The 57671-nt window shown below is 39.9% G+C and carries 59 protein-coding genes and 1 riboswitch; of the genes, 14 read left to right on the top strand and 45 right to left on the bottom strand.

All coding sequences use genetic code 11. The features are described 5' to 3' along the window. Positions 1-242 (top strand): ATP-binding protein (locus BMX30_RS17305; protein WP_139195407.1); only part of this gene is annotated, 242 nt, incomplete at its 5' end. Positions 243-400: 158 nt separating this feature from the next. Here the strand turns inward: BMX30_RS17305 and BMX30_RS17310 are convergent. Together BMX30_RS17310 and BMX30_RS17315 are read right to left on the bottom strand one after the other, a co-directional pair. Further along, positions 401-838, bottom strand: coding sequence for a sigma-70 family RNA polymerase sigma factor (locus tag BMX30_RS17310; RefSeq protein WP_090748646.1), 438 nt, complete (start codon positions 836-838; stop codon positions 401-403). 348 nt (positions 839-1186) lie between these two features. Continuing rightward, entirely contained in the window at positions 1187-1393 is a 207-nt protein-coding gene (locus BMX30_RS17315) for a hypothetical protein (RefSeq protein WP_090748648.1), read from the bottom strand. Positions 1394-1727: 334 nt separating this feature from the next. Between BMX30_RS17315 and BMX30_RS17320 the strand changes: the two genes are divergently transcribed. Next, the gene (locus tag BMX30_RS17320; RefSeq protein ID WP_211482085.1) at positions 1728-2408 is read left to right on the top strand and encodes a helix-turn-helix domain-containing protein; all 681 of its coding nucleotides are present in this window, start codon (positions 1728-1730) and stop codon (positions 2406-2408) included. A gap of 173 nt (positions 2409-2581) precedes the next feature. On the opposite strand, the gene galE is transcribed toward BMX30_RS17320, so the two are convergent. The 21 genes from galE to BMX30_RS17425 all read right to left on the bottom strand — a co-directional run bounded on the left by galE (position 2582) and on the right by BMX30_RS17425 (position 25664). After that, positions 2582-3571 (bottom strand): UDP-glucose 4-epimerase GalE, encoded by a 990-nt coding sequence (galE, locus tag BMX30_RS17325; RefSeq protein ID WP_090748650.1) that lies wholly within the window; start codon positions 3569-3571, stop codon positions 2582-2584. 45 nt (positions 3572-3616) lie between these two features. Then, a complete protein-coding gene (locus BMX30_RS17330; RefSeq protein ID WP_090748652.1) occupies positions 3617-4441 on the bottom strand; it encodes an HAD-IIA family hydrolase in 825 nt (274 codons plus the stop codon). After that, positions 4434-5141 (bottom strand): phosphocholine cytidylyltransferase family protein, encoded by a 708-nt coding sequence (locus BMX30_RS17335; protein WP_090748654.1) that lies wholly within the window; start codon positions 5139-5141, stop codon positions 4434-4436. The genes BMX30_RS17330 and BMX30_RS17335 overlap by 8 nt, the downstream gene beginning before the upstream one ends. Further along, the gene (locus BMX30_RS17340; protein WP_090748656.1) at positions 5141-6193 is read right to left on the bottom strand and encodes an iron-containing alcohol dehydrogenase family protein; all 1053 of its coding nucleotides are present in this window, start codon (positions 6191-6193) and stop codon (positions 5141-5143) included. Before BMX30_RS17340 ends, BMX30_RS17335 begins: the two co-directional genes overlap by 1 nt. Positions 6194-6323: 130 nt before the next feature. Then, positions 6324-7193, bottom strand: coding sequence for a LicD family protein (locus BMX30_RS17345; protein ID WP_090748658.1), 870 nt, complete (start codon positions 7191-7193; stop codon positions 6324-6326). Between the two features lie 213 nt (positions 7194-7406). Then, a complete protein-coding gene (locus BMX30_RS17350) occupies positions 7407-8702 on the bottom strand; it encodes an oligosaccharide flippase family protein (RefSeq protein ID WP_139195408.1) in 1296 nt (431 codons plus the stop codon). Positions 8703-9013: 311 nt separating this feature from the next. Continuing rightward, positions 9014-10408, bottom strand: coding sequence for an O-antigen polymerase (locus BMX30_RS17355; protein ID WP_090748662.1), 1395 nt, complete (start codon positions 10406-10408; stop codon positions 9014-9016). A 115-nt stretch (positions 10409-10523) separates the two neighbouring features. Beyond that, positions 10524-11720 (bottom strand): glycosyltransferase, encoded by a 1197-nt coding sequence (locus tag BMX30_RS17360; protein WP_090748664.1) that lies wholly within the window; start codon positions 11718-11720, stop codon positions 10524-10526. After that, positions 11720-12844, bottom strand: a complete 1125-nt coding sequence (wecB, locus tag BMX30_RS17365) for a non-hydrolyzing UDP-N-acetylglucosamine 2-epimerase (RefSeq protein ID WP_090748665.1) — start codon at positions 12842-12844, stop codon at positions 11720-11722. Before wecB ends, BMX30_RS17360 begins: the two co-directional genes overlap by 1 nt. 4 nt (positions 12845-12848) lie before the next feature. Then, positions 12849-13958 carry a capsular polysaccharide biosynthesis protein CapF gene (locus BMX30_RS17370; protein WP_090748667.1) on the bottom strand — a complete coding sequence of 370 codons (1110 nt, stop codon included), beginning with the start codon at positions 13956-13958 and terminating at the stop codon, positions 12849-12851. Continuing rightward, the gene (locus tag BMX30_RS17375; protein WP_090748669.1) at positions 13955-14977 is read right to left on the bottom strand and encodes a polysaccharide biosynthesis protein; all 1023 of its coding nucleotides are present in this window, start codon (positions 14975-14977) and stop codon (positions 13955-13957) included. Before BMX30_RS17375 ends, BMX30_RS17370 begins: the two co-directional genes overlap by 4 nt. An 18-nt stretch (positions 14978-14995) precedes the next feature. Beyond that, complete coding sequence (locus tag BMX30_RS17380; protein WP_090748671.1) at positions 14996-16192, bottom strand: glycosyltransferase family 4 protein; 1197 nt, start codon at positions 16190-16192, stop codon at positions 14996-14998. 40 nt (positions 16193-16232) lie between these two features. Continuing rightward, the gene (locus BMX30_RS17385; protein ID WP_090748672.1) at positions 16233-16964 is read right to left on the bottom strand and encodes a GNAT family N-acetyltransferase; all 732 of its coding nucleotides are present in this window, start codon (positions 16962-16964) and stop codon (positions 16233-16235) included. An 18-nt stretch (positions 16965-16982) separates the two neighbouring features. Continuing rightward, the gene (locus tag BMX30_RS17390; protein WP_090748674.1) at positions 16983-17612 is read right to left on the bottom strand and encodes a sugar transferase; all 630 of its coding nucleotides are present in this window, start codon (positions 17610-17612) and stop codon (positions 16983-16985) included. 2 nt (positions 17613-17614) lie between these two features. After that, positions 17615-18844: a DegT/DnrJ/EryC1/StrS family aminotransferase gene (locus BMX30_RS17395; RefSeq protein WP_090748676.1), complete on the bottom strand. Its 1230-nt coding sequence runs from the start codon at positions 18842-18844 to the stop codon at positions 17615-17617. 648 nt (positions 18845-19492) lie between these two features. Next, a complete protein-coding gene (locus tag BMX30_RS24115; protein ID WP_090748678.1) occupies positions 19493-19885 on the bottom strand; it encodes a type II secretion system protein in 393 nt (130 codons plus the stop codon). Between the two features lie 130 nt (positions 19886-20015). Next, positions 20016-20900, bottom strand: coding sequence for a UTP--glucose-1-phosphate uridylyltransferase GalU (galU, locus tag BMX30_RS17405; RefSeq protein WP_090748680.1), 885 nt, complete (start codon positions 20898-20900; stop codon positions 20016-20018). Between the two features lie 137 nt (positions 20901-21037). Continuing rightward, a complete protein-coding gene (locus tag BMX30_RS17410) occupies positions 21038-22855 on the bottom strand; it encodes a polysaccharide biosynthesis protein (RefSeq protein ID WP_090748682.1) in 1818 nt (605 codons plus the stop codon). A gap of 491 nt (positions 22856-23346) precedes the next feature. Beyond that, on the bottom strand, positions 23347-24111 hold the full coding sequence (locus tag BMX30_RS17415) for a tyrosine-protein phosphatase (protein WP_090748684.1): 765 nt from the start codon (positions 24109-24111) through the stop codon (positions 23347-23349). Between the two features lie 112 nt (positions 24112-24223). Continuing rightward, the gene (locus BMX30_RS17420) at positions 24224-24925 is read right to left on the bottom strand and encodes a CpsD/CapB family tyrosine-protein kinase (protein ID WP_090748686.1); all 702 of its coding nucleotides are present in this window, start codon (positions 24923-24925) and stop codon (positions 24224-24226) included. Continuing rightward, on the bottom strand, positions 24915-25664 hold the full coding sequence (locus tag BMX30_RS17425; RefSeq protein ID WP_090748688.1) for a YveK family protein: 750 nt from the start codon (positions 25662-25664) through the stop codon (positions 24915-24917). The genes BMX30_RS17420 and BMX30_RS17425 overlap by 11 nt, the downstream gene beginning before the upstream one ends. 202 nt (positions 25665-25866) lie before the next feature. Between BMX30_RS17425 and BMX30_RS17430 the strand changes: the two genes are divergently transcribed. Further along, positions 25867-26673 (top strand): SGNH/GDSL hydrolase family protein, encoded by an 807-nt coding sequence (locus BMX30_RS17430; protein WP_090748690.1) that lies wholly within the window; start codon positions 25867-25869, stop codon positions 26671-26673. Positions 26674-26732: 59 nt separating this feature from the next. On the opposite strand, the gene BMX30_RS23620 is transcribed toward BMX30_RS17430, so the two are convergent. Both BMX30_RS23620 and BMX30_RS23625 read right to left on the bottom strand, forming a co-directional pair. Continuing rightward, the gene (locus tag BMX30_RS23620; protein WP_170843925.1) at positions 26733-26873 is read right to left on the bottom strand and encodes a hypothetical protein; all 141 of its coding nucleotides are present in this window, start codon (positions 26871-26873) and stop codon (positions 26733-26735) included. A 19-nt stretch (positions 26874-26892) separates the two neighbouring features. Continuing rightward, positions 26893-26977: riboswitch (cyclic di-GMP riboswitch) on the bottom strand. Between the two features lie 453 nt (positions 26978-27430). Continuing rightward, on the bottom strand, positions 27431-27586 hold the full coding sequence (locus BMX30_RS23625) for a YwzD family small protein (RefSeq protein ID WP_170843926.1): 156 nt from the start codon (positions 27584-27586) through the stop codon (positions 27431-27433). 189 nt (positions 27587-27775) lie between these two features. Here BMX30_RS23625 and BMX30_RS17435 point away from each other — a divergent pair, with 189 nt between their 5' ends. Continuing rightward, positions 27776-28840 carry a C40 family peptidase gene (locus tag BMX30_RS17435; protein ID WP_090748692.1) on the top strand — a complete coding sequence of 355 codons (1065 nt, stop codon included), beginning with the start codon at positions 27776-27778 and terminating at the stop codon, positions 28838-28840. Positions 28841-29212: 372 nt separating this feature from the next. Further along, positions 29213-30271 carry a zinc-dependent alcohol dehydrogenase family protein gene (locus BMX30_RS17440; protein WP_090748694.1) on the top strand — a complete coding sequence of 353 codons (1059 nt, stop codon included), beginning with the start codon at positions 29213-29215 and terminating at the stop codon, positions 30269-30271. A 60-nt stretch (positions 30272-30331) separates the two neighbouring features. On the opposite strand, the gene BMX30_RS17445 is transcribed toward BMX30_RS17440, so the two are convergent. The 6 genes from BMX30_RS17445 to BMX30_RS17470 form a co-directional block, all read right to left on the bottom strand. Then, the gene (locus BMX30_RS17445) at positions 30332-31714 is read right to left on the bottom strand and encodes an L-cystine transporter (RefSeq protein WP_090748696.1); all 1383 of its coding nucleotides are present in this window, start codon (positions 31712-31714) and stop codon (positions 30332-30334) included. 363 nt (positions 31715-32077) lie between these two features. Beyond that, complete coding sequence (locus BMX30_RS17450) at positions 32078-33520, bottom strand: DUF4179 domain-containing protein (RefSeq protein ID WP_090748698.1); 1443 nt, start codon at positions 33518-33520, stop codon at positions 32078-32080. Beyond that, entirely contained in the window at positions 33517-34032 is a 516-nt protein-coding gene (locus tag BMX30_RS17455; protein ID WP_090748700.1) for a sigma-70 family RNA polymerase sigma factor, read from the bottom strand. The genes BMX30_RS17450 and BMX30_RS17455 overlap by 4 nt, the downstream gene beginning before the upstream one ends. A 303-nt stretch (positions 34033-34335) precedes the next feature. Beyond that, positions 34336-35046, bottom strand: coding sequence for a hypothetical protein (locus BMX30_RS17460; protein ID WP_090748701.1), 711 nt, complete (start codon positions 35044-35046; stop codon positions 34336-34338). Positions 35047-36653: 1607 nt separating this feature from the next. After that, on the bottom strand, positions 36654-36839 hold the full coding sequence (locus BMX30_RS17465; RefSeq protein WP_090748704.1) for a hypothetical protein: 186 nt from the start codon (positions 36837-36839) through the stop codon (positions 36654-36656). 14 nt (positions 36840-36853) lie between these two features. Beyond that, the gene (locus BMX30_RS17470) at positions 36854-37129 is read right to left on the bottom strand and encodes a hypothetical protein (RefSeq protein WP_090748884.1); all 276 of its coding nucleotides are present in this window, start codon (positions 37127-37129) and stop codon (positions 36854-36856) included. A 154-nt stretch (positions 37130-37283) separates the two neighbouring features. Here BMX30_RS17470 and BMX30_RS17475 point away from each other — a divergent pair, with 154 nt between their 5' ends. The 4 genes from BMX30_RS17475 (at position 37284) to crcB (BMX30_RS17490) (ending at position 40631) form a co-directional block, all read left to right on the top strand. Then, complete coding sequence (locus BMX30_RS17475) at positions 37284-38636, top strand: TrkH family potassium uptake protein (RefSeq protein ID WP_090748706.1); 1353 nt, start codon at positions 37284-37286, stop codon at positions 38634-38636. 652 nt (positions 38637-39288) lie between these two features. Next, on the top strand, positions 39289-39804 hold the full coding sequence (locus tag BMX30_RS17480) for a dihydrofolate reductase family protein (protein WP_090748709.1): 516 nt from the start codon (positions 39289-39291) through the stop codon (positions 39802-39804). Positions 39805-39897: 93 nt separating this feature from the next. Next, entirely contained in the window at positions 39898-40275 is a 378-nt protein-coding gene (gene crcB, locus BMX30_RS17485; protein WP_090748711.1) for a fluoride efflux transporter CrcB, read from the top strand. Further along, positions 40272-40631, top strand: coding sequence for a fluoride efflux transporter CrcB (gene crcB, locus BMX30_RS17490; protein WP_342028083.1), 360 nt, complete (start codon positions 40272-40274; stop codon positions 40629-40631). Before crcB (BMX30_RS17485) ends, crcB (BMX30_RS17490) begins: the two co-directional genes overlap by 4 nt. Before the next feature lie 22 nt (positions 40632-40653). Here the strand turns inward: crcB (BMX30_RS17490) and BMX30_RS17495 are convergent, their stop codons facing one another. Further along, on the bottom strand, positions 40654-41133 hold the full coding sequence (locus BMX30_RS17495) for a hypothetical protein (RefSeq protein ID WP_090748713.1): 480 nt from the start codon (positions 41131-41133) through the stop codon (positions 40654-40656). Positions 41134-41328: 195 nt separating this feature from the next. Here BMX30_RS17495 and BMX30_RS17500 point away from each other — a divergent pair, with 195 nt between their 5' ends. After that, on the top strand, positions 41329-42342 hold the full coding sequence (locus BMX30_RS17500; protein ID WP_090748715.1) for a DUF3231 family protein: 1014 nt from the start codon (positions 41329-41331) through the stop codon (positions 42340-42342). 55 nt (positions 42343-42397) lie between these two features. Here BMX30_RS17500 and BMX30_RS17505 read toward each other — a convergent pair whose 3' ends face one another. Both BMX30_RS17505 and BMX30_RS17510 read right to left on the bottom strand, forming a co-directional pair. Next, positions 42398-43720 carry an efflux RND transporter periplasmic adaptor subunit gene (locus BMX30_RS17505; protein WP_090748716.1) on the bottom strand — a complete coding sequence of 441 codons (1323 nt, stop codon included), beginning with the start codon at positions 43718-43720 and terminating at the stop codon, positions 42398-42400. A gap of 18 nt (positions 43721-43738) precedes the next feature. Then, on the bottom strand, positions 43739-44401 hold the full coding sequence (locus BMX30_RS17510; RefSeq protein WP_090748718.1) for a hypothetical protein: 663 nt from the start codon (positions 44399-44401) through the stop codon (positions 43739-43741). A gap of 288 nt (positions 44402-44689) precedes the next feature. Here BMX30_RS17510 and BMX30_RS17520 point away from each other — a divergent pair, with 288 nt between their 5' ends. Continuing rightward, positions 44690-46333, top strand: coding sequence for an SWIM zinc finger family protein (locus BMX30_RS17520; protein WP_090748722.1), 1644 nt, complete (start codon positions 44690-44692; stop codon positions 46331-46333). A 131-nt stretch (positions 46334-46464) separates the two neighbouring features. Next, positions 46465-49383 carry a DEAD/DEAH box helicase gene (locus BMX30_RS17525; RefSeq protein WP_090748724.1) on the top strand — a complete coding sequence of 973 codons (2919 nt, stop codon included), beginning with the start codon at positions 46465-46467 and terminating at the stop codon, positions 49381-49383. Between the two features lie 120 nt (positions 49384-49503). Here the strand turns inward: BMX30_RS17525 and BMX30_RS17530 are convergent, their stop codons facing one another. The 9 genes from BMX30_RS17530 to BMX30_RS17565 form a co-directional block, all read right to left on the bottom strand. Continuing rightward, positions 49504-50217 (bottom strand): sulfite exporter TauE/SafE family protein, encoded by a 714-nt coding sequence (locus tag BMX30_RS17530; protein WP_090748726.1) that lies wholly within the window; start codon positions 50215-50217, stop codon positions 49504-49506. A 53-nt stretch (positions 50218-50270) separates the two neighbouring features. Then, the gene (locus BMX30_RS17535; RefSeq protein WP_090748728.1) at positions 50271-50948 is read right to left on the bottom strand and encodes a YdeI/OmpD-associated family protein; all 678 of its coding nucleotides are present in this window, start codon (positions 50946-50948) and stop codon (positions 50271-50273) included. A 63-nt stretch (positions 50949-51011) separates the two neighbouring features. Continuing rightward, the gene (cuyA, locus tag BMX30_RS17540; protein WP_090748730.1) at positions 51012-52007 is read right to left on the bottom strand and encodes a D-cysteate sulfo-lyase; all 996 of its coding nucleotides are present in this window, start codon (positions 52005-52007) and stop codon (positions 51012-51014) included. A 170-nt stretch (positions 52008-52177) separates the two neighbouring features. After that, on the bottom strand, positions 52178-52639 hold the full coding sequence (locus tag BMX30_RS17545; RefSeq protein ID WP_090748732.1) for an NUDIX hydrolase: 462 nt from the start codon (positions 52637-52639) through the stop codon (positions 52178-52180). 155 nt (positions 52640-52794) lie between these two features. Next, positions 52795-53262, bottom strand: coding sequence for a DUF2062 domain-containing protein (locus tag BMX30_RS17550; protein WP_090748735.1), 468 nt, complete (start codon positions 53260-53262; stop codon positions 52795-52797). Positions 53263-53408: 146 nt separating this feature from the next. Beyond that, positions 53409-54269 (bottom strand): MBL fold metallo-hydrolase, encoded by an 861-nt coding sequence (locus BMX30_RS17555; RefSeq protein ID WP_090748737.1) that lies wholly within the window; start codon positions 54267-54269, stop codon positions 53409-53411. Positions 54270-54287: 18 nt separating this feature from the next. Then, a complete protein-coding gene (locus BMX30_RS17560) occupies positions 54288-54701 on the bottom strand; it encodes a VOC family protein (protein WP_090748739.1) in 414 nt (137 codons plus the stop codon). A 201-nt stretch (positions 54702-54902) separates the two neighbouring features. Next, positions 54903-55097 carry a hypothetical protein gene (locus BMX30_RS23240; protein WP_139195409.1) on the bottom strand — a complete coding sequence of 65 codons (195 nt, stop codon included), beginning with the start codon at positions 55095-55097 and terminating at the stop codon, positions 54903-54905. Further along, entirely contained in the window at positions 55078-55503 is a 426-nt protein-coding gene (locus BMX30_RS17565; protein WP_090748741.1) for a single-stranded DNA-binding protein, read from the bottom strand. Before BMX30_RS17565 ends, BMX30_RS23240 begins: the two co-directional genes overlap by 20 nt. A gap of 257 nt (positions 55504-55760) precedes the next feature. On the opposite strand from BMX30_RS17565, the gene BMX30_RS17570 reads away from it, so the two are divergent. Further along, complete coding sequence (locus BMX30_RS17570; RefSeq protein ID WP_090748743.1) at positions 55761-56195, top strand: YwpF family protein; 435 nt, start codon at positions 55761-55763, stop codon at positions 56193-56195. A gap of 86 nt (positions 56196-56281) precedes the next feature. Here the strand turns inward: BMX30_RS17570 and BMX30_RS17575 are convergent, their stop codons facing one another. Beyond that, positions 56282-56719, bottom strand: coding sequence for a hypothetical protein (locus tag BMX30_RS17575; RefSeq protein ID WP_090748745.1), 438 nt, complete (start codon positions 56717-56719; stop codon positions 56282-56284). Positions 56720-56886: 167 nt separating this feature from the next. Here BMX30_RS17575 and BMX30_RS17580 point away from each other — a divergent pair, with 167 nt between their 5' ends. After that, positions 56887-57207: a DUF3221 domain-containing protein gene (locus BMX30_RS17580; protein WP_090748746.1), complete on the top strand. Its 321-nt coding sequence runs from the start codon at positions 56887-56889 to the stop codon at positions 57205-57207. 38 nt (positions 57208-57245) lie between these two features. Here the strand turns inward: BMX30_RS17580 and fabZ are convergent, their stop codons facing one another. Beyond that, positions 57246-57668, bottom strand: coding sequence for a 3-hydroxyacyl-ACP dehydratase FabZ (gene fabZ / locus BMX30_RS17585; RefSeq protein WP_090748749.1), 423 nt, complete (start codon positions 57666-57668; stop codon positions 57246-57248). Positions 57669-57671 lie beyond the last annotated feature (3 nt).

A 57671-nucleotide genomic window follows, 5' to 3' on the forward strand; every position in this document is an offset into this window, starting at 1 on the left:
ATGAACTGGGTTATATCCCTTTGCATAAACAAGGTGGAGAGCTATTATTTCAAGTAATTTCAATGTGTTATGAGACCAAAAGCATCATTATTACAACCAACCTGCAGTTCGGTCAGTGGAACCACGTTTTTGGTGATCCGATTTTGACGGAGGCAGTCATTGACCGGCTGATCCACCATTCTCATCTGGTGGTATTTAACGGCGACAGTCATCGCTATAAGGAGTCATTATTACAAAACTAGCAATATCGTTGACGAGTGGTTTGAATGGATACATTTTTATCTGCCGTTTTGAACATTTTTTGCTTGCCAAATACAGTCGTCATCACAGGTCACCTCCTTGTCTTTAGATATCGCCCTTCACTTATTAGCCAACGGGAAAGGTGGTTTGGTAACCAAAATTACAAAAAATAATTTTTAAGCTTTTCCAACACCTTTTTATGCCGTTTAACCACAGCTACATGTGAGATGTTTTCTTCCTTTGCTACTTCTCTTACTGTTAAATCTTTATAATAAAGAGCCTGAATCAGCTCTTGTTCCTTTTCATTCAGTTCCGCCATCGCTTCCTGAAGGATCAGCAATGTTGCCTTGTCACAAAGAATATCTTCTATCATTTTGTCATCTTCAAAATCACCGCCTAGATCCATCAAACGATTGATTGAATCTTCCTTGCTTGGGATATATTCAACCGTTTCTTCATCAGGATCAACAGCTATCCGTCCAACTTTGATATCCTGTTCGAGGTACCGTTCTCTTCTTTTCATTTTGTAATACTCCTTGTAAACTGCCTCGCTAACACAGACTTGATCCTTGCCGATTTTGATTAAAAACTCGCTCATTCTCTTTTCCTCCCATGGCACGGTAGGAAGCCGTAGGGGAAAAAGAGACAAAAAAATAAGCCGGACACAGAACGCCCAAACTGCATTAATTTGCAGGGCGTACTATGTCCGGCTTATAGGTAGTTCACACCACGACTCCATTGCTCGGTACCGATTATTTTTGATTGAATATGCATTCACTTGCTAGATGATCATTTCTTCTCAAAACATCAGATCATCCGGCATGGGTAATGCATATGATTCCTCGCTCGGTATTATCGTGGTATGAACTTTATGTAAAAATTAAAAAGGCCCAGGTATATCAGTTTCACTGATTCCCCGGACCTTAAGGTAGAATTGATTTGCAACTCATGGCGAATCACTATCTCCTTTTCGTCTCGTTATTGGTTTTCCACTTACTTTTTTAAATTCACCTGTTGCCAGTTCAACTTCCCAAACCCGCTTACATCTCGCACACTTCGTTTGAACGGGGCCAGCAGCTTCATTCCCTTTATCCAGCAGCCTGTAACCACAAGCTGGACACTCAACTCGCATAATCTTAGCTTCTTTTATCATTTGTATTCCTCCCAACTGTGTTGAAGCTTTTTAATATTTATTGATGTTTCGATATTAATATTTTACACAAGAACGTATGTTCTGTATAGTGGGAATACCAATTTTTTGCCTTTCCAAATTATCATTATTCATACCATCCTTTCTGCAATTAACACATATTTTGTTGCATATTTGGGAAATGAAGATAAATAAAAAAGTTATATTGTTAAAAATTTCCATTATACTTCGATAGAATAATTGCGTCAATCCCAAATATGCAACTTATTAAAAAAGTTGCGTAACTTGTTGCATCGACTTATAATATTATTGTAGTAAGAATATGGAGGGCAATTTTATGAAGAGAAATGAAATGGATAAGACCGATCAAGAAATACTACGAAGACGCTTAAAGGAAAGACGTCTCTTTTTAAATATGACATATCAAGATTTGGCCGAGAAAACTGGCATCGGCAAATCTTCAATACAGCGGTATGAAACGGGAGGAATTAAAAATATTCCATATGATAAGATTTTTTCCTTATCAGAAGCATTAGAGGTAAGACCAGAATATTTTACTGATTTGACTAAAGATTATACTGGAGAATCTGCTTTTGAAGTGAAAGTGATTAAAAAAGAGGATAGATCGCAACATCTAGATTATATTAAAGAATTCGAGGAAAGAGCAATCAGATATATAACCCCAAACTTAATTTCACAGGGATATAATATAGAACGGCACAGTCATGGCTCTGTAGGAGATATTGTTGCAACTAAGGGGAAGAAAATATGGCATATTGATTTCCTTTATACGAGAGATGTAAGTAAGTATCCAACTGGAATGGGAATGGGGCGACAACAGCTTCTACTAAGATTTGGAAGGCTTGCTGTTTACAATAAACCGATTACAAAATATTCGATAGTTATGGATAGACGTGAACTAGCAGAGCAATTCATACAATTTAAACCCATTCATTTAGACATTGAGACGAGCATTTTAATTTTACAGGGAACTGAATATAAAGAAATGCATTTCTAGAAAAAGACAAACACAAATAACCCCGCCAGACCACATTTTGGTCCAGCGGGATAAAAGTATTATTCTTTATAATTTTTCTCAAATCGCCATTCGTAAAGGCACATTGCTACGTTGGGCAGTCCAACCTATTTCCCTTTCAGCTTAGAAGTATCCGCATAAGGATAACACTAAGACTATTTTGATGAATAACCTTCAGGATTATTCCTATGCCAATTCCAAGCATCCTTAATTATTTTCTCTAATGAGTTAAATTCCGGCTTCCAACCTAATACTTTTTGAGCTTTATCTGATGAGGCAATTAAAACTGCCGGATCCCCCGCTCTTCTTTCTTTTAATTCAACAGGGATTGAATGCTCGGTTACTTTTCTTGCAACGTCAATTACTTCTTTTACAGAATATCCATTTCCATTACCTAGATTGAAGATGTCACTTGAATTACCGTTTCTTAAATACTCTAATGCCAAATAATGAGCAGAGGCTAAATCCATTACATGAATATAATCTCTTATACAAGTTCCATCTTCAGTTGGATAATCATCTCCGAAAATATATATCTTTTCCCTTTTTCCAAGCGGTACATCTAGGATAAGTGGTATTAGATGTGTTTCTGGCTCATGGTCTTCACCAATATATCCGCCTTGATGAGCTCCTGCGGCATTAAAATATCTCAAAGAAACATAATTAATTAAATAACCTTTCTCAAACCACTTCATCATCTTTTCCATGACTAGTTTTGTTTCACCATAGGTATTTGTTGGATTGGTTTCATCTTCTTCCATAATTGGAATGTTTTTAGGCTCTCCATAGGTAGCTGCAGTCGATGAAAACACAATCTTATCGACGTTATTTTCTTTCATTACATCTAAGAGACACAACATACCGTAAACGTTGTTATGGTAATATTCATAAGGCTTGTCCATACTCTCACCAACTAGGGAGTTGGCAGCAAAGTGAATAACTGCTTCAATATTATGCTTCTTGAAGACTTTATCTAAAGCTTCTTTATCTCTTAGATCAATTTGGTAGAAATTCTCTACATCGACAGAATTTCTATGTCCACTTTGCAGATTATCAACTACAATAACCTCTTCATGTTGATCTAAAAAATATTTTACTGAATGAGAACCTATATATCCTGCTCCGCCGGTTATTAGAATAGACATATTCTCTCTCCCCTCCCCCAATAGGCCACATATAATATAACCAAATTAAATTTTCTCAGCTACTTTAATTTCGGACAATTGATGATAGATTTCACCTATATGATTAAATATAAATTTTGGTTTGTATTCTGTATTATTAATATCGTCCCTTTTGGTTTCACCAGTAAGAACAACTGCTGTTGTTATACCTGCATTTATACCGCAAGCTATATCAGTATAAAGTCTATCACCTATCATAATTGCTTCTTCTTTTTTAAATCCACTATTCTTTATAGCTAGATCCACCATGGTTGCATTAGGCTTTCCAATATAAAATGGGGTCTTGCCAGTAGCTTCTATTAACATATTACAAATAGAACCACAATCCGGAATGAAACCAAATGATGTAGGGCAAACTAAATCCGGATTTGTTGCTATGAAATCTACACCACTATTTAGTAATTTACACGCATCTTCCAACTTTTTATATGTTAGTTCAGTGTCAAACCCGACCACCAAACAACCAATCTCTTCTTCCAACTGATCAGTTACAATAATATTGTCTTCTATTAATTCTTCTTTAAATGACTCAGTTCCTAAAACATAAATCTTTTTTTCATTATAGTTTGCTTTTAAATATAAGGAAGTGGCTTGTGAAGAAGTTAAAAAGTTAGTTTCATCTACTGGAATTCCCAAGCTTGTTAGTTTTTCAAGGTATTCCTTGACGCTTTTTGATGAGTTATTTGTTAAGAAGACATATTTACCTTCATTTGCTTTAATATATTTTAAAAAATCTAAACTATATTCAAATAATTTGTTATCCAAGTAAATAGTTCCATCCATATCTAATAAAAAAAGCTTTTTTCTCTCTATACTATTATAATTAATCATTGAATAAAATCTCCGCTCTTCCTAAATCATCATGATTGTCAATTTCAATCCATCTTCCTTTTAAAAGGCAGGGCATAAAATTAATTTCTTTAAATACTTCATTAAGAGCTATTTCCGTCCATTGGTTTAGATCTTTTCTATTCTCGATATATTCTATAACCTTTTCAAAGAAAATTTGCGATCCTTTTTCTGAGATTTTGTACACATCAATAGATACACCAAAAGCATCTTGTTCATCAATTATTTTACTTATCCCAACTATTTTGTTATCGACACATGTTACTTTCATATTCTCATCATTATACAGACCTTTTTCTACAACAATGGCATTTTCATATTTTTCCAATAACAATTCTTGAATAATCACTTCATCATAAAAAACATCTGCATTCATTAATAAAAATTTTTTATTAAGAAAGAATTCCTTCGCAAGATAAGCAGAATACATATTATTTGTTTTATCATAGTCATAATTTACTATTACTTTAACAAAGGGATATGATTCCTTTAACACATCTTGAAGTAACTGATATTTATACCCAGCTACTACTGTTATATCCTCAATCCCATTTTTCACTAAGTTATCTATCTGCTTAAACAAAATAGGAGTCCCATTAACCCCTACTAAAGATTTTGGTTTGCTATCCGTTAACGGTCTTAATCTAGTTCCTAATCCTGCTGCAAGAATAAGTGCTTTCACTATAATACCCCCATTATTTTATAATATATATCATCAAGATAATCCTCTGTTAAATTAAATGTGTTAAGAATTGAAAATCTATCCGGCCTTGTAGACTGAGCTTTCATCCATGCACCAATAAATGTATCCTTTGAAATACCTAAAGCCTGCGGTGATACATCCACTTTATACCTTTTAAGAAAATCTATAATAATATCATAACTTCGATTTTGAAAGATACAGCTGGTTATACTACCAAGTGCAACTTTCATTCCATGCGGAGCTTCAATATTATAGTATTCATCTAACGCATGACTAAATAAATGTTCAGAACCACTACAGGGCCTACTATTACCAGCAATATCCATTGCTAATCCACTCAAAACAAGTGACTGTGCTAATTGTCGAATAAAATTGTCATTCTTAAAATCCATCTCCCTTGTATAAAGAAGAATATTTAGTGCAGTGTCTGAAAGTAAATAAGCAAAATCATTTGCATATTTTTCTTTATATTCACATTCAAGTTTCCAATCGTAAAGTGCAGTGTAATTAGAAACAGTATCTCCTATTCCCGCCATTAATAATTGGTCTGGAGCATTTTTTATTATATCAATATCGATTAAGATTCCATCTGGAGTTTTACATCCAAAACTCTTAGCACGACCATTGATGGTCTTTAATACAGCTATAGGTGATGCAATTCCATCATTACTTAATGTCGTTGGTATACTAATAAATTTTTTCTTACTAACGTATGATGCATATTTAGCTGTATCAAGTACTTTCCCACCGCCAAAACCTATAATTAGATCATAATCTTCAATTGATATAATTTTAGCGGCTTCAACTGCGGTATCATAGGAGCTATCTGTAATATAATAAGTATGAATATTACAAAATTTTTCCTGTAATACTGATAATTCTCTTGAGAACCTACTATCAGCACCCTTAGATGTAAAAAACATAATCTTCTTTTTATCAATGTCTATAAATTGTTTGCCTAAAATTAACATTAATTTCCCAAAAATATTTTTCTCTATCGTTAGAAACATAGGCAAGTTAAACGATTGCATTATGTCACCTCCCAAGCGATTAATTTTTAAGAGAAAATAGTATGCATTAAAGATAAAGATTATATTTCAATTATCTTATAGGCTCCTAATCTCCCATTATAGTTACAATTCAAAGAATTGAGATTTTTCTTTAATCAAAATGTTCAATTCCACTAAAATCTGCTAATCTCTTATTTTTAATTTCATAATCTCCAAAGTCTATTTTAATAATTCCATGACGATTTCCCCTTTTCTCTATTGGAGGTAATTCCATAAAATTATTATATAAGTTTGTAAGATAAACCTCTGGTTCACCTGGAATTGAAAATTGATACCCTTCAAATAGTATATTTTCTGTATTTACAGCGAGTTTTTTTGGTAAATACTCTCGATAGTTATAGGAACCCTCTAGATTAATAACATTTTCTGCATCGCCATCGTTATATTTCGTCTCGAGTTTAATTATTTCTTTTAATATATAGTTTTTACTAATAGGCATGGTGAGACTTCCCATTACTGATATTGCTAATTGCTTAAATTTATTACTTTTATCCCAACTAGTGTAACGACACTTGCTTAACAGTAAAAACCTAAATAATTTAATTTTCTTTCTGTGTTCTTGTTGTTTATTTTTGTCATTTGGCATATTGTCAAAAGGAAAAATATCAATAAATATACCTTTATGCGAGTTATTATTCTTTGCAATTTCTTCAACATACTGAGTACCGTTAATTCTAATTTTTGCAAAGGCAAAGCCAAAGTCGTCATCTGTAGAAGCTGTTTGTAGATAATATTTTTTATCTAATTTACTTGCACAAACTTCTATGAACCGATTATATTCAGACCTAACCATCCCAATATCTAAATCATCATCCCAAGGTATAAAGCCAGCATGACGAATAGCTCCAAGTAACGTACCTCCAATTAAAAAATAGCTTATATCGTTTTCATCACATATTTTTTTTACTTCTAGTGCTAGATCCAGTTGACAAAGTTGTACTTTTCGTAATTCTTTATCCATTATTAAAATTTTCCTTTCTATTATAGTACACAAAATTTTAGCTCTTGACTCTAAAATCTGATTAGCAGAAAAATATAAGATAAAAGCTGTTATAACATTAGCTAGTATCTTAACTATTTCTTTCCCATGATTTGTGGTTAGTATATAGCGTTCAGTAAATCGCCTAATTCGATATCAATAACAGATTTATTCCTATATTAAATAGATAAGTCATCATATAGATCTTTTACTTCTGCTACATAGGTGCTTTTGTAATACAGTGTAACTTGCAACCAATCTAACTAACATTCCAACACATATTGCCATAGCCGCACCATCTATTTGATAAATTGGGATTAATAATATCGATGCTAATGTACTAAAAATAACCATAAGGATATAAATTGGGATTTGAGCCTTAAAATTTCGAGTTGCATTTAACCCAGTTCCTAGGGCTGTGGTAATATACCATATTGCAGCGGAAACCATTACCCATATAAATAAACTATTAAACTGTGCATACTCAAAACTATAAATTAATGTTAGTGTTATTTCCCCAAAAAAGGTAGCAACAATTATACCCGATAGCCCGATACCTATTGATAACATAATAAATCTATTCAATAATGTTCTAAACAAACTAATTTTCCCTTGACTAAAATACAAAGAAAGTCTCGGTGTTACAGCTTGTCCCAATGCATTTATTATTGTACTCCCCACAACCATTAAGTATGTTATTGCAGCGAAATATCCTAACATCTCTTCTCCTGCAGAACCTTGGATAAAATACCTCGGTATATTGACGTTCAATGTGTCTAAAGCAGCAACAATACCTAATGGAAATGATATAGCAGCAAGTCTTTTCAAGTTACTATAGGACCATTTCAGTTTCACTTCCTCACTATTAGCTAAATATTCACCTAGAATTTTTTTACTCATTCTGTAATCATAAATAATTAATATTAGTACCCAACTTATAATTAATCCAGTTAATGTTATTAATATATTTTCAGTTAAGTATATTAGGACTAAAACAATGATTAAGGATAGAACTCCTTTAATAATTTTTGAAATTGAGACTAAATGGAGCTTCTCTACTTTTTGAAAAATTCCATGGAAAATGTCACTAATAAATTCAGAGACCTTTAATATTCCAACCTGCAAAACTACAAATAATGTTAGTAAATTATTTGTTAAAAATGGGGATATTATGATTATAAAAATAAAAGAAATTAACATCATTAGAATTCTTAAAGTTAAATAATCATTAAATCTATATTGTTCGGTTTTATCTGTTACCATTACCACCCTTAAATTAAAACTTAATAATACAAAAAAAGGAGCGGTAATAGCCAAGCCTAATGCATACTGTCCCACCATTTCAGGTGTACCAAACTTTGTAAGGGTGATAAGAATTCCCCATTGGCTCATCGCGTATATTACGTTCCCAACAAAGGCCCAGATAACATTACTTTTTAACGAAAGATTATTTTTTTTTGTAATTCTAGAGCTTATCAAACTAATTTTCACTCCATTTATTCATTAATGATATTTATTCTCGATTATTCTAATAGCTACGTGCTTATGTGAATTAAATGTTCTAATAAATGAATAAATAGGTTTTCCCTTCGCTATCATTAACTGAAAGAAAATATAATTACCCTAAACTAAGAAAAAACCTAAGTTGATAATTACATTCAATTAGTACTTGGTTTTTAACTAAATCCATAATGTACTTCATAAGTTACCAGCAATTTAGATTTCAAAAGAAGATACTGTAAAATTTTTTATAAAACTATACTATTATTTATCATTTCAACATTAATTTAAGCCTAACTTGTTTAGTATCTATTCTTAAAAACCTTTGCGAATTGATTGTTTATCCAGATGATTATTAAAAAAATACTTAAGTGACTAACAAAAAAAGCAAATGTGTTTTGTAAATCACCACGATTCATAAAAAAGAATAAGGATAACGAGAATGGGTAGAATACTGCTAATATAGTAGAGTGTTCAAATTTAACATTCTCCCAATATACCTTATCTAAATATGCACTGATTTTACCAAAAAACAATGCCAAAATAATAACTCCAAAAATTCCAAAGTTAATTATTCCTTCAGCAATTAAAGGAGCAGATCCATTTGTGAAGCTATGTCCATAAGCTTCAAGTATATATGCACCACTTCCAATAGGCTTAGACGGCCATATCGATCTTGGTATAAAAAATAATAATGGACCCAAAAGCTGATACCCAAAAGAAATACCATATTCATTGGTATAAATATACGAGTAGATAATCATTGTAAACGAGTCGTAATGCCCAGTTAGGAAATTATCTGAGATATCGGAAATAGTCTGAAAAACAACTCCATCCGGTATATCAAACAATGAATATCGTCTAAAGACATTTATCAAAGGAAATACAATAATAAATGCTAGAAAAAAAACAAATATAAATAATCTATTCTTTTTAAAACTACTAAACATTAAGAGAATGAGACCTATATAAACAACTGCAACATTAAAACGAGCTAAGCCAAAAGGGGTATTGACAATTAAACAAGCTACAAGTTGAATTATAACTAGGAATAAACCCTGTTTAAATTTTTTATAAAATAAAATTGAAATTGCCAATCCATATAATACAGAATTCCTTAAAAGTGAAGTAAGCATTTGTTGTTCTGCAAGGGATTCCTGTTGGAAAGCCGAACTTGCTGTTGACCTTGAAAATATAGCATTTAAACCAGTTTGACTTATAACATATAATGTTATTAATATACTCATAATTGTACTAAAAACAATAAAAGCATAATTAAAATTCACTTTGCTAGACAAAAACTTACTCTTATTTATTTTTCTACTAAATTTAATTTTTGTACCAATGTAGTAAAACAACATCCATAAGAATACAGCAAATGTAATATATATTAAATCCGTTGTCTCTAAGTTAAATGCATATAAGAAAGTGTTACTAGAATATTGGATGAATGCAGCAACCCCATAAAAAATAAAACAAAAAAACCAATGTAACATTACAATCGAATATGATTTTTTCGCAACTTCGACTAACAGCATAACTAATGAAAATGTAAGAATTAACAAAAACATTAATACTAGGATCAAATCATTTTGAACAGGATTAAGGTTAAGAATAATACCTGCATAAAACAAAAACGATACTAATCCAAATATTAATACAAGAAATAGATTTTTCAACTTTATTTGATACACCATATGGCATATTACTCCTAACCTTTTTGTTTAAAACAAAAGCATTATTAATTGCTCTTGATATTCCTTAATTATTTTTTTAATTTCTAGAGCCTATCGTCTTACTTTGACTTTACCTTTAAATTATTTTTTTATATAACTCTAAGTATTTCTGAAACTTGTCCTCTTTATTAAAGTGTTCTTTAGCATGACTTCTGCAACTATATTTATTCTTACCATTCTCTTTTACTTTTCGTATATTAATAAAAAGATCACCGACATTCTTTTCTTCTGAAATAATACCGCAACTTTCATTTATACTTTCAATACTTCCACCTGTATTAAATGTAATAACTGGCGTTCCACAAGCTAATGCCTCCAAATTAGTCGTTGGAAAATTATCTTCTAGAGTAGGATTTACAAATACATCGGCTGCAGAATAAATTTCTGCTAATTCCTTTACACTATCTGTTTTAGTTATACCAATAACATTGTCCGGTAGTTCTTTAGTTTGTTGTTCTGTAAGTCCAACCATTACAATGACTTCATCTTCTTTTAGTTCCTTCGACAGACCATAAAAATATTCGTAACCTTTTCGTTTTTCCCATGCTCCGGCCACACCTAAAATAATAAACTTATCTTTTATATTTAACTTTCCTCTGAAATCACTTTCGGTTGGTTTAAAAACTTCCAGGTCTATCCCATTATTAATAACTTCTACAGGATACCTACCTAAAAATGATTTTTTCACAATCTCCGCAAGCCAATTTGATGGTGTAACAATAGTTAGGTGTTTAACACCATTAAATAGCTCTTTTTTCTTGTAATAATTTTGCTTTGAATTATCAGCAATTAAACTACTTGGATAACTTTTAGTTTGGGGGCAACTATGGCATTCCGTTATCCATTTATCGCAACTAACATAATCAAAGTACGAGCAATGTCCCGTAAATGGCCAGCAATCATGTAATGTCCAAACGACAGGTTTTTCAGTTTCTTTTAGATAATCAAATAAGATTTCAATATTAAGATAATAACCATGAATATTGTGTAAGTGTATAACGTCAGGATCTAGTTCTTTTACCTTATTGATAAAATCTTTTGTTGCTTTTTTTGAAGCAAAGCCGTGCTTATCAAAAAATCTTGTCTGAGCAACATGGATATAATTATCAAGTTTGCTTCCTATTTTTATAGTTGTATCAGAGAACTTTGCATTACCTCTGCCGAAAGCAATATAACTTTCATTTCCTTCATTTTTTAAGATTTTATCAATATCAGTGGCTATACGACCAGTACTTCCAACACCGCATACAGAATTGATTTGTAGTACCCTCATTACTTACCCCACACTACTCTATTAACATAATCTGTATACGATAATATAATTCTTAAAACTTTTTCTGAAACATTTGGCATACTATAATCAGCTACAGACCTTAACGTTCCTTTTTCTTGCACTTCTATTATTTCTAATCCTTGTAGTATACGATCTTTCTTTAAACCTACCATCATCACCGAGGCTTCCTCCATAGCTTCTGGCCTTTCATGAGCTTGTCTAATATTAAGCGCTCTAAAATCTAGAATAGAAGACTCCTCGCTAATTGTCCCACTATCACTAAGAACTGCTTTTGATTTAATTTGTAATTTCACATAATCATTAAATCCGAGAGGTTTCATTGTTTTTACAAGTGGATTAAATATAATCCCTTTTGACTCAATCATTTTTCTTGTTCTTGGGTGGGTACTTACGATTACAGGTAAATTATATTTTTCTGCAATTGCATTTAAACTCTCCACTAGGTCTTGAAAATTTATATCTGAATTAATATTTTCTTCTCGATGTGCAGAAACTACGAAGTACTTGTCTTCTTCAAGTCCCAGTCTCTTTACTACATCTGATTTTTCAATGTCATCTTTTCTAGAGTTGAGAACCTCAAACATTGGACTTCCAGTTTTAATTATTCTATCTGATGAGAACCCTTCTCTGAGAAGGTATTCCCTAGCAATATCACTATACGTTAAATTAATGTCAGCTGTATGATCAACAATTTTCCTGTTCGTTTCTTCAGGTACTCTTTGATCAAAGCATCTATTTCCAGCTTCCATATGAAAAATTGGAATGTGTCTTCTCTTAGCAGCAATCGCGCATAAGCAGCTATTGGTATCTCCAAGTACTAAAAATGCATCAGGTTTTACTTCTTCCATAATAGGATCTATTTTAACAAGAATGTTACCGATTGTTTCTACCGCTGTTCCAGTCGCCGCATTAAGAAAATAATTCGGTTTCTTCAAATTAAAGTCATTAAAAAATACTTCGTTTAATTCATAATCGTAATTTTGCCCTGTATGGACAAGAGTATGTTCGATTGCATTAGATTCTTCTAATTTATTTATAACAGCTGATAGTCTAATAATTTCCGGTCTCGTACCTACTACTGTCATTACTTTTAATTTCTTCATTAATTTAAACCTCCAAGAAATAGGTATCTGGCTTTTCAGGATCAAAAAACTCATTTGCCCACATAATTGTAACCATATCGGTATCTCCTAGGTTTTCAATATTATGCGTATAGCCAGTGGGTATATCAACTACTTCTAACTTTTCTCCATTGACGAAATATTCGATGACTTCATCTGAGCCAATCTTTCTAAAACGAATAACTCCTTCTCCACTTACAACAAGGAACTTTTCATTCTTTGTGTGGTGCCAATGGTTTCCTTTCGTTATACCAGGTTTAGATATATTCACAGAAACTTGTCCTCTTTCTGCAGTCTTAATAAACTCAGTAAAAGAACCTCTATGATCAACATTCATCTTAAGGTCGTAACTGAACTTATCCTCTGGTAAGTAGCTCAAGTACGTACTATATAATTTCTTCGTAAACGAATTAGACATATCTGGAATAGAGCGCTCTTCGCGGCTATTTTTGAACGAATTTAATAAATCAACTATTTCTCCAAGTGTGATAGTATGAACCACCGGTACTTCACAAAAATCTCCAACCATGTTTTCATTACCTTGTAAAGCTCTTATCAATTCTTCTACTACACCATCTATATAAACTAAATTCACCACAACACTAGGATCATTTACGGTAACTGGTAATTCACGAGCAATATTATGACAGAACGTTGCTACTGCACTGTTATAATTTGGTTTACACCATTTGCCGAATACATTTGGAAAACGATAAACAAGTACTTTCGCTCCAGTTTCTTTACTGTATTCAAAGAGTAAATCTTCACCAGCTTTTTTGCTAATACCATAAGGATTGTCTAGAACCGCTTGGATAGATGAAGAAATCATAACTGGACATGTATTTTGATTTTTTTTCAACGCTTCTAATAGTGTTGATGTAAGTCCATAGTTACCATCCATGAACTCGGATTGATCCTTTGGACGGTTAACTCCTGCAAGGTGAAAGACAAAGTCTGCTTCTCTACAATATTGGTCAAGCTGCTCATGATTTGTTTCCTTGCAATATTCAAAGATGTCCGTGTAGTTTTGGTTTCTTAATTCTGCTATTAGGTTCTTACCAATAAAACCTTTTGCACCTGTAACTAGAATCTTCATGAATAAACCAAACCTTTCAGCTCATTTTGAACATACTCAAGCTCTAATAACTTTTCTTTAATTTGTTCGATAATTAATCGATCTGTATTATGAGAATTGTATTCCTCTTCCGTAGATAATTTCTGATCACCTTCTACAAAAAACTTGTCATAGTTCAGATCTCTTGTATCAGCAGGAACACGGTAAAATCCGCCTAAATCCTGTGCAACTACGTGTTCTTCTCTAGTAAGAAGAGTTTCATATAACTTTTCTCCATGGCGTGTACCAATAATCTTTATTTCATTATCTGCATTGAATAACTCTTTAAGTGCTATTGCTAGATCACCAATAGTAGAGGCTGGTGACTTTTGAACCATAATATCTCCTGCTTGAGCATTTTGGAATGCAAAGACTACTAATTCAACCGCTTCTTCAAGACTCATTAGAAATCTAGTCATATTAGGGTCTGTAATGGTAATTGGATAGCCATTTTTAATTTGTTCTATAAATAACGGAATTACAGAACCTCTTGATGCCATGACATTTCCATAGCGTGTCCCACAAATAAGTGTTTTTTCTGGGTCAACTGTCTTTGCCTTAGCTACAAATACTTTTTCCATCATTGCTTTTGAGATACCCATAGCGTTAATAGGGTAAGCTGCTTTATCTGTAGACAAGCAAATCACTTTCTTAACACCACTTTCAATAGAAGCAGTAAGAACGTTTTCCGTCCCGAGTACATTTGTTTTTACAGCTTCTAACGGGAAAAATTCACAAGAGGGAACTTGTTTAAGAGCAGCTGCATGAAAAACGTAATCAACTCCATGCATAGCATTTTTCACACTTGCAAGATCTCTTACATCTCCTAGGTAAAATTTAAGTTTATGGTTTTTATAAAGTTTTCGCATATCATCTTGTTTCTTTTCATCACGAGAAAATATACGTATTTCTTTTATATCCGTATCTAAAAATCTATTCATGACAGCATTTCCGAAAGAACCTGTACCGCCTGTAATTAATAAAGTTTTATTTTCAAACATAGAATTACCTCTTTCAAATTATTTGAAGTGTTTTTCTAAGATTTCAACAGAATGCTTAACCTGGAAATTATTTACGATATATTCCCGTCCGTTAAGTCCTTGTGTTATCAAATCTTTACTGTTTGCCATTGATTTAACCTTTGCTATAAAAGCATCAGCATCTCCTGACCAAACCCATTCACCACATTGAGCTTCAGTTATTAAGTCTTTTAAGTCGGTTACTTTATCAGTAACTGCAAGAACAGGCTTTGCATATTCCATATATGATAGTATTCTTGAGGGATAATTTGGAATTGTGAATTTTGGATCTAGAACAATTAACCCTACATTACATTCTTTAGTAATCTGTTCATAGTCATCTCTTGGTAGATTTTCTACTAACTTTGCGTTACTAACTTTATTCTCACTTATGGTTTTCTCAAGTTTATATCTATCTGTTCCTCGCCCAACAAAGAGAAAGTATATTTCATCATTATCCTTACATTCTTTAACTGCTTTACATAGAAGTTCAATAAACTGCGGCCTTCCCATATTCCCACCAAAAAGAAAAACACAAGCATCCTTAGGTATACTGTACCGTTCACGCATAGGATACTCATTTGTTTCAATTATCTTAGTAATTTTTTTTGTATTTGGAAAGATCTCTAGTTTGCTATTATCTAACCACGGGTTATGTTCTACGAGATAATTTTTATTAGCTAAAGACATGCAACCAATAGTATCAGCAGTTTGATACAACTTTTTTTCCTTTGTAAGAAAATACTTATACAATAACCCATTCTGTTTCATGATTCCTAAGTCTACTGCATTTTGAGGAAATATATCCTTAAGCATAAGATAAGCTGGACAATCAAACTTTTTTTTAGCCCAAGCTACAAGTCCAGCATTTGTCACTGGGGGAGCTTCAAAGAGTATAAAGTCAAACTCTTTATCTCCTAAATATTTTGTAATCCCTTTTTTCATCAATATCGGAATCTTTAATGTGGTTATTCCTTTTTCTATCAAACCAACATCGTAATAATTACCAGTTACTACTCGTAGTACATCAAATCCGCGTTCTTTTTTTAGTTCCGTGTTTTTTTTATTCCTTGCTTGTTCTGCAACAGCCACTGTTAATTCATGGCCTGTTTCATGCAGTTTTTCTGCCAAATCAGTGTAAATAGTTGCGCCCTTATCTGGTTCTGGAAATGACGTGGCGATGTATAATACTTTCAATTGTTATCAATCTCCTTACATTTTGTTAACAACAATAAAATTACAAGTTCCACAGATGATAAACTTGATGACTTTCTACCTGTTTACAATTAACCTTATGATAAAAATTAATTGCAGCTGTATTACGAACTTGTGTACCGACTTTTATTATGTTAACTCCACGATTATGAGCCGCATACTCTACAGCTCTGAATAAACTCGTACCGATTCCACTTTTTGTAGTATTTTGTGAAACTGCAATAAGCTCTATCACACAAACATTATCTGAATAAGAATGTAATAAGAACCCATTCGTTTCAACATTTTCATCGAAAGATAAGACATAGAACTTATCCTGTTTCTCAAAAGAATTCATTAACCATTGTTGATATACTTTTTCTCCACCACGTTTAGCCAGTTCTTTATCCTCTGTAAACTTAGAAAACTGAAAGTCTGCTATGTTAATAATTTGATCATTTCTTTTTAACGCTTGGTGAACAACAAGATTTTTTGGAATTTCATAAACGTCTTGTATCTTCTTTATAAACTGAATATTTACATCTGCCAAAAAGGCACTAGTATCTTTTCCAATGAATTGAGCGTTTTCTGGTTCAGAATTGCGGTTTTCGATTGAGACAAACTGATAATCTTTAAATCTTTCTTTAAGATCATTCCATTCATTTTGTTTTAATGGTTTCTTTAGAATAGCTTTAGCACAAGTTACACCAAAAAACTCTGTGTCCCATTCAAGATTGTAGAAGGATGCTGGACTTTCTATGCTGCTTTTATCCATATGACAATTACTCCTTCCCTACATACTAACTTTTTTATTTTTAGTAGCTTCTGTACTACTTTCCTTAACAAAGACATCTTCACTCTTTAATACAGAAACAGCGGTCTTAAAGAAGATTTTTATATCTAGCCAAAAAGATAAATGATCAATATAATAAATATCATTTTGAATTCGTTCTTTCCAAGGTACTGTATTTCTGAAATAAGCTTGATTAAAACCAGAAACGCCAGGTCTAACCTCTAACTTCCTAGCCTCGTTACCTTCATATAATTTATGGTGTTCAGGTAAATCGGGCCTAGGCCCAATAATACTCATATCACCCTTAATAATATTTAGAAGTTGTGGTGTCTCATCTAAGCTCGTCTTTCTAATAAACTTACCTATTCTTGTAAGTCTAGGATCATCTTCAGCATTAAATGTTGATCCATCTTCATTTCGGAGATCAGGTGCATTCATTTTCATTGAACGAAATTTATACATTTTAAATACTTTTCCATCCTTACCTAACCGTGGTGCATTATAAAAAATTGATCCTTTATCTTGAAAATATATTATTGGACCAATTATTAATAGAATAATAAACCAAAACGGTAAAGCTACTAATGCCAGTATTAAGTCTAAAATTCTTTTAAAAAAGCTCTTATACATTTCTAACACCCACTCCAAACTTCATTGATTACCTTTTTCAACGTGACAATAACGTAGTCCACATCTTCGTTACTCATTAGTGTATTAAGTGGCAGTGTAATTTCGTTCTCATACATGCTAAAAGCATTTGGATAATCATTAATATCAAAACCTAAGTTCTTATAAGCTGTAAACATTGGTAATGGCTTATAGTGAACATTACATGACACTCCCAACTCAGCCAACTTAACTATTATTTCATTCCTTTTAAGTTCACCTATCCCTGGCATCCTAGCAAAATAAAGGTGCCCTGAAGAAATGGAATTTTCACTATAATGCTGCAAAGTTCTAATACCGAATGGTAAAAAAGCATTATCATACATCTCAATTATCTCTCTACGTCTATTCATCATGTCTTCATATCTACTTAACTGAACTAAACCTATTCCAGCCATAACATCGGTCATATTACACTTATAGGCTGGATAAACAATGTCATACTCCCATGCACCTTTTTGTGTTTTCGCTAGGGCATCTTTTGACTGCCCGTGTAAGCTATATAACATGTACTGCTTATAAAGCCATTCCTCATCTAAACCTTCAATACTTTGCCAAACAACGGCCCCACCTTCAGCAGTTGTCAAATTTTTAACTGCATGAAAAGAAAAGCAAGTAAAGTCAGCTACTTGCCCACATTTCAAACCATTTCTTTCAGCGCCAAAAGCATGGGCTGCATCAGTCATTACTATTACTCTATTAAATAACTTTTGAAGATCATTATTTGCTTTAAATAGCTCTTTTTTACTTTCTACTACTCTAAAAATTGCATCATAGTCACACATTTTCCCTGCAATATCTACAGGAATTATAGCTTTAGTCTTTTCTGTAATCGCATCTGCAAGTTTTGTATAATCCATTTCAAAGGATTCAGGTGCTGTATCAACTAGCACAATTTTTGCACCGACATGGTCAATAATAGAAGCTGAAGCTGTGTAGGTATATGCTGAAGTAATTACTTCATCTCCTGGTCCAATTCCTAATATACGGAGAGTTAACTCCATTGCTGCAGTAGCTGAATTTAAACAAACAGCTTTATTTGTTCCGACATATTCAGCTATCCTCTTTTCAAATTCTTTTGTTCTAGGTCCAGTTGTGATCCATCCAGACTTTAAGGCTTTTATCACTTCTTCAATTTCCGCATCTGTAATATCAGGCGGTGAGAAAGGTATATTTCTAACTTTAGTATCATTCATTTTAGTTTTCCTCACTTTATCGAAAGATTATGTTTCATATACATTTAGTAACTTAGTACTTAACTAGAAGAATTTCCAACCAACTACTAACCCACTAAACCTTATCCACTTCTGATAGCCACCTCGTAATATCTATTCAATCTACCAACCAAATACGGAATAGATATTCACTCCACAATAATCCTAAACCGAGTTTCTTCCTATCATATATATCATTCAATCAATCTATAAACCTCACTAAAAACGTCTCAAACCCTTTTCCTACAAGGTTTCTAGCGTTCAATCTAACCACGATAGTCAGTTCCTTAACTCCATTCAATATTTTTCCATATTTTAGGTTGCTCAAAACCCCGTCAAATCAACGTTTTCAAAACTTAAAACACCCGATTTCAGCCATTTTATCTTTATATACTAACAAAACGATACTATGTCATATAGATAAATCCCGTATATTGTATATTATTGTGATTTTCCACTGATTTTAACACAATATGTTGTGGTCATCTATTCGCCATTCTGACTCCCCCACTACCATTCAACCACTATTACCATATCCCTTAACTCCGAAGCTAGGGGCTCAATAAGTTCATATGAACCCCTAGCAACCCAGTTACCGCTAGCTCGAAGAGATACAATACTTACATACACCTATAGAAACGGAACACCACTTCCACCTTCATCAGGTTCTTCCTCTTCACCATGACTATCAGAGTGAATACTACATTTCACAGCACCATCCACAAAAGTAATTTCCCCACCACTGGGACAAATATCAACGCCAGAGTCATGCAAATAATCCTGAAAAGCACTTGTTGAATGATCTTTACTCTCTAGGTGTAGATGAGTCGAGTACATTCTATCCAATTCCGTACGATTTAAAGCACAAACATCTTCCTTAGATCTTTCCACTAACCAAATAACAGAAGGCACTGCAATCGCTGCTAGTATCCCCAGTATTACTGTAACAGCTAATACCTCCACTAAAGTGTAACCTTCACTCCGCAATTTCTCTCCTTTAATTGCTTTCATATATTCAAACATAAGCAATCACCATCCATGTAGTTTCATGAATAGGTTTGGTTTAAAATCCCTAATGAAGTTAATACCAGCAGCCAACCCTCACCTATATTTTTAATTTACCATTAAACTCGAAGAGCTAATAAGGTACAACCTATACCTCTACCCTGCTCTTACGCAATACATCCTCAAGATACTCAAGCAACTCATGCTTAATCTCTTCATTCTGCAAAGCAAACTCAACCGTAGTCTTCACAAACCCAATCTTCTCCCCAACATCATATCGCTTACCCTCAAAGTCATAAGCAAACACCCGTTGAATCTGATTTAGTTTCTGAATCGCATCCGTCAACTGAATCTCTCCACCAGCACCAGTCTCCTGTTGTTCAAGATACATGAAAATCTCCGGCGTAAGCACATAACGACCCATAATCGCAAGATTAGAAGGAGCAGTACCCGGAGCAGGCTTCTCCACAAAATTCTCAACCTGAAACCTTCTACCCTCTTGAACCGAAGGATCAACAATCCCATAACGATGCGTCTCATTATCAGGAACAGTCTGTACCCCAATGACAGAAGAACGTGTTTCCTCATATTCATTAATTAATTGCCTAAGGCACGGAGTGTCACTTTGCACAATATCATCACCAAGCAACACCGCAAACGGCTCATCCCCAATAAAATTCCGCGCACACCAAACCGCATGGCCTAAACCCTTAGGCTCTTTTTGCCGTATATAATGAATATCTGCAAGATTAGTAGAATAGCGTACTCGGTCAAGAAGATCAAACTTCCCCTTCGACTCAAGGTTTTGCTCAAGCTCAGGAGCAAAATCAAAATGATCTTCAATCGCACGCTTCCCTTTCCCAGTAACAATGATAATATCCTCAATACCAGACGCAATAGCCTCTTCAACTATGTACTGTATAGTTGGCTTATCAACAATCGGTAACATTTCTTTTGGCATCGCCTTCGTAGCAGGCAAAAACCTTGTACCCAAACCCGCAGCTGGAATAATCGCCTTACGCACCTTTTTCATTCAAAACTCCCCCAACATCGCATAGTTCGAAAACCGCAAGGTTTTCTTCTAACAACTAGTTCTTCACAACATTTAGTCAATGAGTAGATTAATCAAACTCCTAATCAATCCTCAATTTAATAGTGTTTATTAAGCTATCACTCCGCCACCAAAAACCGAAGGTTCTCCCTCCGATTAGCAAGATTAACCACAAACTCCTTCAACTCATCCTCAGAAAGGCTTTCAAAGTTCTTAAGAAGATAATGAACCTCCTCATCCTGCTCATGCAACGCCTTCCCAATAAATATCTTCGGGAAAATCGGCTCAGGATGAATCTCCTTATCATTCAATAACTCCTCAAACATCTTCTCCCCAGGACGAAGCCCCGAATAAGAAATCCCAATCTCCTCAACAGAATAACCCGAAAGGGTTATCAAGTTTTTCGCAAGATCAACAATCCGAACCGGCTCCCCCATATCTAACACGAAGATTTCTCCACCTCTTGCAAGAGATCCCGCCTGAATAACAAGCCTTGAAGCTTCAGGAATCGTCATAAAATATCTCGTCATATCCGGATGCGTAACCGTCACCGGGCCACCAGCCTGAATCTGTCTCTTAAACAGTGGAATAACACTACCACGACTACCAAGCACATTACCAAATCTCACCGCAACAAACTTAGTCTTACTAGTCTCCGCCAACTGCTGAATCACCATCTCCGCAATCCGCTTAGTAGACCCCATCACATTAGGAGGATTAACCGCCTTATCAGAAGAAATCAAAACAAATGTTTTCACACCGAAGGTGTGACTCGCCTCCGCCACATTCCGAGTCCCAAAAACATTATTCTTAACAGCTTCCCTCGGATTATACTCCATCAAAGGCACATGCTTATGAGCCGCCGCATGATAAACAACATCCGGCTTATGCTCCTCCATCACCTCAAACATCCGCTCACGATCCTGAATATCCCCAATCACCGGAACAATCTCAATAGAATCTCGATAGAGATTCCGTAACTCCATATCAATAGAGTAGATGCTATTCTCCCCATGCCCCACCAAAACTAGTTTTTGTGGGGTGAAAAGGCAAATCTGCCGACAAATCTCAGACCCAATCGATCCACCAGCACCCGTAACAAGCACTGTTTTCCCCGACACATATTCAGAAATCCCATCAATATCAAGCTTAATCGGCTCACGCCCCAACAAGTCTTCCACCTCAACATCACGGAACTGACTAACAGGGACCTTCCCAAGCATGACATCCTCAATCTTCGGCATAATCTGTGTCTTCACTTTCGTTTTCGAGCACTCATCAAAAATTCTTGTAATCTCTTTCCTACTTAAGGAAGGAATCGCAATCACAATCTTATCAATCTTATACTTTTCAACCGCATCGACAATCCCCTTCGACGTCCCAACAACCGGAATATCAAGGATTTGCAGCTTATACTTACGAAAATCATCATCAATAAAGGCCGCAGGCTTTAAGCCAAGCTCTGGATTACTTAATAACTGTCTCGCCACAAGCGTTCCACCCTGACCCGCACCAATAATCAACACCCGTTCCATATCCTGCTTTTTCTTCATAAAATGGTCACGATACATTCGCCAAGCGAAACGTGAACCACCAATGAGGATCATATGCAAGGTCCATGTCGTGAACAAAGCCCGACCGAAAATGGGCATATCCATCATGTATTGAAAAACCGCCGTACCCGCAATCGAAAAGGTAACAGCTTTTAAAATACTCACGATTTCCCCGATGCTCGCATATTCCCACGCCTTGTTGTAGAGCTGGAATATAGAAGCGAACAAATGATGAAGCACTAATAAAACAACGACACTCCATAAAAGATTATCAAAAACAACTTCAATCGATGGATGAAGAAGGATATAACTAAAATAAATTGCTGTCAGCACAATCAATGTATCCAGCCCTGCTAATAGCGTTAAGCGATTTCGATAGCTCATCCATGACCCTCCTCTTTTTATCTATTAATTACTATTAAGAAAATTTCTGCCCAAAAATAAATACCTAATGAAAACGCATATTGTGGTTTAACAAGCGCTTTCATTGGGTATTTATTCTGTAGCGTTATTAACTAAATTTAATTTGGGCATCTAACCCATCCTCACATCATGCTTTTGACGACATCGTGCGTCTAAGGATACATAAATGCATCCCACAGCATAATCGAGTGCCTCCATAGATAACGGATAGGAGACATCGCCGGTCAGGAGGTCGCTCCTGAAGCTGTTGTTAATAGCTAGATTTATCTATTTGAAGTTTTATTGTTAAAAGGAGCGAAGCTCCACCAAACCAAAACATCTCCTAACCATTAGAAAACAACAACCAATTCCATTCATCTACTAAAGATGAAGTTAAACCAAGCAATCCTCTTAAAAGGAACGAAGTTCCTTCAAAAAAGGGAACGAAAGTTCCCCACCCGAATATCTCAAACTCAAAATATCCCCAAAAACTTTCTGCGCTTCACCCGTTGAGGCTCTTCCCTAAACACATTCATCCCCTCAACAAGCAGCTCCGCATTCTCTCTATATAAATAAACCATATCAATCCCGTACAATTTCTCCACCACATCATAAGCCTGCCGCAAATGAAACCCACGACTTGTGACGTTATGAGCATCCGAAGCAATAAAATGAACAAGATTCGCTTCAATCAACTGCTCTGAAAAACTCTTAATCTTCTTCCCGAACTTGCCGCATAAACTCCCAGCTGTAAGCTGTGCTAACGCACCTTTTTCAACTAGTTTGTATAGCAACTCTGGTCGCTCATGGATCTCCCGGTTGCGCTCCGGATGAACAATCACCGGAATCAATCCCTTTAACTGTAGGTCAAACAGCATCTTCTCCGAATACCTAGGCACGTGGTCCGAAGGAAGTTCGACAAACACATAATTGGTATCATTTAACGTCATGATTTGCCCACTATCAAAATCTTCTAACAATTCACCGTTGATTGCCGTCTCTTGTCCCGGAAGGATTTTTAGATCAATCCTTTCCTCTAGCAATCTCTTATTCAACTCCGCTACCTTCGCCAAAACATTCTGTTTCGGATTCAAATAGCGACCATTTTTATGGTGTGGGGTTGCAATGATCGTTGTGATTCCTTCTTGCACGGCCAATTTAGCCATCTCAAGACTATCATTGTCCGTTTGCGCGCCATCATCAATTCCTGTAAGTATATGACAATGCAAATCTATCATTGCGAACCTCCATTCACCAGCTGTCGAAAATTGTGTCTTTTACTATGCTACCATCGACCCATACCTAGGTCAAAGGGTGTATTTTGTCGTAATATGTCGAAAGTCACACTATTTATTTGCCATAATAATAGTAATAATCCGAACTTTCTAGTTTCTTGTGATTTAACACCGCACCGAGTAATTTTCCCTTCGCAGATGTTAATAGTTCTTTCGCCTTAGCTGCTTCTTCCATTTCCGTCTTGCCACTATAAACAACTAGCACACTTCCATCACATAAATTGGCAAGTACCTGTGCATCAGTTACCGCAAGAATCGGTGGCGTGTCAAAAATGATGATGTCATAAGACTCTTTCGCTTCCTTTAAGAAACGATTCATGCTTTTTGAGCCCATCAATTCAGCAGGGTTCGGCGGAATCGGTCCACTTGTTAACACAGATAGATTGAATACATCAGTCGGATTCACTGCTTCATTCATTGGAACCTGACCAGCAAGAACAGTCGTTAATCCAAATGTATTCGTTTGGTTAAACGTATAATGCATCGTTGGTTTCCGTAAATCAGCATCAACCAATAGTACCTTCTTCTCCTGCTGCGCGAACACAACCGCCAGGTTGCCTGCTGTCGTCGATTTCCCTTCCATCGGACCGGCAGAAGTAACCATTATGACTTGGACATCATCATCGACAGCAGAGAATTGAATATTCGTTCGAATCGTCCGATATTGTTCAGAAATCGGTGACTTCGGGTCAATCGAAGTCACCAGTTTTCGTCTGTTTTCTGCTGTCGGCTTGTTTGCTTTTTTCTTAGGACCCAAATGTCTCACCTCTTACTTTTGTTTTACGTGCATGGCGTCTCGCCTTAGCTTCTTCCATCTTCGACTCTTCAATGACAGAAATAACTCCTAGAATTGGGAGCTCAAGCAATTTCTCTACATCCTGTTCATTTTTCACCGTGTTATCCAAATACTCTAATAAGAAAGCAAGTCCAACACCGGCCATTAACCCGACCACTAACGCAATTGCGATATTTAACAGTGGCTGTGGTTTAATCGGCGCTTGCCCTTCTCCAACCGTTGCTTTTGCTAAAATACTAACGTTGTCGACATTCATAATATTAACGATTTCAGTTGAAAATACATTTGCGATTGTATTCGCGATTTCTGCCGCCATTTTTGGATCCTCATCCTGTACGGAAATATTCACTACTTGTGAATCCGCTTCGCTACCGACGGTAATCTTCCCGTTAATCTGAGTGGCCGTTAATCCAGTTCCTAATTGTTCTGCAACGATATCAAGAATCGCTGGACTTTTAATAATGACATTATAAGTATTGATTAGTTGTAAGTTTGTTTGTAGCTCATTCGTATTCAACATTACCTGATCATCTTTCTTTTGATTCACAAGTAGCTGTGTAGATGCCTGATAAATCGGCGTTAGAAAGAAAAAGCTAACTACTCCAGAAATAATCACAGCGGTTAATGTAATCGCCAGGATTAAAGCCAAGCGTTTTCTAAGCGTCTGTAGCAATTCTTTTAAACTAATTGTTTCTTCCATTGAAATCCTCCGCTCTTTTTCTACAAATCTCTAAGTATTATAGCACAACAGCTTGTAAAAATTGCCGTTTATTGTCATAATTTTAATGAACTTGTCATCGCGTTCTTGCTATACTCATTAAAACTGATTTGAGCACATTTTTAAAGGGATATTCAAACATCCCATAATTTACATTTAACTGGAAGAGAAGGGGGACATTCTTATGAAACGTTTTCTTGTCACACTACTCGCCATTGGTTGCGTTGCCATTCTCATTATTGGCAACAAACACTGGAAGGAGAAAACCTCCGTATCGGCAGAGAAAGTTAAACAAGAAGTCATAATGAAAGATGAAGGACAAGCAAAAGAAGATGTTAAGGAAGAAGAAAAAGTAGATACCGAGCAGCTACTCAAGTTTGCGAGTAACTGGCCAGCAAAAGCGAAAGACAGCTATCAGCAGGCATTAGTAGATGGCCAACCATTCACAATTCTTATTGCTGGTTCATTATCACTAGGTACCGAAGACAACAGCTGGAGCCAATTAGTAAAGAAAGACCTAGAAGAAACTTATGGTGACACAGTTAATGTCGTTGTAAAAACATATAACCATACATCTGCTTCCTTTCTAACTGATAACAAACTAGCAGAGCTTATCGCAGAAAAGCCAGATTTGACACTATTAGAACCATTTACGTTAATGAACAATGGTAACGTAAATGTTAGTGTAGCGCATCAACATATTATGGAGATCGCATCTGGGTTAGCTGACAGTAATGCTAATCATGTGTTGGTCCTGCACCCAACGAATCCTCTTTATCAAGCAAACTATTATCCAATTCAAGTCGATTCCTTACAAAAGTTTGCTGAAGCAGAAGCTATTCCTTATCTAAATCACTGGACCGCTTGGCCAGACCCCAACAGCGAGGAAATACAAGACTATTTAATCGGAGAAGGTTCGGAAACGAAACCTAGTGAAAAAGGTCATCAACTGTGGGCTGAGTATATAGTAGATTATTTTATTGCCAAGTAATACATAATGAAAAGGAGCGTTCCATATGGGACGCTCCTCTTTTACTTATTCATCTATTCTTATAGTTGGTTTGCTAGAAATGTCATGGCTGTGCTCACTACCGCTGTCATGATAATCAGCGAAATATACAGGAACATTTTGTCCCGCTTTTTCTTTCTCATTCTTTCCTCTGGGGTCATAAAATACGAATTTGACATCATTTTTTCTCCTTTTCGATATGATGGTAACTGGCTAGCCTTGCTAATAAGCGGAGGCCCCTATAGCTTTGCGTCATCACCTTTCAGTGATTTTGCCTTTAGGTGTTACAAATACGATTATAATCCCGTACAGAACAAAAGAAAAGGTAGAATTGTTGGTTTTTGTATATTTATGTCGAATTCATTTCAAACCTGGAAGGGCTCTTGTGTCTTTTGGCTGCCCTATGTTGTGTTTGAACAAGGAGTGGTTGATTCCGCTCCAGGCGCTTGCTTTCCGCGGGGCGTGCGGTGAGCCTCCTCGTCGCTGCGCTCCTGCGGGGTTTCACCTGTCCCGCTGCTCCCGCAGGACACTGAATGACATCCTTGAATAGGCCCACGCACGAAAAAATGTGCAGTTCATTTTCGAGGAGTCAAGCGCCCTCCGCTACAATCAACCGGTTTCGTCCAAAATTCTCATTCACAAGAAACAATCAAAACAAGAATCCACTAAAAGCAGCTTTTCTTTTAAATAAAGTTCCAAAAAAGGGCAAAAGAAAAAAGGCGTGAATCCACGCCTTCATCTACTTCGCTATAACTCTTCTTATATCAATCTTCAAATCTTCTAATAACCGTTCGACTGTGATCTCTTTCTCAGACATCCCTTTTTCATAGGTACGCTTGAGGAGATTAAAGAACTCATCTTGTTTGTCACTCATATCAGACATTTCATTATTCAATAGCTGTGTCCTCCGTTATAATTCTGACATTATTCTATTAAATTTGCAGCGATTTGTAAATCCTTTTCCAATAATTACTTCTCTTTCTCACGATTTTGTGACAATTATCAGAATTTTTATATCTACTATTTAGGCTATATGATAGAATATTGATAGAAAACAACGAGAAAAAGGAGTGATTTGAAAACAATGAAGAAAAAAGTCACCACCATCGCCACGGCCGCGATCCTGTCATCGGCATTCGCCACAACCGCCTTTGCTGATACCTACACCGTTAAAAAAGGAGATACGCTCTTCGAGATCGCGAAAAGCTACTCCACAACCGTCAGTGAACTGAAAAGCCTTAACGGTTTATCGTCGCACATCATTTACCCAAACCAAAAGCTAACCGTCACCAAAACGGCTGCGGTAAAACCTGCCGAGTCAACACCATCTACCCCAGCACCAAGTAGCACGACAACTACAACAAACAGTACATATACGATTGTCAGTGGTGACACATTAAGTGCCATCGCCAATAAACATAAAATTTCACTTAGCAATCTTAAAAGCTGGAACAAGCTGACTAGTGACTTAATCTTCCCTGGACAAAAGCTGATTGTGTCTGATCCAAGTAAGTCACAGACTTCAGCACCTGCAACAGGAACAACTGCTCCAACAGCACCTGTACAAACGACTGTACCAGCTCCTGCAACCGAGACAGCAACAACGGTTTACTATACCATCAAGTCCGGAGACACATTAGGCAAGATTGCCAACCAGTACAACATGACAGTTACGGAGCTAATGAAATTAAATAATCTTTCTTCCCATTTAATTTATGCAGGGAAAACGCTAAAGGTTTCTGGCCAAGCTAGCACACCTGAAACCGTGAATGAGTCCGCTCCTTCCAATAATGCTGAAAAGCTAATTAAAGAAGCTAAAGCCTTACTCGGAATTCCTTATGTATGGGGCGGAAGCACAGTCAAAGGCTTTGATTGTAGCGGATTCATTTTCTATACTTATAACAAAGTAGGCAAAGGCTTAATCCGCACGAATGCAGAAGGTTATTACAACCGCTCTTTTTATGTGGACAAGCCCCAACCGGGTGACCTAGTATTCTTTGAAAATACCTATAAAAAAGGAATTTCCCATGTCGGCATCTATCTCGGCAATAATGAATTCATCCATGCGGGCAACGACGCCGTTGAAATCAGCAGCCTAAACAATACTTACTACAAAAAGCATTTCAGCGCCTTTAAGCGGTTCTATTAAGCTCTAAATCTTTATATCTTGTGAAGCACCTATCCTTGGTGCTTCTTTTTTATGGAAAAAATCGTAAGATTTTTAGTACAAGCATTCTAATCTTTTTCCACGCCTCATATCCTCTTTTTAGAGGAAAAAATTTCAAATCCAAAAAGGCGGCCTACCTCCAATGTAATATACAACCTCACCAGAGACAAGCTCCTCTAATCTATTCAACGAGAACATATTCGTATCATTTACACCATTGTTGTCGAATTGTTTGTGTAAGCGTTTATCTAGTTTCTTCTATTAAATACCTATATATCTTTCCAACCTAGAAAACTCATTTTAAGAACCACCATTATTTATGATGGCTCATATAAAGTTAGGGGGAATATCATTATGAAAGCTTTAGTTTTAGAGGAATTCAAAAAACCTTTAGTTGTCCGGGAGATGCCCGATCCAGAGTGCTCACCAGATGGCGTCATCTTAAAGGTTGAAGCCAACGGCGTCTGCCGCAGCGATTGGCATGCCTGGCAAGGAGACTGGGATTGGATTGGTATTGAGCTGCCACTTCCACATGTATTAGGCCATGAGTTCACCGGCGTTATCGAAGAAGTCGGCAAGAACGTGAGAAACTTCAAAAAAGGCGACCGCGTCATCGTTCCTTTCACAATTGGCGATGGCACTTGCCCTTATTGCGTCAGCGGTCATCATAATATTTGCGAAAACATTCAAATGCCTGGATTCACCTCATGGGGTGGCTATGGCCGCTATGCCCATGTCCCAAGTGCAGACACCAACTTAACCCAGCTACCGGAAAACATCAGCTTTGTCGATGCCGCCGGAATGGGCTGCCGCTTTATGACCGCCTTCCATGGTGTCACCGACCAAGCGCAGGTTCGTGCTGGCGAATGGGTTGCCGTCCATGGCTGTGGCGGTGTCGGTTTATCGGCGATTCAAATTGCCACAGCGTTAGGAGCCAACGTTATCGCTGTCGACATCGGTGATGACAAGCTTGATTTCGCCAAGCAATTAGGGGCTGTTGCAACTGTAAATGCTAAGTATGAAAATGCTCCAGAAGCAATCCGCGAGATCACCAAAGGCGGTGCCCCTGTCTCGATTGACGCCTTAGGGATTGCACAAACATGTCAGGCTTCGGTTTCAAGCTTACGGAAGCGCGGCCGTCACTTACAAATCGGTTTAACAACAAGAGCCGAAGAAGGCATGATTCCCCTGCCAATTGACTTAATTGTTCAATACGAAATCCAGTTAATCGGCTCACTCGGCATGCAGCCATCGCGCTATCCGAATATGTTGTCCATGGTCGAGAAAGGCAAGCTAAACCCAGGAGCACTCGTTACGCAAACCATCTCGTTGGAGGAAGCCCCTCGCATTTTTAACGAAATGGATAGCTTCCAGAATCTTGGGGTGACTGTGGTTGATAAGTGGGATAAATAATCTATTTTTATCACAAAAAGGGTCAGGCACGCGCTAGGCATGCCTGACCCTATCTTTATCTTACGCTTCAACTACATCTTTCCGCTCATACACTTCTTCTTCAAATTCACCCGTAATCCGGCTTGTTAAGATACCTGTTGTCATACTACCACTTACGTTTAATGCTGTACGTCCCATGTCGATTAATGGCTCAACTGAGATCAATAGACCAACGATTGCTAATGGAAGATCCATCACAGATAACACAATTAGTGAAGCAAACGTTGCCCCGCCACCAACACCAGCAACACCGAATGAACTAATCATCACGACAAGGATGAGCATTAAAATAAATGATGGGCTTGCTGGATTGATTCCAACCGTAGGCGCAACCATTACGGCTAGCATCGCTGGGTAAATTCCGGCACAGCCATTTTGACCAATCGTTAAACTAAATGGTCCTGCAAAGTTAGCAATTCCCTCAGAAACACCAAAATCTTTTGTTTGGGATTTAATGTTCATCGGCAGTGTTCCCGCACTTGAACGAGACGTAAAGGCAAACGTTAACGTTGGTAAGCCTTTTTTTACATATTGAATCGGGCTTAGCTTTGCCATTGCAAGCAATGCTAAATGAACGATAAACACTAAAATCAAGGCGACATAAGAAGCAATGACGAATTTCCCCATGCTGACAATCGCTTCATAATTACTTGTTGCTGCGACCTTTGTGATCAATGCTAAAATTCCATATGGAGTTAATCTTAATACTAGCGTGACGACCCTCATAATGATCGCATAGAAGGCATCAATGATTTTCGCAAACATTTCTGCTTGCTCAGGTTGTTTCCCTCTAATCCCAAGATAAGCAACGCCAAGGAATGCTGCAAAAATAACGACCGCAATTGTTGAAGTTGGACGAGAACCTGTTAAATCAGCAAATGGGTTAGCTGGAATCATTTGTAGGATTTGTTGTGGGATTGTCATGCTTTCAACCTCAACGGCACGGTCCACTAACTGCGCATTGCGGTTCGCTTCTGCTTCCCCTTCGGTTAACTGCACGCCATCAAGACCAAATCCTAGGGTTGTGCCAATGCCGATGGCCGCGGAAATCCCCGTCGTTGCAAGCAGAAGTCCGATGACAAGAAAACTAATTTTCCCAATGTTCTTCGTTAACTTCATCTTTGTAAACGCACCGACAATCGAAATAAATACAAGCGGCATAACAACCATTTGTAGAAGTTTCACATAGCCGCTACCGACAATGTTAAACCACTCGATCGTCCCCGTTGTGATTTCTGAAGCCGTACCATAAAGCAAATGAATAATATATCCAAAGATAATACCTAAACCCAAACCAGCAAAAACACGTTTTGAAAACGAAACATGCTTCTTCTGCATAACGAACAATCCAGCCGCCAACAATAGGAAAACAGCGATGTTCACAATGATAAGAATGGTGTTCATGCATATCCCTCCTCTAGTAAGTTATTTTATTATGAAAATACTGGGTAATATTACAACTATAATTCCGATGTGTCAAGTCGGAAATACCGAATGGGGACGGTTCTGCTGCTTCCGTCTGCGACGGAAGCGCAAGAACCGTCCCCTTGCTTTTCACAATTTAGACACGATTTTTTCAATAACTTCGGAGAATCGATCAATAACTTTGAAGAATCGATGCATAACTTTCTAGAATCAATCCATATCTTGTAATAATCAATGCATAACTTGTTCCTCCCTTGCTAGATATCGCCGAAAAATGACCGAAGGTCAGGCGCGCTGACGCGCATCTGACCTTCGTATCAATCTTTTTTATTCAAAATCTCATTAATCTTGCGGTAACTCCACCGTAAATGGTGCTAATTCCTTCGTTCCGTTGAAGCTGTAGAAGTCCATTTGTAACACGGCGTCTTCCAATGAGAAGTTTTTATACCGTTCTTCCCCTTTTAAGTCAAAGACCGCTTGGAACTGGTGATTGTTTTTATCAATTACCTTCACTTCGTTGCGGGTAATGCTATGTCCCTCTGGGGGGACTGGGTTTTCTGGATCTATTTTATCAACAAAGTCTTTGTCTACTAAGGTAAACGCATAGGACAAGTTATGGTGAATGATCTCGAACTTATGGTTGCTCATGTCTTCTGCTAGCCCTTGGAAGTGATAATCAAGAATCAGCTTGTCTCCTTCTTGCTTCACACTGTGTACCTCGATCGCTAAATCGGTTCGTTCACTTTCTAAGGTGAAGCTTGAGGTAGTTAGCTGTTGCTGAACGGTTGGGTCCGCGATTGAAACCTTTGGATAGAAGGTGATCGCTTTTGTTCCTTCGGCAATTTTATCGATTGATATACGGAGCGCCTGCTGATATCCTTCATCCACTTTGCCGCTCGATAGTCTTGTATTATTTGCGTGATTGAATAAGACTGTTCCGTTCTCATCCATTGCTTTACCTAGGTCAATATGGTCGCCTTTAAAGGTCGAGATGGTTTCAAAAGTCAGCGTCGAAGTAGCCTCTGCATGCTTTAATTCTTTTATTGTAATCATGACACCGTCGTTGTCGTAAGACTGTGATTGGTTGATGACGAGTGCCTTGCTTTGCTCTTGGGTGATTGGGACATTGAAGTTCCAATCGCCTTTGATGCCATTGATGTTATGAATCGAAATTGGTAGCGTGAACTCCTCGCTCATGTCTTTATAAGGATAGTTTAGTTTCCACTGAAAGTCATAGCCAGTTGCTGCTTCTTGTAGGCTTGCGGATTTCCCGTTTAACCATGGGTCGTTGTCGCCCTTGTTGTTTTCGAAGTTGACGTCGAAGCTCACCTCACCGGGTTCGTTATGGTCTTTTGATAGGTCGCCACTGACATTTCCTGTGATGCTAACGACATCGCCATCAAAGTAGACATTGGTCAGCTTTACGGTTATGCCATTTTGGGTGATGGCTTGGTCCAGCTCGGTGACGAGGTTTTGCTCGGCTAAATGCATGCCGATTTTATCGCCGAACTTCTCGTAGATGCCACCTAGTAATGGCGTACTGGCCAACACTTGGTTCATGCCTGGGTGGATGAAGCCGGATGAGAGTGTGATAGCTAGGATTGATGCCGCCGCAATGCCAGCAACTTTTTTGTTTCTTTTATAGGATAGCTGGCGGGTGTCTTTGGTCGGTCTGACATCCTCTATAGCTTCTTGTTTGGCCTTTGCCACTCCCAGCTTCACGCGTGGGTGGAGTTCTAAGGGAATCTCAATCTTCTCTAGTTCTCTCTTAATCTCCTTGCTCATAACAGATCTGCTCCTCTCACTTGAACCCTAAGTTTTGCTAATGCCCGGTAGAGGACCGTCTTGACGGTTCCTAGTGGTAGCTCCAACAGTTCGCTGATGTCTTTAAAAGTCAAATCATTGTAATACTTTAGAAAGACGATGTTCTTTTCCTGCTCGTCCAAGGTTTCTAGTATCTGCTTGATGGTGAGGACCGTCGGGATGTCCTCCCCCTCACTTCCTAACCACTCTGCGTAGTCCTGGTTCAAGTACATGACTTTCTTATTCTTTCTCAGTACATCCGTGGCACAAGAAATCGTGATTTTGATGAGCCACGTTTTAAAGAACCGTGGGTCTCGTAACGTTTGGATATTCTTAAACGCCCGGTAAGCCGTTTCCTGAACGACATCGAGCGCATCCTCTTGGTTCTTCACATACAGAAATGCCATTCGGTACAAATCGTTCTCATATGTTTGAAACAGCGACAAAAAGGCTTCATCGTCACCCTTTTGCGCCTTCTTAATCAACTCAAGCACCCTCGCCACCCCCTTGTTTGTTGGTCAATCTGCCCCTATTAGACGGACTCTGTTGGTGTTTGGCTTTTATTTTAATGGGTTTTTCGGAAATAAAGTGGAAATTAAGGAAAGAGGAGACACGTGGATTTTCGATAAACAACAAAACCTTCATTTGGATAAAGGAAGGTTCATGAACATCTACTACTAGCAAATAATTGATTATTTTTCTTTAGAGCAAAATCTTCTCTGTCCCATTCTTTCTATATTTCCGCCAAAAATTGGAACAGTTTCTCAATATAAAAAAAAGCGCCTATAATAGGCACCTTATTTACGGAACAGGGAAAAAAGCCAGTCCCACTGTTTTTCTTTCGGCTTATGTATCGCTACTTCCAAACGTTTATTAAAATCATTTTGAGAGCGCCATTCTTGATCGTGATCAGCGCGCAATCTTTGAATTTCCTTTTGTAAGAAGTCGTTTTTCTCTTTTTCTTGTTGCAACAATATGTCGTAATGTTCCTTTTCCTGCTGAGCTAATTTCTCAATTTTCACTTGAGTTTTTTGTGCTGAATTTCGAATATTAGCACCTAAGTCATGATGATCTTGCTGGAGCCTAGAAACCGTTGTTTTTAGTTGAGTCAAATCATTTGATATTTGGACATTCATTTCACGTGTGGCTGCGAGCTCATTGGCTAAAAAAGATAACATCTCTTTTAACTGATTTGGATCACTGGGCAAGGTTTCAAATGTATCGGGTATGGCAACTTCGATTTCTGTTGAACCTTTCAATCTATCTTTTTGTTGAATAACAAGCTCTTTCGCCGCATCCTCAAGGGGCCTATCCGTATCGCGTAACGCTATAAGTACTTCTATGTCGGATTGAACAAAGCTACGACGATCGCCCTCTTTTAAAAACTCATACCCGTTCTTTTCTAGAATTTGGGCATATTTCCGAACAGTCGGTGTTGCAATCCCCGCCTCTTCTGCCACCTCCTTAGAAGAGAAAGATCGTTCATACGGTTGAATATCGCTTCGCATATCGCGCCTCCTTTTCTACTAATTATGAGGGTTTCAGCAGAATTTGCAAGAGGCATATCGGCTAGCGATACGCAAAACAATAGAATGTCAGCCAATATCAGCTAGTGTTTATACGCGATTCGTAACCTTCGAAACGCGCTCTGAAGCTTCCATATCGGTCAAGCTTGTTACCTACTTAGTTGTCAGTTCCTTTTGCACGTCAGATTTAATTGCTGGACTGACTCTGCAAAGCAACCTCACGATGAGGTTGTTATCGTTGTTTATTATATTGCATGGCGATACGAGCTTTACAGTTGCCTATCAACCTCTTTAAACATGATGGACCTTAGAACAATTCATATCGTATGGTGATACGATATGTATAGGAAGCTAATTAGCCCTCTCTCAAAGTCTTTAGCCGTATCGGCCAACGATACAAAACAAACACTAGCAACGTTACCATACCTAGACAGGCTTTTTGATCGCAACTCGGAACCTGTTCTGATACATCGATATCGGCAAATAAATTGCCTCCATTTTACTTGACTACAGTCCTTTGAACCGTCTCTTATTTGAATACTGGATCTGCAAAGCATCTCTCTATTCCACTTAGTTAGTACGGCTTTTGTTTGCCATATTGCATGGCGATATAAACCTTCACAACCTAACAACCTCTTAGAATATTCATATCGTATGGCGATACGATACGCCATTAGCCCTCTCGCAAAGGTCTTTAGCCGTATCGGCTAGCAATATGAAACTTAACACGGGCACGTTAGTCCTACTAGACGTGCTTTTTAGCGCTACTAGAAACCTGCTCTAGTACATTGATATCGCTCAAACAAATTAGCCTTCCGTTTTACCTGAGATACAATTTTTTTAACAACCTCACGTTGAACGATGGAACTGCAAAGCAATCTCTTAATTCTCACTCAGGTACAATATTTGTTTGCCATATTGCATGGCGATATAAACCTTTACGATCACCTAACAACCTCTTAAACTTGAACGGTTTTAGATAATGCACAATGCATATCGGGCGGCGATATGAAACACAAGAAAGACACCCAATTCCTCATATACTTAAAGGCTCCCTGAATACTTTTACGTGTGAAATAAAAGACAAAATCAGCTAATTATTTCCTTGGAAATGCAAACTTCGACATTTCATATGTTTTTCTTGGTGAGAAACTCCGAATATTATAATGACTATTCCACCAAGTTAGCGAATGAAATAAAAAGAAGCCTTTCCCCTTTAGAGGATTAGGCTTCTTCGTATCCATTACTACATGCGTTGAAAGCAGGAGGACCTTCCCTAAAACGACCGGGACCCTTTGAAAAAGAGGAAAATGATTACTAGAATAATTGCCCCAACAAATAAGAACGGTCCGACACCTGTGCTATACACAAAATAGATTCTAAGATTTTTGATTATGCTTATGACAACATAAATGATTAAGAAAGCGGACAATCCGCCTATGATCGGCAAATATTTGTTTCTTCTTCTCAAAGCAATCAGCACCTTTATAGAAGCTTTTCACGGGTAAGAAGGAGACAACTAAGGACTTATAGCTCGTTATACCACACACTATGTTCGATACATCTTGTATTATTCTGAAATTGTTTATTTATTTTGACCTAGTGTTCTTCCGATGGACGATTTTCTCGATAATAAACACGCCAAGGGCCACTAATACTAGTCCTAAGCTGATGAGAGCTTGTATGTCTTCACCCAAGGGAACGGCGTTTTTGAGGAGCATGATGAAAATGACTATAAAATAGAGATTTAATGCGTTTTGGGCGATTTTTTCCATCGTCTTCTCCTTGGTTATTTCTTTGTTTTTAAGTCATCGATGTACTGTTTTCCCTCAACTAGGCTTAGGCCGAACGCTCGGCGTGCTTCTCTGATCGCCTCGACTTCCTTGCCCTCTTTTATGAGCTTTCGCAGCTCCTTATTCACCGGTGGTTCTGGGAGTTTTACCTTGTCTGAGAGTTGGTTGATTGTGTAGGTCATTGCTTGAATGCGGTGCTCGAGTTTGCTTATTTTAAATAGTAAGTAAACCACTAAGGCCAACAAAGCAATGTCGATAATTGAAATGTTCATTTTTAGAAAACACTCGCTTTCCATTTAGTTCTTTTCCCTAGTTTACCATATAAGCATGGGGACGGTTCTCTTGCTTGAAAACAGGCTTTCACATTTCTACTTATGGGCTTATAATGATGAACATACTTAGCGCTTCTAAAGGAGTTCGTCTACTATGTCCATTTTGAAATTGAGGATCGAAAATTTGTCGCCTTCTCAATTGATTGTGTCTTTTTACATTATTGCTGTCTTGATTTCGGTGGGTTTGTTAAGTCTACCAATTACGTTAAAGCCAGGTGTCGAGTGGGAATTTATTGATGTGCTGTTTACCGCGGTTAGTGCGATTAGTGTGACGGGATTAGCTGTTGTCTCTACGCCTGATACGTTTAGCACAACGGGGATTTTTATTTTGATGTTTATCCTCCAATTTGGTGGCATTGGTATTATGACTCTAGGAACCTTTTTTTGGTTGCTTTTAGGAAAGAAAATTGGTTTAAAGGAACGGCAGCTTATCAAGACGGACCAGAACCAGTCGAGTCTGTCCGGGCTTGTGCGCCTAATGAAAAATATCTTGCTTATTATTGTCGCGATTGAGTTGGTTGGTGGGTTAATTTTAGGGACATATTTTTTAACTTACTTCCCTACCTGGCAAGAAGCCTATTTGCAGGGGATGTTTGCCGCTGTTAGTGCGACGACGAATGCAGGCTTTGATATTACTGGTCAATCGTTGATCCCGTTTGCGCAGGATTATTTTGTGCAAACAGTGAATATCATTCTTTTAACCTTAGGGGCGATTGGATTTCCGGTACTTATTGAGTTGAAGGATTATTATCTATCTAGAAAAACACGGAAAATTTTCCGTTTTTCCCTTTATACGAAGTTAACCACGACGACATTTTTCGGGTTAATGGTCTTTGGTACGGTTGCGATTTTACTATTAGAAATCAATCATTTCTTTGCTGATAAAACGTGGCATGAATCGTTTTTCTATGCGTTCTTCCAATCATCGACGACGAGAAATGGTGGTTTGGCAACGATGGATGTAAGTGAGTTTACCAATCCGACTCTACTCGTGATTAGCGTGTTGATGTTTATCGGTGCGTCGCCAAGTTCTGTTGGTGGTGGCGTTCGGACGACAACGGTTGCAATAATCTTACTGTTTTTATATAGCTTTGCCCGTGGGCGCAAGTCGGTGAAGGTGTTTAACCGCGAGTTTGATCCTGAGGACATTCTGAAGTCGATGGCGATCATGTCGACCGCGTTGTTCATCTGTTTTACCGCCGTTGTGCTCCTGTCGATTACCGAGCCGTTTTCGACGATGGCGATTATCTTTGAAGTCGCCTCGGCCTTCGGAACAACGGGTTTATCAATGGGGATTACCCCTGAGCTTAGCAGTGTTGGGAAAATGATTATCATTGCTTTGATGTTCGTTGGGCGGATTGGAATTCTCTCGTTCATTACGATTATTTCCAAGCCAGGACCTGAGGATCGCTATCATTATCCTAGGGAGAAAGTGATTATTGGATGAAGCATGGGGACGGTTCTCTTGCTTCTTCAATTAGATAATAAGGTTAGATGGCCAGGTGCGGTTAGCGTACTTGGTCTTTTTTAGGTGTTTTGGCGGGCTGTTTCGGGTCGGAGAAGTGAGCGGGGCTTCGCATTGAAGATATTTCTAGAGAAGTGGTTTTAAACTTGTTTATGTCCGGAAAATGGTCCAACTCAGTGATGAGCTATGCGGATGAATTCGGGATTTGGTATTGCTTGTGGGTTGAAGGATCAAATGGCAACCTATTCCGCTGTTTTTTACCCGAAAGAGATTCTCTTTTCTTGAAATACCAGGAACAAGGCTCTCCCGCTATCTATTCAGGAGGTTTTAGGCTCTCTTTTTGTACCCTTATAGGTATTTTTTATGAAGACAGTTTTTATTATGCATCGATTCTAGTAAGTTATTGATTGATTCTCGGAAGTTATGCATCGATTCTGGAAAGTTATGCATCGATTCTCAAGAGTTATTGAAAAAATGGTGAACAAATTGTGACAAAGGCTCTTTATGATGCTCTTAATTCAGCCAGATCACCTTAACTATTTTAATCCGAAATCAAAGCAGTATCTTATTCCCAATTTATTTGGCAAAATGGATGTAGATTGCTTTTTTCGTGCGAACAGTTGGGGGTGCTTTTATGAAAATTAGCGTTTATATCGCGGCTAGTCTTGATGGCTTTATTGCGAACAATACGGGTGCTGTGGATTGGCTTGAGGCGATTGAGGGCGATGGGGATAATGGCTATGGGCGCTACTATTCTGAGGTCGATGCGGTGGTGATGGGCCGAAAGACGTATGAGGTCATCCTTGGCTTCGATATCCCCTTCCCTTATCGTGGCAAGGATTGCTTTGTGTTGACCAACCAGTTGACTGGGAGCAACGAAGATGTCACGTTTATCAACGGGACAGTTGATGACTTGATGTCAGCCCTTTCTACTAAGAACTATAAGAAGGCCTGGGTCGTTGGTGGCGGGATGTTGATTTCAGAGCTGATGAATCGTCACTTGATTGATGAATTGATCGTGACCGTGGCCCCTGTCCTTCTCGGCAATGGGATTTCCCTATTCAGTGATATAACTGATTTCCATGCATTAAGGCTGACCGATACGACTCGTTATGGGCAGCTTGTTGAGATGAGGTATGTGGTCAAGTAGACGTTGGAAGCAAGGGGACGGTTCTTTTGCTTCCGAAGCCTTGGCGAAGGAAGCGAAACAACCGTCCCCTTGCTTTAAAGGAGTTATCGATTTATGCAGTTGATTTTAGTTGGTTTGGGTGGTTTTTTAGGGGCGATGGCCCGGTTTGGTATCGGCGAATGGTTGTATATGGAGAATGGCTTTCCGGTCGGGACGTTGTTGGTGAATTTGCTTGGGTGCTTGGCTTTGGGCTGGTTTTTGGCGTTTGCGAAGCGCAAGAAGGTTCAGAGTGAATATGTGCTGCTGATTGGCACGGGGTTTTTAGGTTCATTTACGACTTTTTCAACGTTTTCGGTGGAATCAATCGACTTGCTGACCTCGGGTTCGATATCGGTGGCCTTGTTCTATCTGTTGACGACGATTTTAGCGGGAGTTTTATTGGCGTTTATTGGCTTTAAGATCGGCAGCACCGAGGGGGGCATGAAGTCATGATGAGTTTCCTCTTGATTGGAGTGGGCGGCGCGTTAGGTGCGATTTGTCGTTATTCTCTTGGGTTGTTTGTAGCGGGACGAACGAAGTCAAGCTTTCCATATGGCACGTGGATCATCAATATTTCGGGTTCTATTTTACTCGGGATTGTATTTAATTTACATATAAATGGTGCCGTGGCCGATTGGGTGATGCTGTTCGTTGGGGTTGGCTTTTGCGGTGCCTTTACCACCTTTTCGACCTTTGGGAACGAAATAGTGCAGTTGATCGTTGCAAATAAGTGGAAGCTGGCTGTCGGTTATGTCGTCACTTCGGTGGTCGTTTCATTTTTAGCGGCCTGGGTTGGGTTTCTTTTATAAGCAGTGCAAAAAGACCGATCTTTTAACTAGGGACGGTCCTTTTTTTCATTAAATGGGTGAGGAGTGTTTTTATCATAAAGCTAATGATTATCGCTGGAATGACAAATAGGATTGGTAAAAACACTGGACCCCATTGGACGCCAAAGACAGTCATGGTCTGCGAATACATCACGCCGACCGTCACAAAGTATGCTGAGATGACAAAAGGAAGATATAAAAATGGAGAATGGGCTCCTCCCTTTGCATCCTTATAGGCATCCCACATCGTGAAAAAATACAAACAAGGGTAAAACATCAGCCACTGAATATTGGTTTGATCGATAGCCGTTTGAATATCCCCGTTAAAACTAGCGAAGATGGCGCGGTTAAAATTTGCCTGAACATTCACGACTACTTCTAATAGAATGAAAAAAATCCCTTTAAGAAATTTCCGATTTAATATTTGGCCAAACCCTGGCAGGCCAATGGACCATAGGAGTATTTCTGATGCACTTTTATTCACTTTTTCTCCAACCTTCTCTATGTAATTTATATCGGCATAATAATGATAGTTTCTTTTTAGGCTAGTTTTTCTATTCTTAAGGAAGCATGGGGACGGTTCTTTTGCTTCGGAAGCAAAAGAACCGTCCCCATGCTTACATATTTTGGTCAACTGTTGGAAAGATAAATTTAGGATTTCTGTAGATGGAGGTATGACATGGACCAAGGACGACTGATTAGTCTTACAGCAAGTGAGTTAGCGCCATTGTGGGCGCAATACATGAATGATAGTGCCAGTATTTGTTTTCTTACTTATTATTTAGAAAAGGCTGAGGATGAGGAAATTAAGCCTGTTATCGCCTTTGCCTTGGAGCTGTCACAAAACCATATAGAATGGTTGACTGCCCTCTTTAAGGAGGAAAAGCAGGTGATTCCACATGGCTTCAAGCTGGAGGAAGATGTTGATTTGCAGGCCCCCAAATTGTACTCTGACACCTATGTTCTCCAGTTTCTCCTCCAAATGGCCAAGAATGGACTCACAACTTATTCGGGGGCTGTGACCTCATCAGCCAGAGAGGATATCACCGACTATTTTATGGGGTGTGTATCCGAGACGATGGAGTTATACAAACGGGCAAAGGGAGTTCTGTTATCAAAGGGTCTATTTATTCGCCCCCCTTCTTTTCCGAACCAAGTAAATGTCGAGTATGTAAAAAAACAAGGGTTTGTGTGGGATATATTTGGGGATAAGCGCCCACTCCTTGCCGCGGAGGTCGGAAACCTTTACGCCAACCTCCAACGAAATGACCTCGGAGCAGCGACGCTTACTGGATTCAGCCAGGTAGCAAAGTCCAAAGAGGTGGCGGAGTTCTTCGTTAAGGGAATTGGGATTGCTAAGAAGCATGTAAGGCTGTTTGCTGAAAAACTTGGGGAAGGCGATCTTCCCGCCCCGACTAGTTGGGCAAACGACATCACGGTTAGTACCTCGCAAACCTTTTCCGATAAGCTCATGATGTTTATGACCACGGGAATGATTGGCTTAAGTATCGGGTATTACGGGACCGCGGTCGCTCAAAGTCCACGAGTAGATATCGGCCTCATGTATAATCGATTATCCACCGAAGTACAATTATACTCGGAAGATGGGGCGAATCTCATGATTAAGAACGGCTGGATGGAGCAGCCACCAATGGCCCCGGATCGGGATGAATTGGCGAAGAAACGAAAATGAAGCATAGGGACGGTTCCTCCGCTTCCTTCTCGCGAAGGAAGCAGGAGAACCGTCCCTATTGTTTGCTGAAGCCTACCCAGATGGCTTTTAGCCAGGTCATAGGTGATTCTCGTTTGATTAGGCTGGGGTTTATTCTTAGGAAATCGAGCCGGGTGATGAATGGATGATCTGGGCGTTTGACTTGGTTTGGGTTGGTGATGATGGTTTCGCCTTGTTCTAGTCCTTCGACGATTTCTACTTTGCCGTTGACTTCGAGGCCCATTTTAATTGGTCGGCGCTCGATTTTGCCGGTTCGTGGTAACACATAGACATAGCTGCCTTTTTTGATTTGCTCTTCTGATAGGGTTAAGGCATTTACGGCTTTGTTTGTGACGATGGTAATGTTGACACGGGTGCCGTGGGCGAGTTTCGTATCTGGGTGACGACTTTCTGACGGATGGATGGGTCTTATCTCGGCGGTATTGTCTCCGTCATCGAAGGTGGACTCTGACGCTTCATCCTCCGCCATACCGCTGCTGTCCAATTCAATTTCAAAGGCGAACTCGCTTTCCTTCTCAACGTCTGGCTCATCTTCGGAATGGTTAGCGATGGTCGCCAGCTTGCCTGCGAGCTTGTCGCTCAGTAGATCCGATGTGATATATGCCTCCATCCCCTCTTCCACCTTCGCTAAGTCGGTTTCTAGGAACGTCCCACGAATCTTCGGGGAATCTGAGATGATCGTCATGATCGGATTTTCAAGGTCATAATTGATGTCTTTAACCGTGCCTGTGACCTCGCTTCGGACATCAAGCTCGCTGGTGTCGCTGAGGGTTGCTAGACTGTCCTCATAGATTTCGATATCTGCTTCGAGTTGCCGGATTTCCCGTTCATTATCGTAAATTTCTTTTGCAAGCGTCACTTCGACGAGGGTTTCCGACTGGATCCCAGTGGGCAAGCCGTCTCCACTGACGGGGATGCTTTCCGTTGCTGTTGAGGCGGAAACGGTCTGTAGATATTCTAATTGGTCGATTTGGTCTTCGATTAATGCGACTTCGCGGTTTAGCTGGCTAATTTCGGTTTGAAGCCGCTCGCGGTCGATGGGAGCCTGTGCGGACAGATACTCATAGAGCTCCGTACCGACTGTGACTGGATCGCCTTTTTTTACAAGGAACTGCTGAAAGCCGCCCTGCTCACTAGTAAAATAGACCGGATGTTCCTCGGCAGGGATGACGACCCCGGCTGTTTTTAGCGTTTCGGTCAGGGTCTCGGTTGTCGCCTCGTTCCATGAGGTGATAAATGAAGTTCGATCGACCTTGCTATCTTTGTGAAGGGTCAGGAACACGTTTCCGCTGATCAACAGCGCCCCTGCCACCGCGAGAATGATGGTTCTTTTTTTCATCTAAAATCACCTACCCGCTTATATGATTTTCTCAAACTGGATAAATGAAAACATCGCCGACATCAGCCATAACATGAGGTTAAGCCCGAGCACTAATGCTAGTACGACCACGCGGGATTTCCCGGTTAGAGCGCGGACATACATGTATTGAATTGAGATGGCCCATAGTTTGAAAAGCGTAATGCCGGCGAAAAAGTAGATTAAGAATCGATTATTGGTTAACGATTGTGCAATGGGTCCAAGTGAGAACGGCGATGAGATTTCCGGAATGCCAAGCGTCAAGCCGATGGGAATCATGATCGCTTTTTCCAGGAGAAGAATGAACAACACAAGCATCTGCATAACGATATAGCGATTCAGTTCCGTGTCGGTCATGCTCCAGAACCAAAAGGATGAAAAATAAAGAATCCCTGCTCCATAAAAAAGGCCCCACACCACTTGTCCGCTGACGAATAAAGCTTTTTGTATTTGGAATTCTTCGGATGACATCGTCAGAAATTTCTTCGCTAAATATTCTGAACCCATGCCGAAATAACCACCTAGTCCAAATACCAAGCCGCTGATCAAAATGAAGAGGATGGAATGCTTCCATACCTTCCCCACGGTTTCCGTCGTTCGGAGTTCGTACATAAAATAATTAGGATGGCGCAACCCGCGCATCAGGCGAATTTGAAACATCATTTTGTGACTCCCTCCATCATGCTGGATTGTAGGTGGGTGGATCTTTCGGTAATTGGTCTTGGTTCTTGTTTTGGAAGGCCCAGATGTACGTTTGTTTGCAAGGATTTTTTGTGAAGATATATACAATAACTATTCTTTTTCAACGAGCCGAAATCCTCTATTAATTTGAAATCACCCAAGGACTCCTCTTGCGACCAATAATAGGTTATAATAAAGAAATATGGTTTTTTGGAAGCTTGGGGACGGTTCTTTTGCTTCGGAAGCAAAAGAACCGTCCCCAAAGGAGGAATGAAGGTGGCGATGGTCCCAGAGTTACAGGTTCCGAAGTTGAAGGAGGCGGCGAATGATCTGAAGCGGCTGCTTCGAGCGGAATCTGAGGAAGATTCAAAGGTCGTCCAAAAAGGTCTGATGCTGTATCGGCAGGGTCTTGTCCATCATTTAAAGTTTGTTGGTGGGTCGATTTGGGCGACGATTCAAGATGTGACGCCGGTCCGGGTGTATGTCAGTCTTGCTGATCCCAATGATAGCACCTGTACTTGCCCTGCCTTCGGGTTTTGCCGTCACCGGATGGCTGCGTTTTTCCATGCTTATGATCAGGTGGCGAGTGTGGCTGATTGGGTTGAAGACTGGCGCAAACCGGCGAAGGAAAGCGAACAGGCGGAAAAATGGGGCATGAACAAGGCGAAGGATCTCATTAAAGGACGCCAAGATGACGCGTTTAATTACAAACGTTGGATTTCAGAGTTCCAGCATAGCTTTGAGGAGATTGTCCTTGGGCAAGGAAAGCCGACGCCTTATGTGATTGCTAGTCTGTTTCACGGCTATATGCGACAGCTGCGGGCAACTGCCCCTATTCACCAAGAATGGAAAGCACTGTATGAATTGGTTGGGAATCTTTATGCCTTTAAGCAGCTCACGGTGATGAGTGAGAATCTTGGACATTCTAGCGAAACGGTTGACCGTTATTATCGCTATTTATTTGATACGATCGAAGAAGATATTGAAGACTTGATTGCTTCGTTATCGGTCCATTCGTTGCCGTTTGACTTTGATCCTTTTATGGAAGAATTGAAGAATGAGACGGCGGAATTGATTGAAACCGAAGATCAGTTTAATTTTGAACGAGTGAATCTGTACCGAATGTTTTGGAGCAATCTATTGAAAAAGGCAAGTTGGCGTGATGAGGAACGTGAGCGGCTTGAGAAATTTGGCGATGGGAAACGAACCCAGGCTGAGGACATTGCGCTGGCTCACCAGTACTTTTTGGCACGCCGGGATAAGGATACGCTTGAGCGGCTGAAGCAGCTCGGGCTACATACGCTTCCGTTTATGTTTTATTGGATTGAAGAGCTGACAAGTCAAGGGGACATGCCCCGGGCTGGCGATTTCATTGAGTTTTTGACCCAGCATGTGCGTACCGCGCTTGATCGAATGGACAACCGGCACGAGGCTCGCGATTTTACTCGCTATGCGCTGCGCAATGCCAAGCCTTATTTTCGGTCAGGTGGTCGGGAGGATTTGTATGAGAAGCTGTTGTCGCAGACACTTCCCTATAGCTTTATTGAATATGAAGACTTCTTATTTGCCAAGGGACATTATGATAAATGGGGCGAGCTGTTTACCTATGCCAATTTTGAGTCCTTGTCGGTCCCAAATGACAAGTTGAAGATTGTTCAGAAGGATAACCCCGTTGTACTGCTACCGATTCTTCATCAGGCTGTCGATGGGCTGATTGCTCAAAAGAACCGGTCTAGCTATAAACAAGCCGTCCGATTATTGAAAAAACTGCGGACGATTTATAAAAAATTAAAGCGCGTTCCCGAATGGGAAACGTTTTTCAAGAAACTCCTCGACCGCAACAAACGCCTCCGCGCCTTCCACGCCGAATGTGAGCGTGCCAAGCTGATTGAGCCGAAGGTGGTAGAGGAATAAACTGGGTGGAGCGGCGGCGGTGGCACCATCCAGGAAAATGGATATTTTGTTTGACTGGAAATCTGCTGGATGGTGCCTGGCACCTACCAAAGTTTTACCAACTTGAACAAGTGTAGAAAGGGGCGGCTGGGATGCTGCAGATGAAGATGATTTCGATTCAGATGAAGCCGCTGGCGGACGGGAGGTTTTTCCTGTATGCGCTGAATCCGGATGGGCATTGGCTCGATCTTTCGGATTGGCGGCACCTGCTTTTTAACCGTCATAAGGAGAGCTATTACGGGACGATGCTTGAGAGCGCGACTGAGGACGGAATTAATGGGGTTGTCATCAGCAGTTGGCAGCTTGTCACCTTGTTCGCTGAGGAAGGCTTCAACCGGATTGTTGACTGGGAATGGGACGAACTCTCCCACCTCTGCCTCGCCTCGGCCCATGCCGTCTACGATGCGATTCTTGAGAAAGATTGGCATCCGGATTTTCGGATGTTGGATCACGCTGGGGACCTCGAAGGTGACGATGCCTCCCCTACTTCTGGGACGGCGGCGGCTCCGATTACTGAATCCGGCTCGTTCCGCTGGGCCCTCCCTGAACAGGTCAAAGACGAGTTCGGCGATAATTTTTGGGAGGATGTCATCCACCAGGACGGGCAAGATTGGCAGGTAGAAAGGTTTATTTCCGACCTATTCCACTACGCACTGGATGCTTATTTTGATGAAAATGAAACTCTGAAATATTTGCTTGGCGAGAAACTCGAACTGTTGCGGAACAACCAGCTTTCCGGTCGCGAGCTTGCCGCTTATTTCGATGAGGCGCGCTGGTTAGAGTGGCTTGGTATAAAAGAAAATCCCGCACCGTTTTCGATTGGCCTGCGCTTGGAAGAGCCGGAGGATGGTGAAGGCGATTGGCAGCTCGGCTTATTCCTGCGCGGTCATAAAAATGGAATGGTCATTGAGGCGAACAACTACGCCGATTATCCAGCCAACTGGGATGGATTCCACGACAAGGTTGATGCCGAGGAACAACGCTTAGCGAAGGTGTTTCCATGGCTAGCGGAGGAAGGCGAGCGTGGCGGCGATGACGTTCGTCTCAAATCAGCGTTATCCGAAGAGGATGCATGGCAATTTTTAACCGAAACGAGCGAGACCTTGATTGCGCTTGGAATTGAGATCCTCCTGCCGTCTTGGTGGGAAGCGATTAAAACATCGCACCTAAAAGTAAAGGCGCGCCTGAAGAGTCAAGGTGGCTACCGTCGTTCATTTGTTGGGCTCAATGCGTTGCTTGATTATGACTGGCGCTTCTCGATGAATGGCGTTGACCTTACCGAGGACGAATTCCAAAACCTCGTCAATGAAAAACGTCGCCTTGTGTTTGTCCGCGGAAAATGGATTAAGCTTGACCATGGGTTTATTCGCCAGATTCAGGATTTGATGAAAAAGGCCGATAAAGAAGGCTTACATATACGTGACCTGTTGCAACAAGAATTGAACGAGGAAACCGATGAGCCGTCTGAGCAGCTTGATGACCCGCGGGCGTTTGCTAAAATTCAGATTGAATTGAATCGCCATTGGAAGCAGATGATGAAGCAACTATCGGAAACAAAGGAAATTCCTGACCAGCCCGTGCCTGCTGGTTTGCAAGGCGAGCTACGTCCTTATCAAAAACTCGGGATGAACTGGCTGTTATTTTTACGGAAATATGGATTTGGCGCGGTGTTAGCCGATGATATGGGGCTTGGGAAAACGATTCAGCTTATCTCCTACCTGCTTTCGGTAAAAGAACAGGAGTCTAGGAGCGGACCTGCCTTGATCATCTGTCCGACGTCTGTGCTTGGGAACTGGCAGAAGGAAATCGAACGGTTTGCCCCTGGGACGGATGTGATGCTTCATTACGGATCCACTCGCCTTAAGGGTGAGGAATTGCTTGAGCGGACGAAGCAGGCGGATATTGTGCTTACCTCTTATGGGCTGACGCATCTCGATTCCGAGGAACTGGAGCCGGTTGAGTGGAGTGCAGTGGCGATTGATGAGGCGCAGAATATCAAGAACGCCGATACGAAGCAATCACGGGCAGTCCGGAAGTTAAAGGGTCTTCATCATATTGCTCTGACAGGGACACCGATGGAAAACCGCTTATCTGAGTTGTGGTCAATTTTTGATTTTACCAATCGTGGGTATCTTGGCAGTGCAGGTCAGTTCCAGAAGAGGTTCATTGTGCCGATTGAAAAAGATGGCGAGTCCGAGCCCATCCGTCAGCTTCAGGGCTTGATTCGGCCGTTCTTATTGCGGCGGACGAAGAAGGATGAAGACGTTGCCTTGAACCTGCCGGATAAAATTGAGCAGAAGGAATATTGTCCGCTGACTGCTGAGCAGGCTTCGCTTTATGAGCAGCTTGTCAAAGATACGTTTGGCGAGATTGAAAAGCTGTCAGGGTTTGAGCGCAAAGGCTTGATCTTGCAGATGCTCGGGCGCTTGAAGCAGCTTTGTAACCACCCTGCGCTTTATTTGAAAGAAGAGCAGCCGACGAGTCTCGTGGCACGTTCCGCGAAAATGGAAAAGCTGATGGATTTGGTTGGCGCGGTGCGTGAGCAGGATGAAAGCTGTTTGATTTTTACCCAGTATATTGGCATGGGTGAAATGATTCGCAAGGTGCTGCAGGAGGAGTTTGGCGTTGATGTGCCATTTTTACATGGGAGCTTGCCGAAAGCGAAGCGCGACCAGTTAATTGATCAGTTCCAGAATCGCGAATTTCCGTTCTTCTTGCTGTCCTTGAAGGCGGGTGGAACAGGGCTGAACTTGACGGCAGCGAACCACGTTATCCATTATGACCGTTGGTGGAACCCGGCGGTTGAGAACCAAGCGACCGATAGAGCGTACAGGATTGGGCAAGACCGCTTTGTTCACGTTCATAAATTGATCGCCACTGGTACATTAGAAGAGAAAATCGATGCGATGCTCGAGAAAAAGCAAAACCTCAACGACCAAATCATCCAAAGCGACAGCTGGATGACCGAACTATCCACCGACGAACTTCAAGAGCTCGTGCGGTTGGGGTAGGACTGGTTGTTGTGAAATTTTGAATGGGAAAACTTTGGATGGTGCCAGGCACCATCCAGGGAATTGGAAAAAACGGGTCCACCTTTTACTAGAGGTGGGCCCGTTTTTTGTGTGATGTTATTACAAACTATCAATGAGTAAATAAACACTTGTGAATAGGAGGATGAGGTAGGTAAATATTCGGAAGAGGTGTTGGTTGATCTTTTTAAATAGGAATTGCCCGAGTATGAGACCTAGTAAGACTAGTGGGAGTGCCTGTGCGCTAGAGATCCAAATGGTTGTATTTGTTCCGACGAAAATGACTTGTATGACTAGACTTACAAGGTAGATGAACAAATAAAAGGCTAGTGTCGTCGCTCTTAATCTCTCCTTTTGAGTATCTGTCCCTGAGAAATATAATAATAGCGGTGGTCCGGGCATGCCGATACTGGTGGTGAGTGCCCCTGAGAATGCACCTACTAATAGATCCCTCCCCTTGCTCTGCTGGATTCGAAATTTAAATACTAGCATTATTGTTAGTGCTAGGATAACCAGGCTAATCCCTAATTTTAGGGTCGTAATATTGATGAACAAGAAAATGAGGATTCCTACTGGTAGGCCTGGAATACTTCCAAACACAAATCTTCTAAGGACTCCAAAGTCCACTTCCTTCTTGATTTTCGATAGCAACGCACACGAAATGACTAGTGATAAGATCAAATTGATTTGAATTGCTTCGGCTGGCTCAAAGAGGAGAAGGAGAAAGGGCGTCGCTAGTATTGAAAAGCCAAACCCTGTGCTCGTTTGGAGGGCGGAAGCGATTAGGATAATGCACGTAAATAGGATTATCTCCATTCATCCCCTACCTTATCTTTTTACAATTTTTGGAAGGTGCCAGGCACCTTCCTTTATTTCCCTCTTCGTCTATATAGGTCCATTGTTTTGTAACCTTCGGTGAGGACGATTTCCATTTCATTTAGGCGCTTTTCTTGGGTTTCTTTTCGTTTTGCGCTGTATATATAGCGCGCCCAGTCTTTTTGGTAGCCGGGGGTTAAATCGTTGTAAATCTTTAATACATCCTCATTTTTGCTCCAATATTGTTTAATATCTTGGATATAGTCAATATAATCATCGACTCGTTGGCTCGGCTTTGAGCTCTTAGTTTTAGTCTTTTTCTCCGGTGTTGCCTTCATGCCGACAACGGTAAAGACATCGTTTAAACTAACCATTCTTGCAAACTTTAACTGGCTTCCGTGGACAAATCCGTCCTCATTATAATGCTGGTCATTGTAGATACTGTCTCGTTCTATGTATTCTTCATATTGAGGATTATTCTTCTTTGGATAAGCAAAGTATAAATAGCCGTTATCCTTCACTAACTGCTTTTCAACGACTTCGTTTAGGGTTTTTGTAAATTCCTCTAGGCGATAAACGAACACAAAGACAAGATCATATTTTTCCTCTTTAATCATGTCGTCATATTCTAATGGTTTAAAATCCTCAATATCTTTAGGGATATCGAGAATCAGCTTTGTTGGGTATTTATTTAGGCTTAATTTTTCAACCACCGTTTTTGTTGGGTTCATCTCATAATTGCTCCTTCATCTTAAATTCATTTTGGTGCCAGGCACCATCCAGCTATTTACCAATTACCTAAATAGTTCTGTATTGGCATAGAGGGATGGGGAGCCACCGGAGTGAACGAAAAGTATGTGATCTTTCTTTTTAAAGATGCCTTTGCGAATTAAGTCCATTAAGCCCGCGACCGCTTTGCCGGTGTAGACAGGGTCTAGTAAGATTCCTTCTGTTTTTGCGACGAGCTGAACAGCTTCAATCATTTCTGGTGTTGGTTGGGCGTAACCTGGGCCAACATATTCCTCGAAACAGATGACCGCTTCCCGCTGGACGGGGTTTGGAATCCCTACATGGGCGGATGTTTCAATTGCAAGCCTAAATACTTTTTCTTCTTGTTCTGGCTTGCCTCTGCTCACGTTTATGCCAATAACGGGGATTTTGCTTTGTAAGCCCTGAAAGCCAGTGACCAATCCAGCATGCATCCCACCACTCCCACTTACACATACGACTGTACTGAGATTAATATTTTGCTCAAAAGATTGCGCGAGAATTTCTTGAGCACAAGCAACATACCCTTTTGCACCGATAAAGTTGCTTCCTCCAACCGGAATCGTGTATGGCCGGTGTCCAGCTTCTTTTACCCTCTCTGCAATCTTAAGCATTTCCTTATTCAGGTCCGTCCCGTGCGGAACGACCTTAATCTCCGCTGCCCCAAGCAGATGATAAAGGAAATAGTTCCCGTTGAAATCGGGGTCCATATTTGGTGTAACCCCCTCTTCCAAGACAAGAATACACTTCATATCTTCTTTGACTGCTGCTGATAAGGTCAATCGGCAGTGATTCGATTGAATAGCTCCGCTCGTAATAATCGTATCCGCGCCCTTTTCAAGCGCATCAGCAATCAGGAACTCCAACTTTCTCGTTTTATTTCCCCCTGCCGTTAAACCCAGCTGATCATCGCGTTTAAAATAAATCGATGGCCCGCCAAGAGCTTTTGAAAAATGCGGTAAATATTCGATTGGTGTATAAGAAGGTGTATACCTTCGCCTTGGAAATTGCGCTAAATTCATGCTATATCCCCTTTGTATATGTACTAATTTGTTGAATCGTTAGTTGTTGTACTTATATGATTTATCAAATTACAGACCGTGCTTTTTTCCCTTATTATCAGTATAGCAAAACGAGCTCGTAAGATGGAAAAACTCTGGATGGTGCCAGGCACCTCCCAAAAGTTTTCCATTTACTGCTCAGAATGATTCTTTAAATATTCTTCGATGATGGCTTTGTGGCTTTTCACCATTTTTTGGGGGAGGTTCTTAGGGTCATAAAACTGGAAGGAGATCGATTCTGTTTCGTCTACTCTAAGATTTCCTTCAAAATTCTTTGTGTAATAAGCTACTGTAACGACGAAAAACTCATCCCCGTTTTCGGCGACAACGAAATGGTTTGGTCCGGAGTAAACATTGATTAATTGTAAGTCCTTCACTGTTAGTCCGGTCTCTTCCATTACCTCACGACGCGCAACGTCTTCAGTTGATTCCCCTAGCTCCATCAGGCCACCTGGCAATCCCCATGATTCTTTCGGGAACCTCCGTTGTTCAAGTAGGATTCGACCTGACTCATCGACTAGAACCGTAACCGCCCCGACCAAGATCAGTGGTCGATGTCCGACGATTTTACGCAAATCCTCTACATAACCCAACTATCGTCACCCCCTTCTAACATTGTTACCTGCAAGGACTCTACAATTGCTTGGACATCTTATAGGGATGGATGGATAATTATGGGTGGTGCCAGGCACCACCCAGGGAATTCCCAAAAACAAAGCTCTGTCAGTTGGACAGAGCTTTGGGTTATTTAGTATTTTAGTTTGCTCAGAATACGTGTCCGGTACTTTTTGAAGATCAGATAAACGATGATGTAAAGAATGATCGAGGATACTAGTACATTCACTAGGGCTCCTGTTAGGAATTGCAGGCTGCCTGATTGGATGCTGCCTACCGTATCATTGACTGCCTCGATGTATTCTACTTCTTCTAAATCATTTACCTCACTAGGCTTCTTTAGGAAGAGCCCACCGACACGATAATTGAATAAAAAGAACACAGGCCATAATGGGGTCCCAATGATGCCTCCAATTACAGCTGCGATCACATTTACTCTTGTTATTTTCGCCAGACCTAATGATAGGATTGGTCCAAAACCAAACGTTGGAAACCAGTTAGGAATAAAGCCTAATGATAAGCCCAATGCCACTTGATGTGGCCCAGCCTTTAAGCGAAACAAACGAATTAGATAATATTTAAATCGACGCTGAAGTTTCATGTCATTCCCCTAACATGTTCATATCATTCATATGGTTATCTCCTAAGTTTAACAGATAACAGAGAAACGAACTAACGATAACATGATAGGGTGGATTGGCAATTACCTGGAAGGTGCCAGGCACCTTCCAGGACTTTACCAGACCCTTACCCTATACTCCAGCCGTTAACAAAGTATTCTACCGTCTCGAGTTCGTCTTCGTTTAAGGTTCGGCCGATTTGTTTTTCGTAGGCTTGTTTTATTTTTGATGCATCGCCCCTATATTCCTCGGTGTAATTTGCTATCGCCCTGAAAAGTGCAGCTTCGGCATTGAATTCCTCTCTTGTGAGGGTTCCCGAGTGCGACAGTACATAGGTTTCGGCCTCGTTGAACGTTTCCAACGTATCTAATAAACGCCGAATCTTTCCGACGGTATAGTTCGTTTTCGAGGCGAAAATGTTCGCATAAATGCTATCTCCTAAAAAGAGAATCTTTTCTTCTTTTACAAAAATAACAACCGAGTCGGAGGCATGGTCTCCGCCTACATGCTGCAACACGCAAGTAACCCCACCTACATCCACCTCTATCCGATCGTCAAAGGTTACCTCTGGTAGCGCAATAACTATATTCCGATGATGGGGAAACTCCTTTTTAATCGCTGTTGAACAAAATTCAATTTCTGTTCCCTCCTGGACCCGTTCATCCAATGCCTCATCTGACCAGGATAAAGGAATCAATTTCTCCATTGCTTCCTTCGTTTCGACTTGTGCAATTGAGACGACCTCTGTTAATGACGAGAGGCCAAATATATGATCCCAATGCCAATGCGTCAGCGCCAAAATATCCGGTTTAGGGACGTTCCGCTTTGCCAACTCCTCTAAAAAATACTGGGCATGGGCCTCTGAGTTTCCTGCATCAATCATTAATGTTTTATTGTCTCCTACCACCATCCCAAGTACCGGACGATCGGTTTCCGAGACAGGGGTTTGGTACCAAAAGCGCTCGCCTATTTTTTCTATTGTTTGCATCGTTTATCACTCCAAGCTCTATTTTAACAACATCTTTTTAAACACCGGACTCAATTCACTCCAGACATCAAACATATTGCCATCTATATCATAAAAAATAAAGTTTCGCCCACTATGGCCTCTATCTTCAATTTCTCCAACGGTTATTCCCTTTTGAATAAATTCCATATGTAAAGCTTCCAAAGCCTCTAGTCCATTGACTTCAAACGTTACAGAGAATCGCTCTTGCCCTTTTATATCAATGAAGTTCGCACTCTGCTTAACCCCTGACTTCACCAAGAAAAAACTTTGGAATGCAAGATTAATGATGGCTTTATCCTGATCCTTATAGCTGAGCTCTGCCCCTAACTTATTTTCATACCACTCCGCTGAAATGTCCACATCCTTTACAGGAATGTAGATGGTCCCAACTCTAATCAAAGCTTCACTCATTATCCTTCCCCCTTTTAGAAGTATTTACATTCTCCACGATGGAGTTTAATTCCTTTTTATTCATGGTGGAAAAGGACCCGTGAATCAACCTATCCATAAAAAAACAACCGGCTATCGCTAGCCGGCAAAGGTTGGGGGGTATTGGAGATAGGGTTTGATTCTCTCTGTTTGGGATTGTGCTTTTGAAAAATTGGCGGGGGATTATGCTTGTTCCAATTCTCCTGACTTGTTAGGCTCCGCGATGAATGAATAAACGCGCGGTTCTCTCGCGGCTAACTCAAGCTGACGGACTCGCATTGATAGTGCGTCTACCTTTGCATTTGTCTTTCCGACCATAGTAATTAGACTTTCAAGAAGCTTTTCCAACCCATCCATCTCACTGGGAGACCGGTTCAAAAGGCATGACCTCCGCTTCTACGGGTACTGGTACTGGTTCAGGTGGTAGTGCTGTTTTTGCTTGTGGTTGCGCTCGGCTTTCGACTGTCTTTTTACTGAGGAATTGTACGTTTTCGGCCACGACCTCGGTCACATAGACCCGTTTGCCTTCTTGATTCTCGTAGCTTCGGGTTTGTATCCGGCCTATCACGCCAATGACGGAGCCTTTTTGGCAATAGAGGGCTGTGTTTTCTGCGGTTTTTCTCCAGAGGATGCATTGCACAAAATCGGATTCTAGCTCACCATCGGCATTGCGGTAATGGCGGGTCACGGCCACCGTGACATTCATGTACGCACGCCCATCACTCGTAGATTTGAGCTCGGGATCACGCGTCAATCGTCCAACAAGAATGACCTGATTAATCAAAAGTTCATCTCCTTTCTCTTTGATGCTTTTATCTTACAACCGAAAACAATTCGAGTAAAATATACAAAATACATAAAAATACGACATTTCCAATCACACCCCATCTGTTTTCGATTGAAAAAACATTTTTAGGTGCCAAAAGATTTTTTCGTTAAAAATTTTTATAAATACAAGAAGATTTTTCGACAAGCGCTCATTCGCTTTCTATTTTCCAGATATGTTATAATTTTTGTAAAACTGTCGTTAGGAGGGCGCACATGAAGTCATTCAGGCTCATCTCCATGCAAATTGCCGATGAGGACAATTTAACCGATATCGATTTTACCGAAGGTTTAATCATTAATAAAGAAGATGATAGTGGCACCTGGCTAATTGAAGTATTCGTCGAAGAGAAATTCATTCCCTACTTTGAAAATGCCTGTGCCGACCAGAGCGATATTATTGTCCAAGTAGTTATTACTAAAAAGGATAACGACCCTGCTGCTTTCAAATCCAAAGTTTGCAGCGTGAGCAGAGTCAACGGTTATGCGAGCATCCTGTTAAAAGGGAACTTAACTAAAATTCAAAACGATTATCCTGCGATGCTGCTTGAGTACCTACTTAACCAGGGCCTAACAGGTGAAGAGCTGCTTTCGGAATTCAAAGAAAAGATTACGACCCGCCCAAGAATTTTAATCCCTAAGAAAGTGTAACTTTCCTCTAGCTAGGTGCTGAAAGTGCAAAAAAGGCAAGGGAATTAATCCCCTGCCTTCTCGCATATGGCCCTTACCTCTAATTTCTATCGGTCACGATTGTCACGGTCGTTCATATCTAGACGATCTTCAAGTGGTTCTTCACCACGAGTGTTGCGGTCTCTCACCAGATCCATATCATTATCTCGGTTCACGTCACGTGCCCCTCTGTCGGTGTCAAAGATACCATTATTGTCATTGCGGTCATTATTGAAAAGCTCATTATCGTTATCGCGGTCGAACATACCGTTGTTGCCATTGTTGTCGTTGTTGAAAATACCTGTGTCACGCTCGCCACGGTTGTTATTATTGAAAATACGGTTGTCACGGTCGTTACGGTTTAGGTCATTGATTTCAGTTGTATCGCCATCATTGACGCCATCACCGTTTGGTGGTGCCGGATCATTGTTATTTGCTCCACAACCAGCAAGAAGCATAGCAGTAAGGGCAGAACCCCCAACGATTTTTAACAGCTTGTTATTCAATAGAATGAACCCCTTTCGTTACTATGTTGTTTATTTCAAGGTGACCAGCAAGGGCCTGCCATTAGGTTGCCCGAGAACAAACAAGAACTTACAGGAAAATATTTTAAACCATTCGCCCGAATAATAAGCTAGTTGTAACAAATCCACCGGTTATGAGGTGAGTGTTCATGTTAAAAAGAACCCCTTGGTTCATACTTATCATGCTCCTTATTGGCTGTTCAAATCCCCCTATAAATAATGGAATTTCAAATGACACTACCCTTGAAGGAATCGTTATTGAAAAAACAACCAACGGAGCTTTTCTTGAATTAGTCGGCGAATCGTCGCACATTTCGAATAAGATCCATGTCAGTGTGGAAGACAATGAAATGCTTGCAGATATCATAGAGGGCCAGCATGTCCGCGTTTGGTATGACGTCATTTCCGAGTCATACCCACCACAAACCCAGGCACTTAGATTAGAACTGATCGAGGAGCAACCGAAATAAAAAAAGAGCCTGGAAATTCTCCAAGCTCAATTTAGCACCTATTTTAACGCAAACATAATCTCAGTTTCACATGCGACTTCGCCATTAACGGTAGCAATCCCCTTGCCTTTGCCCATTGGCCCGCGTACTTTAATCATTTCAACTTCAAGGCGAAGTTGATCACCCGGCTTGACCTGTCTTTTAAAACGACAATTATCAATCCCAGCGAAAAATGCGAGCTTGCCGCGGTTTTCTTCCGGCTTCAGCATCGCCACTGCCCCAACTTGAGCCAGGGCCTCAACAATGAGCACACCAGGCATCACTGGATAGTCAGGAAAATGGCCATTAAAAAATTCTTCGTTCGCGGTGACATTTTTCAAGCCAACCGCTCGTTTGCCGTCCTCAACCTCAGTAATTTTATCAATTAATAAAAATGGATATCGATGCGGAATAATTTCTTTGATTTCATTAATGTCTAACATTTG

Origin of the sequence: Mesobacillus persicus (assembly GCF_900109925.1) — a bacterium.
Taxonomy (GTDB): Bacteria; Bacillota; Bacilli; order Bacillales; family Cytobacillaceae; genus Mesobacillus_B; species Mesobacillus_B persicus.

Coding starts and splice junctions, on each gene's coding strand:
- BMX30_RS17310 (WP_090748646.1), bottom strand. CDS start 838: ATGAGCGAGTTTTTAATCAAAATCGGCAAGGATCAAGTCTGTGTTAGC.
- BMX30_RS17315 (WP_090748648.1), bottom strand. CDS start 1,393: ATGATAAAAGAAGCTAAGATTATGCGAGTTGAGTGTCCAGCTTGTGGT.
- BMX30_RS17320 (WP_211482085.1), top strand. CDS start 1,728: ATGAAGAGAAATGAAATGGATAAGACCGATCAAGAAATACTACGAAGA.
- galE (WP_090748650.1), bottom strand. CDS start 3,571: ATGTCTATTCTAATAACCGGCGGAGCAGGATATATAGGTTCTCATTCA.
- BMX30_RS17330 (WP_090748652.1), bottom strand. CDS start 4,441: ATGATTAATTATAATAGTATAGAGAGAAAAAAGCTTTTTTTATTAGAT.
- BMX30_RS17340 (WP_090748656.1), bottom strand. CDS start 6,193: ATGCAATCGTTTAACTTGCCTATGTTTCTAACGATAGAGAAAAATATT.
- BMX30_RS17345 (WP_090748658.1), bottom strand. CDS start 7,193: ATGGATAAAGAATTACGAAAAGTACAACTTTGTCAACTGGATCTAGCA.
- BMX30_RS17355 (WP_090748662.1), bottom strand. CDS start 10,408: ATGGTGTATCAAATAAAGTTGAAAAATCTATTTCTTGTATTAATATTT.
- BMX30_RS17360 (WP_090748664.1), bottom strand. CDS start 11,720: ATGAGGGTACTACAAATCAATTCTGTATGCGGTGTTGGAAGTACTGGT.
- wecB (WP_090748665.1), bottom strand. CDS start 12,844: ATGAAGAAATTAAAAGTAATGACAGTAGTAGGTACGAGACCGGAAATT.
- BMX30_RS17370 (WP_090748667.1), bottom strand. CDS start 13,958: ATGAAGATTCTAGTTACAGGTGCAAAAGGTTTTATTGGTAAGAACCTA.
- BMX30_RS17375 (WP_090748669.1), bottom strand. CDS start 14,977: ATGTTTGAAAATAAAACTTTATTAATTACAGGCGGTACAGGTTCTTTC.
- BMX30_RS17385 (WP_090748672.1), bottom strand. CDS start 16,964: ATGGATAAAAGCAGCATAGAAAGTCCAGCATCCTTCTACAATCTTGAA.
- BMX30_RS17390 (WP_090748674.1), bottom strand. CDS start 17,612: ATGTATAAGAGCTTTTTTAAAAGAATTTTAGACTTAATACTGGCATTA.
- BMX30_RS17395 (WP_090748676.1), bottom strand. CDS start 18,844: ATGAATGATACTAAAGTTAGAAATATACCTTTCTCACCGCCTGATATT.
- BMX30_RS24115 (WP_090748678.1), bottom strand. CDS start 19,885: ATGTTTGAATATATGAAAGCAATTAAAGGAGAGAAATTGCGGAGTGAA.
- galU (WP_090748680.1), bottom strand. CDS start 20,900: ATGAAAAAGGTGCGTAAGGCGATTATTCCAGCTGCGGGTTTGGGTACA.
- BMX30_RS17410 (WP_090748682.1), bottom strand. CDS start 22,855: ATGAGCTATCGAAATCGCTTAACGCTATTAGCAGGGCTGGATACATTG.
- BMX30_RS17415 (WP_090748684.1), bottom strand. CDS start 24,111: ATGATAGATTTGCATTGTCATATACTTACAGGAATTGATGATGGCGCG.
- BMX30_RS17425 (WP_090748688.1), bottom strand. CDS start 25,664: ATGGAAGAAACAATTAGTTTAAAAGAATTGCTACAGACGCTTAGAAAA.
- BMX30_RS17430 (WP_090748690.1), top strand. CDS start 25,867: ATGAAACGTTTTCTTGTCACACTACTCGCCATTGGTTGCGTTGCCATT.
- BMX30_RS23620 (WP_170843925.1), bottom strand. CDS start 26,873: ATGATGTCAAATTCGTATTTTATGACCCCAGAGGAAAGAATGAGAAAG.
- BMX30_RS17435 (WP_090748692.1), top strand. CDS start 27,776: ATGAAGAAAAAAGTCACCACCATCGCCACGGCCGCGATCCTGTCATCG.
- BMX30_RS17440 (WP_090748694.1), top strand. CDS start 29,213: ATGAAAGCTTTAGTTTTAGAGGAATTCAAAAAACCTTTAGTTGTCCGG.
- BMX30_RS17445 (WP_090748696.1), bottom strand. CDS start 31,714: ATGAACACCATTCTTATCATTGTGAACATCGCTGTTTTCCTATTGTTG.
- BMX30_RS17450 (WP_090748698.1), bottom strand. CDS start 33,520: ATGAGCAAGGAGATTAAGAGAGAACTAGAGAAGATTGAGATTCCCTTA.
- BMX30_RS17460 (WP_090748701.1), bottom strand. CDS start 35,046: ATGCGAAGCGATATTCAACCGTATGAACGATCTTTCTCTTCTAAGGAG.
- BMX30_RS17465 (WP_090748704.1), bottom strand. CDS start 36,839: ATGGAAAAAATCGCCCAAAACGCATTAAATCTCTATTTTATAGTCATT.
- BMX30_RS17470 (WP_090748884.1), bottom strand. CDS start 37,129: ATGAACATTTCAATTATCGACATTGCTTTGTTGGCCTTAGTGGTTTAC.
- BMX30_RS17475 (WP_090748706.1), top strand. CDS start 37,284: ATGTCCATTTTGAAATTGAGGATCGAAAATTTGTCGCCTTCTCAATTG.
- BMX30_RS17480 (WP_090748709.1), top strand. CDS start 39,289: ATGAAAATTAGCGTTTATATCGCGGCTAGTCTTGATGGCTTTATTGCG.
- crcB (WP_090748711.1), top strand. CDS start 39,898: ATGCAGTTGATTTTAGTTGGTTTGGGTGGTTTTTTAGGGGCGATGGCC.
- crcB (WP_342028083.1), top strand. CDS start 40,272: ATGATGAGTTTCCTCTTGATTGGAGTGGGCGGCGCGTTAGGTGCGATT.
- BMX30_RS17500 (WP_090748715.1), top strand. CDS start 41,329: ATGGACCAAGGACGACTGATTAGTCTTACAGCAAGTGAGTTAGCGCCA.
- BMX30_RS17505 (WP_090748716.1), bottom strand. CDS start 43,720: ATGAAAAAAAGAACCATCATTCTCGCGGTGGCAGGGGCGCTGTTGATC.
- BMX30_RS17510 (WP_090748718.1), bottom strand. CDS start 44,401: ATGATGTTTCAAATTCGCCTGATGCGCGGGTTGCGCCATCCTAATTAT.
- BMX30_RS17520 (WP_090748722.1), top strand. CDS start 44,690: ATGAAGGTGGCGATGGTCCCAGAGTTACAGGTTCCGAAGTTGAAGGAG.
- BMX30_RS17525 (WP_090748724.1), top strand. CDS start 46,465: ATGCTGCAGATGAAGATGATTTCGATTCAGATGAAGCCGCTGGCGGAC.
- BMX30_RS17530 (WP_090748726.1), bottom strand. CDS start 50,217: ATGGAGATAATCCTATTTACGTGCATTATCCTAATCGCTTCCGCCCTC.
- BMX30_RS17535 (WP_090748728.1), bottom strand. CDS start 50,948: ATGAACCCAACAAAAACGGTGGTTGAAAAATTAAGCCTAAATAAATAC.
- cuyA (WP_090748730.1), bottom strand. CDS start 52,007: ATGAATTTAGCGCAATTTCCAAGGCGAAGGTATACACCTTCTTATACA.
- BMX30_RS17550 (WP_090748735.1), bottom strand. CDS start 53,262: ATGAAACTTCAGCGTCGATTTAAATATTATCTAATTCGTTTGTTTCGC.
- BMX30_RS17555 (WP_090748737.1), bottom strand. CDS start 54,269: ATGCAAACAATAGAAAAAATAGGCGAGCGCTTTTGGTACCAAACCCCT.
- BMX30_RS17560 (WP_090748739.1), bottom strand. CDS start 54,701: ATGAGTGAAGCTTTGATTAGAGTTGGGACCATCTACATTCCTGTAAAG.
- BMX30_RS17570 (WP_090748743.1), top strand. CDS start 55,761: ATGAAGTCATTCAGGCTCATCTCCATGCAAATTGCCGATGAGGACAAT.
- BMX30_RS17580 (WP_090748746.1), top strand. CDS start 56,887: ATGTTAAAAAGAACCCCTTGGTTCATACTTATCATGCTCCTTATTGGC.
- fabZ (WP_090748749.1), bottom strand. CDS start 57,668: ATGTTAGACATTAATGAAATCAAAGAAATTATTCCGCATCGATATCCA.